Source organism: Shewanella sp. BJSY2023SW007, assembly GCF_047314525.1.
Lineage (GTDB): Bacteria > Pseudomonadota > Gammaproteobacteria > Enterobacterales > Shewanellaceae > Shewanella > Shewanella chilikensis.
Genome location: NZ_JBKORL010000068.1, coordinates 1 through 57671, shown reverse-complemented (window position 1 = coordinate 57671; position 57671 = coordinate 1). Strand labels below are relative to the sequence as shown.

General features: G+C 52.2%; 49 protein-coding genes and 2 tRNA genes (1 of these 51 running past the window's edge). 20 read left to right on the top strand and 31 right to left on the bottom strand.

Going from position 1 to position 57671, the window contains the following annotated elements:
* Positions 1–405, bottom strand: the 5' end (the start) of a protein-coding gene (locus tag ACMHXE_RS10595) for an isoaspartyl peptidase/L-asparaginase (protein WP_335921632.1). Its footprint begins 630 nt before the window's first position; only the first 405 of its 1035 coding nucleotides appear in the window; it begins with the start codon at positions 403–405; the stop codon falls past the left edge of the window.
* A 183-nt stretch (positions 406–588) separates the two neighbouring features.
* Here ACMHXE_RS10595 and ACMHXE_RS10590 point away from each other — a divergent pair, with 183 nt between their 5' ends.
* Positions 589–2388 (top strand): autotransporter assembly complex protein TamA, encoded by a 1800-nt coding sequence (locus tag ACMHXE_RS10590; RefSeq protein ID WP_101055196.1) that lies wholly within the window; start codon positions 589–591, stop codon positions 2386–2388.
* Positions 2385–6383 carry a translocation/assembly module TamB domain-containing protein gene (locus ACMHXE_RS10585; protein WP_413732203.1) on the top strand — a complete coding sequence of 1333 codons (3999 nt, stop codon included), beginning with the start codon at positions 2385–2387 and terminating at the stop codon, positions 6381–6383. The genes ACMHXE_RS10590 and ACMHXE_RS10585 overlap by 4 nt, the downstream gene beginning before the upstream one ends.
* A 163-nt stretch (positions 6384–6546) precedes the next feature.
* Here the strand turns inward: ACMHXE_RS10585 and rplY are convergent, their stop codons facing one another.
* Entirely contained in the window at positions 6547–6834 is a 288-nt protein-coding gene (gene rplY / locus ACMHXE_RS10580; RefSeq protein ID WP_039033277.1) for a 50S ribosomal protein L25, read from the bottom strand.
* Between the two features lie 298 nt (positions 6835–7132).
* Between rplY and ACMHXE_RS10575 the strand changes: the two genes are divergently transcribed.
* A complete protein-coding gene (locus tag ACMHXE_RS10575) occupies positions 7133–7636 on the top strand; it encodes a hypothetical protein (RefSeq protein WP_165564994.1) in 504 nt (167 codons plus the stop codon).
* Here ACMHXE_RS10575 and ACMHXE_RS10570 read toward each other — a convergent pair.
* Positions 7524–8072, bottom strand: coding sequence for a DUF882 domain-containing protein (locus ACMHXE_RS10570; protein ID WP_101055135.1), 549 nt, complete (start codon positions 8070–8072; stop codon positions 7524–7526). The genes ACMHXE_RS10575 and ACMHXE_RS10570 overlap by 113 nt on opposite strands.
* A gap of 212 nt (positions 8073–8284) precedes the next feature.
* A complete protein-coding gene (locus tag ACMHXE_RS10565; RefSeq protein WP_229839770.1) occupies positions 8285–9739 on the bottom strand; it encodes a L,D-transpeptidase family protein in 1455 nt (484 codons plus the stop codon).
* Positions 9740–9954: 215 nt separating this feature from the next.
* Here ACMHXE_RS10565 and ACMHXE_RS10560 point away from each other — a divergent pair, with 215 nt between their 5' ends.
* Complete coding sequence (locus ACMHXE_RS10560; RefSeq protein WP_101055140.1) at positions 9955–10233, top strand: HU family DNA-binding protein; 279 nt, start codon at positions 9955–9957, stop codon at positions 10231–10233.
* Between the two features lie 215 nt (positions 10234–10448).
* Here ACMHXE_RS10560 and ACMHXE_RS10555 read toward each other — a convergent pair.
* The 6 genes from ACMHXE_RS10555 to abiEi form a co-directional block, all read right to left on the bottom strand.
* Positions 10449–10522 (bottom strand) — tRNA-Cys (locus ACMHXE_RS10555).
* Positions 10523–10558: 36 nt separating this feature from the next.
* Positions 10559–10634 (bottom strand) — tRNA-Gly (locus ACMHXE_RS10550).
* A 163-nt stretch (positions 10635–10797) separates the two neighbouring features.
* Complete coding sequence (pgsA, locus tag ACMHXE_RS10545; RefSeq protein ID WP_039033280.1) at positions 10798–11346, bottom strand: CDP-diacylglycerol--glycerol-3-phosphate 3-phosphatidyltransferase; 549 nt, start codon at positions 11344–11346, stop codon at positions 10798–10800.
* A gap of 47 nt (positions 11347–11393) precedes the next feature.
* Entirely contained in the window at positions 11394–13223 is a 1830-nt protein-coding gene (gene uvrC, locus ACMHXE_RS10540) for an excinuclease ABC subunit UvrC (RefSeq protein ID WP_101055142.1), read from the bottom strand.
* Between the two features lie 91 nt (positions 13224–13314).
* A complete protein-coding gene (uvrY, locus tag ACMHXE_RS10535; RefSeq protein WP_025009635.1) occupies positions 13315–13959 on the bottom strand; it encodes a UvrY/SirA/GacA family response regulator transcription factor in 645 nt (214 codons plus the stop codon).
* A gap of 241 nt (positions 13960–14200) precedes the next feature.
* Positions 14201–14725, bottom strand: coding sequence for a type IV toxin-antitoxin system AbiEi family antitoxin (gene abiEi / locus ACMHXE_RS10530; RefSeq protein ID WP_101055144.1), 525 nt, complete (start codon positions 14723–14725; stop codon positions 14201–14203).
* A gap of 595 nt (positions 14726–15320) precedes the next feature.
* On the opposite strand from abiEi, the gene ACMHXE_RS10525 reads away from it, so the two are divergent.
* Positions 15321–15707: a VOC family protein gene (locus tag ACMHXE_RS10525; protein WP_101055146.1), complete on the top strand. Its 387-nt coding sequence runs from the start codon at positions 15321–15323 to the stop codon at positions 15705–15707.
* 280 nt (positions 15708–15987) lie between these two features.
* Entirely contained in the window at positions 15988–19287 is a 3300-nt protein-coding gene (locus ACMHXE_RS10520) for a DUF748 domain-containing protein (protein ID WP_413732199.1), read from the top strand.
* An 80-nt stretch (positions 19288–19367) separates the two neighbouring features.
* Here the strand turns inward: ACMHXE_RS10520 and ACMHXE_RS10515 are convergent, their stop codons facing one another.
* The 11 genes from ACMHXE_RS10515 to yceD form a co-directional block, all read right to left on the bottom strand.
* Positions 19368–20246 (bottom strand): NAD(P)-dependent oxidoreductase, encoded by an 879-nt coding sequence (locus ACMHXE_RS10515; RefSeq protein ID WP_101055150.1) that lies wholly within the window; start codon positions 20244–20246, stop codon positions 19368–19370.
* A gap of 211 nt (positions 20247–20457) precedes the next feature.
* On the bottom strand, positions 20458–20937 hold the full coding sequence (locus tag ACMHXE_RS10510) for an acyl-CoA thioesterase (protein ID WP_165564990.1): 480 nt from the start codon (positions 20935–20937) through the stop codon (positions 20458–20460).
* A gap of 70 nt (positions 20938–21007) precedes the next feature.
* Positions 21008–21376 (bottom strand): hypothetical protein, encoded by a 369-nt coding sequence (locus ACMHXE_RS10505; RefSeq protein ID WP_413732197.1) that lies wholly within the window; start codon positions 21374–21376, stop codon positions 21008–21010.
* A 160-nt stretch (positions 21377–21536) separates the two neighbouring features.
* Complete coding sequence (fabF, locus tag ACMHXE_RS10500) at positions 21537–22775, bottom strand: beta-ketoacyl-ACP synthase II (RefSeq protein ID WP_413732195.1); 1239 nt, start codon at positions 22773–22775, stop codon at positions 21537–21539.
* A gap of 192 nt (positions 22776–22967) precedes the next feature.
* Positions 22968–23201: an acyl carrier protein gene (acpP, locus tag ACMHXE_RS10495; RefSeq protein WP_006081231.1), complete on the bottom strand. Its 234-nt coding sequence runs from the start codon at positions 23199–23201 to the stop codon at positions 22968–22970.
* A gap of 163 nt (positions 23202–23364) precedes the next feature.
* On the bottom strand, positions 23365–24111 hold the full coding sequence (gene fabG, locus ACMHXE_RS10490) for a 3-oxoacyl-ACP reductase FabG (protein ID WP_039033287.1): 747 nt from the start codon (positions 24109–24111) through the stop codon (positions 23365–23367).
* A 10-nt stretch (positions 24112–24121) separates the two neighbouring features.
* The gene (fabD, locus tag ACMHXE_RS10485) at positions 24122–25048 is read right to left on the bottom strand and encodes an ACP S-malonyltransferase (protein WP_286996658.1); all 927 of its coding nucleotides are present in this window, start codon (positions 25046–25048) and stop codon (positions 24122–24124) included.
* 129 nt (positions 25049–25177) lie between these two features.
* Complete coding sequence (locus tag ACMHXE_RS10480; protein ID WP_039033288.1) at positions 25178–26137, bottom strand: beta-ketoacyl-ACP synthase III; 960 nt, start codon at positions 26135–26137, stop codon at positions 25178–25180.
* A gap of 9 nt (positions 26138–26146) precedes the next feature.
* The gene (gene plsX / locus ACMHXE_RS10475; protein ID WP_234556468.1) at positions 26147–27175 is read right to left on the bottom strand and encodes a phosphate acyltransferase PlsX; all 1029 of its coding nucleotides are present in this window, start codon (positions 27173–27175) and stop codon (positions 26147–26149) included.
* A gap of 15 nt (positions 27176–27190) precedes the next feature.
* The gene (gene rpmF / locus ACMHXE_RS10470) at positions 27191–27361 is read right to left on the bottom strand and encodes a 50S ribosomal protein L32 (protein WP_025009546.1); all 171 of its coding nucleotides are present in this window, start codon (positions 27359–27361) and stop codon (positions 27191–27193) included.
* A gap of 16 nt (positions 27362–27377) precedes the next feature.
* Positions 27378–27902, bottom strand: coding sequence for a 23S rRNA accumulation protein YceD (yceD, locus tag ACMHXE_RS10465; RefSeq protein WP_101055158.1), 525 nt, complete (start codon positions 27900–27902; stop codon positions 27378–27380).
* Between the two features lie 274 nt (positions 27903–28176).
* Here yceD and ACMHXE_RS10460 point away from each other — a divergent pair, with 274 nt between their 5' ends.
* Positions 28177–28824: a Maf family protein gene (locus ACMHXE_RS10460; RefSeq protein WP_413732192.1), complete on the top strand. Its 648-nt coding sequence runs from the start codon at positions 28177–28179 to the stop codon at positions 28822–28824.
* 215 nt (positions 28825–29039) lie between these two features.
* The gene (locus tag ACMHXE_RS10455) at positions 29040–30023 is read left to right on the top strand and encodes a PAS domain-containing protein (protein WP_413732191.1); all 984 of its coding nucleotides are present in this window, start codon (positions 29040–29042) and stop codon (positions 30021–30023) included.
* A 95-nt stretch (positions 30024–30118) separates the two neighbouring features.
* Here ACMHXE_RS10455 and ACMHXE_RS10450 read toward each other — a convergent pair whose 3' ends face one another.
* The gene (locus tag ACMHXE_RS10450) at positions 30119–30763 is read right to left on the bottom strand and encodes an HAD-IA family hydrolase (protein ID WP_413732189.1); all 645 of its coding nucleotides are present in this window, start codon (positions 30761–30763) and stop codon (positions 30119–30121) included.
* Positions 30764–30784: 21 nt separating this feature from the next.
* Entirely contained in the window at positions 30785–31750 is a 966-nt protein-coding gene (gene rluC, locus ACMHXE_RS10445; RefSeq protein ID WP_226564049.1) for a 23S rRNA pseudouridine(955/2504/2580) synthase RluC, read from the bottom strand.
* Positions 31751–32337: 587 nt separating this feature from the next.
* Between rluC and rne the strand changes: the two genes are divergently transcribed.
* Together rne and ACMHXE_RS10435 are read left to right on the top strand one after the other, a co-directional pair.
* On the top strand, positions 32338–35829 hold the full coding sequence (rne, locus tag ACMHXE_RS10440) for a ribonuclease E (RefSeq protein ID WP_413732187.1): 3492 nt from the start codon (positions 32338–32340) through the stop codon (positions 35827–35829).
* A gap of 139 nt (positions 35830–35968) precedes the next feature.
* A complete protein-coding gene (locus ACMHXE_RS10435) occupies positions 35969–37528 on the top strand; it encodes a SulP family inorganic anion transporter (protein WP_039033294.1) in 1560 nt (519 codons plus the stop codon).
* A 57-nt stretch (positions 37529–37585) separates the two neighbouring features.
* Here the strand turns inward: ACMHXE_RS10435 and ACMHXE_RS10430 are convergent, their stop codons facing one another.
* Entirely contained in the window at positions 37586–38503 is a 918-nt protein-coding gene (locus ACMHXE_RS10430; RefSeq protein ID WP_335917616.1) for a bifunctional methionine sulfoxide reductase B/A protein, read from the bottom strand.
* Positions 38504–38721: 218 nt separating this feature from the next.
* Between ACMHXE_RS10430 and ACMHXE_RS10425 the strand changes: the two genes are divergently transcribed.
* Together ACMHXE_RS10425 and ylqF are read left to right on the top strand one after the other, a co-directional pair.
* Complete coding sequence (locus tag ACMHXE_RS10425) at positions 38722–39561, top strand: isopenicillin N synthase family dioxygenase (RefSeq protein ID WP_413732235.1); 840 nt, start codon at positions 38722–38724, stop codon at positions 39559–39561.
* A 75-nt stretch (positions 39562–39636) separates the two neighbouring features.
* Positions 39637–40578, top strand: coding sequence for a ribosome biogenesis GTPase YlqF (gene ylqF / locus ACMHXE_RS10420; protein WP_093983046.1), 942 nt, complete (start codon positions 39637–39639; stop codon positions 40576–40578).
* Between the two features lie 128 nt (positions 40579–40706).
* Here the strand turns inward: ylqF and ACMHXE_RS10415 are convergent, their stop codons facing one another.
* Positions 40707–41177 carry a low molecular weight protein-tyrosine-phosphatase gene (locus ACMHXE_RS10415; protein WP_248952080.1) on the bottom strand — a complete coding sequence of 157 codons (471 nt, stop codon included), beginning with the start codon at positions 41175–41177 and terminating at the stop codon, positions 40707–40709.
* 55 nt (positions 41178–41232) lie between these two features.
* Positions 41233–42222 (bottom strand): DNA ligase, encoded by a 990-nt coding sequence (locus ACMHXE_RS10410; protein ID WP_101055172.1) that lies wholly within the window; start codon positions 42220–42222, stop codon positions 41233–41235.
* 394 nt (positions 42223–42616) lie between these two features.
* On the opposite strand from ACMHXE_RS10410, the gene ACMHXE_RS10405 reads away from it, so the two are divergent.
* Entirely contained in the window at positions 42617–42988 is a 372-nt protein-coding gene (locus ACMHXE_RS10405; protein WP_101055174.1) for a diacylglycerol kinase, read from the top strand.
* A gap of 96 nt (positions 42989–43084) precedes the next feature.
* Here the strand turns inward: ACMHXE_RS10405 and hdfR are convergent, their stop codons facing one another.
* The gene (gene hdfR / locus ACMHXE_RS10400; RefSeq protein WP_101055176.1) at positions 43085–43930 is read right to left on the bottom strand and encodes an HTH-type transcriptional regulator HdfR; all 846 of its coding nucleotides are present in this window, start codon (positions 43928–43930) and stop codon (positions 43085–43087) included.
* A gap of 110 nt (positions 43931–44040) precedes the next feature.
* On the opposite strand from hdfR, the gene ACMHXE_RS10395 reads away from it, so the two are divergent.
* From ACMHXE_RS10395 to ACMHXE_RS10385, 3 genes are all read left to right on the top strand, one after another.
* Positions 44041–44475, top strand: a complete 435-nt coding sequence (locus ACMHXE_RS10395) for a DUF413 domain-containing protein (RefSeq protein WP_039033298.1) — start codon at positions 44041–44043, stop codon at positions 44473–44475.
* 20 nt (positions 44476–44495) lie between these two features.
* On the top strand, positions 44496–45443 hold the full coding sequence (locus ACMHXE_RS10390) for an ATP-grasp domain-containing protein (RefSeq protein WP_101055178.1): 948 nt from the start codon (positions 44496–44498) through the stop codon (positions 45441–45443).
* Positions 45444–45770: 327 nt separating this feature from the next.
* Positions 45771–46622, top strand: a complete 852-nt coding sequence (locus tag ACMHXE_RS10385; RefSeq protein WP_224866494.1) for an outer membrane beta-barrel protein — start codon at positions 45771–45773, stop codon at positions 46620–46622.
* A gap of 54 nt (positions 46623–46676) precedes the next feature.
* Here ACMHXE_RS10385 and ACMHXE_RS10380 read toward each other — a convergent pair whose 3' ends face one another.
* On the bottom strand, positions 46677–48266 hold the full coding sequence (locus ACMHXE_RS10380) for a M28 family metallopeptidase (protein ID WP_101055180.1): 1590 nt from the start codon (positions 48264–48266) through the stop codon (positions 46677–46679).
* 163 nt (positions 48267–48429) lie between these two features.
* On the opposite strand from ACMHXE_RS10380, the gene ACMHXE_RS10375 reads away from it, so the two are divergent.
* Positions 48430–49455, top strand: a complete 1026-nt coding sequence (locus tag ACMHXE_RS10375; RefSeq protein WP_413732183.1) for a GGDEF domain-containing protein — start codon at positions 48430–48432, stop codon at positions 49453–49455.
* Here the strand turns inward: ACMHXE_RS10375 and ACMHXE_RS10370 are convergent.
* From ACMHXE_RS10370 to pdsO, 3 genes are read right to left on the bottom strand one after another with little or no spacing between them, the layout of a single operon-like run.
* Positions 49447–50055, bottom strand: coding sequence for a class GN sortase (locus tag ACMHXE_RS10370; protein ID WP_045283772.1), 609 nt, complete (start codon positions 50053–50055; stop codon positions 49447–49449). The genes ACMHXE_RS10375 and ACMHXE_RS10370 overlap by 9 nt on opposite strands.
* Before the next feature lie 32 nt (positions 50056–50087).
* A complete protein-coding gene (locus ACMHXE_RS10365) occupies positions 50088–52400 on the bottom strand; it encodes a marine proteobacterial sortase target protein (RefSeq protein ID WP_413732181.1) in 2313 nt (770 codons plus the stop codon).
* A gap of 14 nt (positions 52401–52414) precedes the next feature.
* Complete coding sequence (gene pdsO, locus ACMHXE_RS10360) at positions 52415–53182, bottom strand: sortase-associated OmpA-like protein PdsO (protein ID WP_413732179.1); 768 nt, start codon at positions 53180–53182, stop codon at positions 52415–52417.
* A gap of 218 nt (positions 53183–53400) precedes the next feature.
* On the opposite strand from pdsO, the gene pdsR reads away from it, so the two are divergent.
* The 3 genes from pdsR (at position 53401) to ACMHXE_RS10345 (ending at position 57553) form a co-directional block, all read left to right on the top strand.
* A complete protein-coding gene (gene pdsR, locus ACMHXE_RS10355) occupies positions 53401–54093 on the top strand; it encodes a proteobacterial dedicated sortase system response regulator (protein ID WP_025009526.1) in 693 nt (230 codons plus the stop codon).
* Complete coding sequence (gene pdsS / locus ACMHXE_RS10350; protein WP_413732177.1) at positions 54090–56261, top strand: proteobacterial dedicated sortase system histidine kinase; 2172 nt, start codon at positions 54090–54092, stop codon at positions 56259–56261. The genes pdsR and pdsS overlap by 4 nt, the downstream gene beginning before the upstream one ends.
* Positions 56262–56374: 113 nt before the next feature.
* Positions 56375–57553 (top strand): cystathionine beta-lyase, encoded by a 1179-nt coding sequence (locus ACMHXE_RS10345; RefSeq protein ID WP_039033343.1) that lies wholly within the window; start codon positions 56375–56377, stop codon positions 57551–57553.
* Positions 57554–57671 lie beyond the last annotated feature (118 nt).

Sequence of the window (57671 nt, the reverse complement as noted above, 5' to 3'; positions counted from 1 at the left end):
GGCGAGATCGATTGGATGACGTATATGTTTAACCCCGGCAACGGCACCGGCATTCATACTCTTGCCATCCATGATGGAGGCGTCCAGTTCATGACTGCCATCAAAGGTATACACGGCACCGATACCGGCATTGAATAATGGACTGTCTTCCAGCACTCTGATGGCGGCCTGTACCGCTTCCATACTGGCGCCGCCCTTATCCAGTACCTTATAACCGGCATTGACGGCTTCGGTCAGCTTTTCACGATAGGCTTTTTGCTGCTCTTCAGTCAAAGCCGCCTTGGATATGGTGCCGGCGCCGCCGTGAATGGCAATCGCAAAGGGCGCCTCTGCAGCCTGGACCGACATCATACCTCCCAGCAGAAGTCCCAGGCTCAGACTTAAATTTTTTATATTTGTTTTCATTGTATTGCTTCCACATTAACGACTGCTGCCTTTGTAACCATTTTAGGTCCGGATGGCAATCTGTTACTTGCCTGAGCCGAGATCAGAGGCGACAATGCAACAATGTTACATTAAACAAAAGTTCTGATTTCCTTGACCAAAAACAGTCGCTTTCCCGCGTATATCCTGAGTTTTGCGTCGATCATGCTGGCCAGCCCCCGAGCAAATAGCGCCGATGATCCTCTGCTTAATCTCCGCATCGAAGGGGTATCGGGTGAGCTTGAAAAAAATATCCGCGCACACTTGGGCAACTTTCCTGAATCCGAGGTGCAACGCCGTGCCTATCTGTTTAATGTCAGCGACAGTGTCGAGGCCGCGCTGGAATCCATGGGCTATTACCATGGCGAACTGGAACAGGAACTCAAGGAAAACGAACAAGGGCCGTGGGAGCTCAAGCTTACAATTACCCCAGGGGAAGTCACCCGTTTGCAATGGATCGATATCCGCCTCGAAGGCGAAGTGCTAAACGATCCCTGGATCAATCGCTGGCTCAGCCAAATCAAGATCAAACCAGGCGATCCTCTCAACCACGGTGATTATGAGCGGATAAAATCGCAGCTAATCTCGCTGGCGCTGGCTCGAGGCTATTTTGACGGCCATTATCAGAAATCGGAGATCCGCGTGAATCGCGATCTCAACCTGGCACAACTCAACCTGTATTTTGACTCGGGCAAGCGCTACAAGTTTGGCGATGTGAGCTTTGAGGGCCACAGCCTACAACCGCAATTGCTCGAAGATTTACTGCCATTCCAACCCGGCGCCCCCTACAGTACCCGCAAAGTCACACAGCTTAATCAAGAGTTGTTGGATACCGGCTATTTTTCCAATATCAAGGTGTTACCTCAAATTGACAAGTTGACGGAAGACAGCATACCTGTGCGGGTCGAACTGAGCCCAAGACCGGATCATTCTATAGAGCTGGGTCTGGGGGCTGATATCGGCTCCAGTACAGACAGTAATCTGGATCCCAGAGTCAGAGTGACTTGGCGTACTCCGCAGCTCAACAGTTACGGCCACTCTCAGGAAACCAGCATAGAATGGTCGAGAGACAGACCTAAATTCCTCTCGACTTATACCATACCCCTGACTCACCCTTTGGATGATCAGCTCAAGATCCGTGTCGGCCTGCTAAGGGACAAATACGGTGTTACTCAAGACTATGTGCCAGAGGATAGGGACTTTAGCAATACAGGTCAGTTGGAATCGACCAAGAAGCTTTTCGGGGTTGGCCGCAGCAAGCGGCTCAATAACGGTTGGCTTCTCAATTACTCGCTGGAGGCAATTCAGGAAAGCTATACCCAGTCAGGCGTTGATTATGACCCACAATTCCTGCTGTTTGGCACCACCCTCTCCAAGACCAGCCGCGGCGATAACAGTCTGGATCCCAAGTCGGGTTTCAGGCAACTCTATAGCGTTGAATATGCCGACCCTTCACTGGGTTCAGATGTTCGCCTGACCCGGATGCAGGCCAAGTTCAAATGGATTGAGACTTTCTTTGACAAGCACAGATTTGTCTCCCGTCTCGATCTCGGGATCAATCTGGCGGCCGAAGGCGATCTGGCGATCATTCCTCCCTCACTGCGTTATTTTGCCGGCGGTGATCAGAGTATTCGCGGTTACAGCTATCAAGAACTCGGCCCCCACCTGGATTACACCAATGACAAGGGCGGCCTGTCTCGGGAAGTTGTCGGTGGCCGCTATCTGGCTGTCGGTAGCCTGGAGTATCAATATTACCTGACCCCAAGCTGGCGTGTGGGTACCTTTGTCGATGCCGGTAACGCCTTTGATGTCAATCAATTTGATCCTGTGGTTTCCGTAGGCGGTGGTATTCACTGGATATCCCCCATAGGTCCCATCAAACTGGATGTGGGCTTTGGCCTGCACGAATCCGATGCCGAAGACAGGCCCTGGCGTATTCACCTGACCATGGGGACAGAATTATGAGCCAAACCCCAATGCAGCAGGAACCCAACTCAAGCAACAAACAAAGGGCAAAGAAACCGTCTCCCCGCTGGCTCAAGTGGCTGAAGTGGTCTACCCGTACCCTCTTGTACATTCCGCTCGGCTTGTTGGTACTGTTGGCACTCTTGCTGGGCACGGCGCCCGGTAGCCATCTGGCGGTATTTATTGCCAGTGCTTTAGTACCGGATCTGGAGCTGGAATATGCTTCCGGCACCCTGAACCGGGAGCTGCAACTCAAACAGCTTCATTGGCAGATGGACGGTATCAGTGTCGATGTAGATGCCGTTACCCTTGCCTGGCAACCTGCGTGCCTTTTGCAAAAACAGGTATGTGTCGACACCCTGGAATTAACAACAACCCAGGTCGACATAGACACTCAGGCCTTCGCCTCAGATTCAACTGCAGAGGAAGATACGCCCAACTCGGAAGAACTGGTATTACCCTTTGGCATCAGCCTGAAACAAGCAAGCCTCACGGATATTCAAGTGCGGGTCGATGAGATGCACTTTGATGCTGCGGCATTGAATACCGCAGCCAATTGGCAGGAAAGTGGGTTACAAGTCATCCAGCTTGAGAGCCGCGGGCTCAGCGTGCTGCTCCCCGAGGCTAATGCGGCAGAAGCGCAAGCGGCAGACAAAGACAAATCAGCCGCCGCGGCTAAGCAACAAAAAGCGGCGCAAAAAACCGAGACTGAACAATGGGTGCTGGCAAACATGCCAAAGGTTGCCATGCCCTTCCCCATCTATTTAAAACATGCCGAATTGCAGAACTCGCGTCTGCAGATTTTGGGCAGGGATGACAGCTTCCAGGAACTGCGTCTCAGTGCCAGCTACATAGGCACCGAGCTGCGGGTCAACGAGTTTTATGCCAAACACACAGATGCCAGTCTGTCACTGGAAGGTGAACTGACTCTGGATAAGCACTGGCCCATGGCACTGACGGCGCAACTGGAGTTACAGCGTTTATCTGAACTGCCGGGGCTCGAGCAGCAACAACTGGATCTCGCCCTCAAAGGCGATTTCAGCGACTTGCAGCTCAAGGCCAAACTCAGTGGCAAGCAGAGCCTGGCACTCAATGCCAGCATCAACCTTGCCAAGCCGGAACTGCCCTATTCGCTGAATGTCTCGGAAGGAGAGCTTTACTGGCCCTTTGACCAGGCTCAGTACAGTGTCAACGGACTAGAACTTGAAAGCAGCGGCGATCTCAAGCAACAAACCGCCAATCTGGTTGCACAATTAAGTACCCCCTTCTACCCCGAACTACTCCTCAATACCCGCCTGGCACATCAGGACCAAAAGCTCAAGATTGAAGAGTTCAGCAGTGACAGCAGCGCCGGTAAAGTAATGCTTCAGGGGACGCTGGATTATGCCCAAGCCATAGCCTGGGATGCAAAGCTTGAACTATCTCATTTCAACAGCGGCGCGATCAATCTGCCGCCTGCGGAGCAAACTGCCAAAGAAAAAGAAGCAAATAGCCAAGTAGCCAAAAATAAAAGCACCAGCGACGTCGAGGCTGGCAGCGCACAAAGCCAAGCTAACGGGAGCAAATCCGATGAAAGCCAGGTTGAAGATAAGCCAGTGATCCCATCCAGCGATATTAGCGGCCAGCTTGCCACTCGTGGCAGCTGGCAGGAAGGCAAATGGCGAGTAAGTCTCAAGCAAGCCCAACTTCAAGGCTTACTGGACCGCCTGCCATTTGCACTGACAGGCGATTTGGAAATAGATGATTCGCTTGAGCTCAGCAGCCAAGGATTATCGCTGCGGGCACTCAATACCCGCCTGGACCTTTCCGGCAGCGCCAAAGAGCAATGGGATCTCAGCGCCACGTTGGACGTGCCCGACTTCAATCTCTGGCATCCCGAGGCGTTTGGTGCTTTAACTGCCGATATCCAAGTAGTGGGCGATGCCAAACACCCGCAGGTACAGCTCAATGCCGAGACCCAGAGTATCAAATTTGGCGATTTTAATCTCAGCGGCAGTCGCCTCAAGGCGCTCTATGCACCACTGGATCTGCATGAGTTTGCCTTATCGCTGAAAACAGGTGAGTTTGACGGTGCAGGTATTCATCTTGATGGCATCACTCTCAGAGCCAAGGGCAATGAACAGCAGCAGAAGTTGGGGCTGGAAACCGAGGGCGATCTGCAACTGGATACTGCCATCCACAGTAAACTGGATCTCGCCAAACAAAAGGCCAAGGTAGAACTTAGCAGATTCAACGTGGGATCCATTCTGGGACTATGGCAGCTTGAACAAACTGCGTCACTGGACTGGGATCTAAAGCAAAACCGAGGCGAGCTCAGCGCCTTTTGTTTAAGTCATCCATCCAGCCAACTCTGCTTAACCGATAATGTCATCCTCACCGACAAAGGTGAAGCCAAGTTGCACTATCAGGGGCAACCCGGGCAACTGCTGGCCAAGCTGTTACCCGAGCGATTCACTTGGCAGGGTGAAGCCTCAATGGATGCCGCCGTCGCCTGGCAACCCGGCGCGCGTCCACAGGGCAATCTCAGCTTCCAGTTGGCCCCCGGAACGGTAAGCCTTAAACGCAAACAGCAAGCCAGCGCCAGCATCGACTATCAGGCACTGACACTCAAGGCCACCTTGGACGATGATGCGTTAAGAAGCCATATTCTGTTCAATTCTGATGCTCTGGCCCGCTGGGAAAGCCAGTTGGATATCAAGGTAACCCCGGATCGCAGCCTCAGTGGTTACGTCAATATTGACAAGGTCAACCTGCAACTGCTTGGTCAGTTTATGCCGCAGCTCGAAACCGTTGAGGGTCTACTTGCAGCCAACTTGAAGTTGGCTGGTAGCCTCAATAACCCGGAGCTCAGTGGTCAACTCAGCCTACGAGATGGTGAACTGGCCAGTACAGCCAACCCGACTAAACTGGAGCAAATCTCCCTGGATCTGGCTTTTGCCGGCCAAATGGCCGAGCTCCGGGGCCAATGGATGATGGGCAGCGGCCAAGCCAATCTCAGCGGTCAACTGCGCTGGCCACAGGGTCAATTCAGTGGCGATATCCAGCTCAAGGGACAAGAACTCGGTGTTATTCAACCGCCGCTGGCAATTGTCAATATCAGTCCGGATATTCAACTGCATTTCAGCCCGGACGCACTCGATATTTCGGGCGAGATCAAGGTGCCTTCCGGCAACATCAAGGTGGTGCAACTGCCGGCCGGCGGAGTGAGTGTATCATCCGATGTGGTGTTCAGTGACTCCATTTCCGAGCAGGAAGTCAAAGCATCGCCCATGGCCCTGAGTGCCAATCTGAACATAGATGTCGGTGATAAACTGGCTATCGATGGTATGGGCCTCAAAGGGATGTTGGTGGGTACCTTGCGGATGCAACAAGCGCCCCAGAAACCGCCGCAACTCTTTGGTGATATCAAGGTGGTTAACGGCAGCTATAAATTCATGGGTCAGACGCTGAAAATTGCCACAGGTGCGGTACAGTTTGTAGGGCCTATGCAGATCCCCAACCTCAATATCGAAGCCGTTCGGGAGATCCGCGATGAAGATATTACCGCTGGGGTACGTATTACAGGCACTCCCAAAAAACCGATAGTGACGTTATTCTCCAACCCGGCCAAGGAGCAGGCGGAGATCATTTCCTATATCGTTCAGGGGAAAGGTTTTGGCGCAGGTAACGAGCAAAATAACTCATTGATGATGGGCGCCGCGTTATCGCTGAGCTCTCAGGTTGATGGTGGCGCCATTTCTACCTTGGGTGACACAGCCGCTGGGCTGGTGGAGATGTTTGGTTTCTCCAATGTGCAGTTGGATACCAATGATGATGGTAAAGTCGCCATCAGTGGCTATATTGGCAAAGACTTGATGATCAAATACGGTGTCGGTGTATTCAATCCGGGTTATGAAATGACGGTACGCTACTATCTGTTATCGCAGCTCTACCTGGAAAGTGTATCCGGTACTCTGGGCCAATCATTGGATATCTACTACAGCTTTGATCTTTAAGCTGTAAACTCTCATGGTAGCGGATGCCCCCTTGCGGGTATCCGCTGCTTATCCCTGCTGGCCGGGATATAAAATGCGACTTAAACTGTCCCTGCAGCTCAAAATCCCAAATACAGACATAAAAAAAGCGCCCTGAGGGCGCTTTTCAACATCCAATTATAAATTAAGCGTAAACGAAGTCTACGTGCTCAATCATTGGCTTAAATACGTGACGCTGCATAGCCTGGGCACGTACTTTAACTTCTTTACCGTCCAGAACTATGGTCAGATCGCTGGTATAAAAGTCTTCGTTGGTTTGGATGTTGATGATATCTTTGTGTTCAAACACGATGGCAACGGCTTCTTTGCCGGCGCCATAGATAACACCTGGAACTTTCCCGTCACGACGCAGGCGGCGGCTCGAACCTTTCCCAATCTCAGTGCGGGTTTGTGCTGGAATAGTGTAAGACATAATAATACTCTTTAGATAGTCAATAACTGGCAACTATTTTCGACCAATAGCTGCCTTCATATAAAGCGGGCGAATACTAGCACAAAGGCAGCAAACCAAACAAGTTGATTTGGCCTTTAAAGGTAAAAGAAAAGCCTACTTTTCCCCCTATCATGCTGTTGCTCATCTGTAACATCTGTAATCATTAAGAAAAGCCATTGCTTAGCAGAGGTTTTACCCTGATCGAGATCACAATTTTTCCATCGAGCTGCTGCTACCCTGCTTTCAGTAATCTGGTTTTATTACATGAAGCAGGCCGATGAACGCCAATCTGCAGCAACTGATACGGGATGATAGCCTGTGCTATAAACTAGCAGCGGAACTCCATTACCTGATCGAACATGCTCCCTTTCAACAGGAGAAGCTCGACCTGATTTTATTGGAGTTTCTTGCCTGTAATCAGCAGAAAAGCGGCCATCTGTTACACCTGATGCGTGCCTGCAGCTGCCCGGATCTTATCGAGCAATTGAGCTCAGATGCCCTCTTTTATGACAGACTCAACACCTTGGTCGCCGACTGGCAGCAAACCCGTGAGCTGTTACGTCTCAGATTCCAGTTCAGCGAGTTGATGGTACTGCTGGAAGACAGAAAACCCCGCGAACAGAGCTTTATCCGCAGGGCAGAAACCAACTTTTCTGTGGTAGAAAAACCTACCAACTGCGCACCGGTCCGCAGTCAATGTGGACAAATCCCGACTTCGGATAATAACCGACTCCCCCTAGTTTTAATGACAGGGCAGCCTCACGCAAAGTCTGAAGGTTAACACCGGGGATCGCGATATCCATCGCCATACCCCGCATATGGTAACTCTTCTTGGCGACACCGTTACTCTTACCGGCCAACATGGCATTGGTTTTAGGCGAACGATAACCTGAAATCACGTGGATCTCTTCAGAAATCGACAACGTCTGCTGCAGATTGAACAGGAGATCAAACAAACGTTTATCCATGGGAGCTGCGAGGTTCTGCCGATGATCCCTAAGCAGATGGCTAAACTGAGACAGAGTGCTACTCTGATAATGACCGTCTTTCCAATAAGTCCCATCGCCACGCTCCCCTGTATGGCGATTATAAAAACTCAGGTATCGACTACCTTTGGTAGACCGACTCGCCATCGCTTTTGAAGGAAGCATAGAAACCATTGCCGCGCCACCAAGACCCATCAACAACTGCCTACGGGCAGGACATACTACTGACACTTATTCACCTTGCACAAAAAACAACCACAAGGCGGCAAATTATACGGGATTAACGCCAAGGTCAAGCGCCGATTTGGACCCAGCGCAGGTAAACTTTTCCCGGAGAATAGGTGAAAAATGGGATAATCCCTTGTGCCATATTAAGTTAGTGCAACAGGCTTAACGCTCCGTCAAAACGGCAAAAAATCCGTTGAAGATAATGTCGGTAAACCTCAAGGGCCTAACAAATGCGCTTCCCCGCCCGACCGCGGCTCAGGCTTGTTAGCCCATTCAGTATCCAATCTCATCTGTGCCTGAGTAGCCACCTTAACCCCGGGACTCAACTGATAGATGTCGCTGCGAAATTGCGTTCTTTCCCACTCATCTATCCAGGCTGTCCAATAAACCAGATGAACTGGCAGGCGCTGTTCGAAGGCAAACCATTGAGTGGTTTGATAATCACTCTGCATCCGCTGCCAGCTTCTCTTATCCCGCACCAGATTATTGGCCATCCAAGACGCCAACTCTTCCACCTTGTCGACTCGAATACAACCGGATGACAAGGCGCGATTAGCCTTGGCAAACAGATGCTTGTCCGGTGTGTCATGCAGATAAACATTAAAGCCATTGCTGAAGTGAAATTTGTAACGCCCCAGGGCATTATCGGCACCCGGTTGCTGCACCAACCGATAAGGGAAACGGCCACTCGCCTCTTTTTGCCAGGCTTCGGCACTCTCTTCAACTTTATTGCCCTGATAATCATAGACATTGAAATGCCGCTGCTGCAGATATTCACCGTCTTTACGGATCTGCGGCAGTAAGTCGCGCCTCAATATGCCCCTTGGCACAGTCCAGGTTGGATTCAAAACTATGTTGGTTATCTCACTGCTGAGCAGTGGGGTTTGCCGATAGGGTTTACCGACTATGACCCGGGAGCGCAACTGCACCTGGTTGTCATCCACCAGAGTCAACTCAAACGCCGGGATATTAACCAACAAGTAACGCTTCCCCAGTTGCTGTTTGTAAACGGTGCGAGCGACAAAGTTGCCGGCCAGCATGCGGGCACGTTGCAATGGTTCAGTATTGAGCCAACGCAGTGTATCTGGACCAATGATGGCATCGGTTTTAAGCCCGTGGCGGGACTGAAACGCTTCTACCGCCGAAACCAACTGCGGTGAATAAAGCTTGTCATTTCCCGGAGTCTCTCCAAGATCACCAAGCCAATATAAACGCCTGGCAATCGTCGGGATCAGCAGATGGCTGTCACCTGGGCTCAGCCAACCACCTGGGTCCAACCTGGGCCATTGATGCCGCTCAGCGAGCCAGATCAAATAGCGTATCCGGCTGCTGGTGGCCAGATAGTCATCCCCCTGAGGTTCCAGCGCCAGCGCTCGGCTGAGCGAATCCGCATCAGGAGGTAGCGTGTTGAAGGTCAAAGGAACGCCGTGGCGCTTCCAGAAATAGGCAATATCCTGCTCTATCCCCTCACGCAATTCCAGCTGTAAATTGAGATCTCCACGGCTCATAGAACGTAAATCTTCGGCAAACTCCTGCCCTTCAGGCAGCAGCGCCAGCAACTGCAACTGATTATTCAGGATCCTGAGCGCGGCATCATCGGCTTTCACTGTAAAGACCGCGCTGCAGAGGAGCAGAATGATCAGTAAAGGCATTAACACGCACTTTGTCATATCGGCCTCCCGGGACATAAATTCAATTATGGCAAATATGCGCTGTGATTCGATGATATTTTGCAGACAACTGGCTGAATAGCCGTAGATTAATATAGGACTTTAACTGACAACTTATCATTAGCGATTGATAATCAACCAGTTATCAGCGTAAGACTGTGATTATAGAGATTATTTTGATATAAAATCCTGCCAAAGTAGCAACAGGCAATATAATGAACAGAAAAATGCTCATTCGGCAGATGGCCGAAAGACAACAGATCTCAATGTCTCAGGCCAAAGTACAACTGCAATATATTCTCGCCAGCCTTACCCAGGCTCTCAGAGAAGGCGAAAAGGTTTATCTGCCACAATTCGGCACTTTCGAGCTCAGATACCACCTTCCCCGCAACGGTCGTAACCCACAAACAGGCGAACCCTTGGAGATTGCCGGCGGCAATCAGCCAAGCTTTAAGGCTTCCCCATCACTGAAACAAGCGCTGCTGCAAGATTAATCCGTTCTCGGGGCAGGCTCTCTGCCCCTTCACAAAGGCGATGTTTATTTTCAACGATACTGACGCTTGTATCTGACTTTGGGGCTGGGATTGGATCTGATATAAATCAGCCGCTATTACGGACATAAACTGGTACAGACGTATGCTTGGCATGAGAACAGAGGCTAAGTTTGCTTGGAGTGACTTTAAGGGAATTCAATGAGGAGAATTAAATTTGGAGGCGCGACCCGGAGTCGAACCGAGATCGACGGATTTGCAATCCGCAGCATAGCCATTCTGCCATCGCGCCTTTTTGAGGTCACAGCATCTGAGTGCCGTGTAAGATTGGAGCGACATATCGGGTTCGAACCGATGACCTGTACCTTGGCAAGGTACCGCTCTACCAACTGAGCTAATGTCGCGTCACTTTTCTTGCTTCGTATTCAGAGCCTGCCCTGACTACGGATTGGCATTCTACGCTTTTAACCCTGACTGTCAACGAAGAATTAGTGCTTAACTGTTTGCTTGGACACTAAATAATCTTATCGAAACATTATTGTGCAACCAGGTACAAATTAGCGCCTTTTAACCGGCTATCAGATCCTTCCAGGCCGCTTTGATATAGCTGATCATCGACCAGAAGGTTAAGAAAGCTGCCACATAGAGTAAGGCGTAAGCGGCATATATCATCCAATCACCTTGCTTCCAGATAAGGCCGATAATTGCCACCATCTGGGCAGCAGTCTTGTATTTACCGATCCAGGATACCGCCACAGCACCGCGTTTACCTATCTCTGCCATCCACTCACGCAGTGCTGATATTACCAACTCACGTCCTATCATGAACATCGCCGGCAAGGTCAGCCAGATAGTGTTGTAATCTTCGACCAACAGCACTAAAGCCGTGGTCACCATCAACTTATCGGCTACTGGGTCAAGGAAGGCACCGAAACGAGTGGACTGCTCCAATTTACGGGCCGCATACCCATCCAAGGCGTCGGTAATAGCTGCAAGCCAGAAAACAAATGCAGCAACAAACGGCGCCCAAGTGTACGGAAAGTAAAATACCAGAACAAAAACAGGCAGTAAGAACAACCTAAACCAGGTAAGGGCGATGGGTATATTAAACGGCATGATAAAACCAAATAATCAAAAGCAGCGCCAATCTTGCCTGATTTTTACTACCCCCGCAATGCATCGTGTATCGTTTGAGCCATTTCTGGACTGATCCCTGGCACTTTTGCCAATTCTGCCACACTTGCCCCCTTCACTTGTTGTAATCCGCCCAGATATTGCAGCAAAGCCTTGCGTCTTTTGGGACCAATCCCCGGGATAGACTCCAAGCTTGAGGTGTTGCGGGTCTTTTGACGTTTATTTCTATGACCGGTAATCGCAAACCTGTGGGATTCATCACGAATATGTTGAATAAGATGCAGCGCCGGCGAATCATCCGGCAGTGAAAAGCTCTCTTCGGTATCACCGAAGATAAGGGTTTCCAAGCCGGGTTTGCGGCTTTCGCCTTTGGCGACCCCAATAAGCGTAGGTACGGCCTCTATGCCGACAAACTTCTCGTTAACCACTTCCTGAGCCATTCTGAGTTGCCCAAGGCCGCCATCGATAAAAACGATATCCGGGATCTTGCCTTGGGCACTGACCTTATCAAACCTGCGAGTTAAGGCCTGCTTCATCGCCGCATAATCATCTCCGGGGGTAATACCCTTGATGTTGTAACGCCGATACTCGCTCTTGTCCGGCCCTTCGCGATTGAACACCACGCAGGAAGCCACAGTGCTCTCCCCCATGGTATGACTGATATCGAAGCACTCCATACGTTTAATCGGGGTGCTTTGTTCAAGCGCCTCTTCAAGCAGCAGAAATCTTTGCTCCACCGTATTGCGGTGGGCCAGCTTGGTATTGACCGCATTGGTAGCATTGGTCTTGGCCAGGCGCAAATAACCGGCTCTGTCACCCCTGACTCGGGTGCGGATGGCCACTTTCTTGTTCAGCGCTTCCATCAGCACCTGTTCCAACTCTTCCAACTCCTCGTAGCCGTCACTCAGGAGAATTTCCCGCGGGATAGTACGCTGAATATCAACATTGAGATAAAACTGCAGCATAAAGGCTCTGAGTACTTCAGCCATTTCGGTCTGCGCCGGCACGCTGGGGTAATAACTGCGACTGCCAAAAATCTTACCCTCGCGAATGAACAACAGATGGAAACAGGCCACCCCTGAGGCGTAGTGCACCCCAATCACGTCAAGATCACCATGGCTGGATGACACTTCCTGCTGCTCAGCCACCCGCCTGAGCGCCATGATCTGATCCCGATAGCGTGCCGCCTGTTCATAAGCCATGGACTCGGCCGCCTGTTCCATTTTCTTGACCAAGGCGCTGAGCACCTGCTGATCCTTGCCCTTGAGAAACAGAGTTGCCAGCTTGACCTGCTCCTGATATTCCTCATCAGAGACCTTGCCGACACAAGGAGCGCTACAACGCTTGAGCTGGTATTGCAAACAGGGACGCGAGCGCGCCTTGTAGTAGAGATCGTCACATTGACGAATAGGAAACAGCTTCTGCATCAAATGCAGGCTTTCACGCACCGCACCACCATTGGGATAAGGCCCAAAATACTGCCCCTTCTCCCGCTGCGGTCCCCTGTGGTAGGCGAGCCTGGGGTGCCTGTGCTGGCTCAGCAAAATAAAGGGGTAAGACTTATCATCCCTGAGCAGCACATTGTATTTCGGCAAGTACTGCTTGATGTAATCGTTTTCCAGGATCAGCGCTTCGGTTTCACTGTGAGTCAGTGTCACATCGATATTAGCGATATGAGACACCAGCGCCTGAGTCTTCACATTAGGAAGATTCTTGCGAAAATAAGACGATAGCCGTTTCTTGAGATCTTTGGCCTTGCCCACATAAATCACACTACCGGCACTGTCGTACATACGATAGACGCCCGGTGCCGAGGTCAGATTTTTAAGAAAAAGCTTGGGATTGAATTCCTGCGGCATGAACCCACTCTATGAATAACGGCTGAGGAGATAAAGATTTCAGGGACAGAAAACAACAAAAGAAAGAGGGAGCCATGGCTCCCTGTGTAAATCAGAACTGCCCGGTATCGAGCATTTTATAACGAATCGCCAACCGGGTCAGCTCCACATCACCGCTGATCCCCAGTTTAGCAAACAAGCGATAGCGGTAGCTGTTAACTGTCTTGGGACTGAGGTTCAACTGCTCGGAGATATCATTGACCTTCTCACCATTGGTGATCATCATCATGATCTGCAGTTCCCGCTCAGACAGAGATTTGAAAGGGTTTTCATCCGTCTGATCAAACTGGCTCAAGGCCATCTGCTGGGCAATTTCCGGTGACAGATATCGCTGACCGTGAGCTACCTGTCGAATAGCTTGGATCACCTCCGGCGGCTTGGCTCCCTTGGTCAAATAACCGGAAGCTCCGGCCTGCATCACCTTGGTCGGGAAGGGATCCTCTGAGTGGATTGTCAATACTATGATTCTGGCATGAGGCTGATAACGCAGAATTTTCCGGGTTGCTTCAAGCCCCCCTATTCCGGGCATATTCATATCCATCAAAATCACATCGGCTTCATTCTGCCGGCTCCACTGCACAGCAGCTTCACCATCACCAGCTTCTCCTACAACTTTAATGCCTTTTTCATCTTCAAGGATCCGGCGGATCCCGGTTCTGACCAACTCATGGTCATCCACCAAATATACGGATATCAACTTCAACCCACCTTAATTATTGTCGGCCTTTTTGTGTAGCCCTGTTTCTTCGAAGCCTTTGGGATAATTTAGCCCATCTGCCAACAATAGAAAAGCGCAAGTTAACTTTATGATTATAAAAGAAACTCATTCGTATATCGGTACCATTTGTCATCAGTGTGCAACAATCTTGTTTTTTGTTGCCGAGGAATTTGCTTGCAAATGCAATGAAATACCATCCAAAACAGCGTCATAGCCAGCTTCAATCCTCTTCTATCAACATATGTAAGTTTCGACCAACCCGCTTCAGGTCTCTCAAGGCAGCCGCTTCTGTAGCAATACGCAGCGGTCTTTGCGGAATTTTGATGGTATTGTGCAAAATATCCATGTCATCGCGCTTGGTATGGGTAAATTCGATAGTGCCATAGGGAGTCTTGAATACCCCCTTTCGACCTGTGGTCATCACAGTAAGGTAGCTGATAGGGATCTGCGAAATCGCACCATATTCAGACAGGGCCGATTCCAGCGAAACATAGTTATACTCACCACGCCGCAGCGCACAGGCGATATGCTCCACCGCAAAACAATCTCGTCGGCTCAGCGCAAACAGGTATACACCGCGGCAGGGTCTTTCCAGGATCCCCTGCTTTATCAACCTAGGCAGGCTTTGTTTAAATGCTTCCTGGGTATCATCGAAAAACACCCGCCTGAGATTCCCTTTGGTGTAAACATAGATACCTTGACGGTCAAAACGATGTAGCCGTTGCAAAGCAGTACTGATATCCATAACGCCATCAAGTCAACTTAAAAGTTAATGATAGAATACCTAACTGTCCACTTAAGATCTATTGGTAGCTGACCTTGCCTGACTAAACAGCCCTCTTTATAACGCTGAACGCTGCAATCCTTTGCCCGGAGCAGTCTAAATCAGCCTTTGAATAATGGTGCAGGAATCCCCCAGCGTATACGCGCAGCAAAAACGATAGATATCCCAGCCGACACCCGAAAACAAACAGCTATTTGCTGATCAAGGCTCAGTTGATGATCCTCAAAGCAAGAAAAGGCCAAGGGCTGCACTTGATCAATTCCAAAGATACTGGCTCAGACATTGGTCCACAGATGTTTTGATGCCAAGTCTCAAATATCGTCCCAGGCAGGAAAACCAACACGTTCAAATCTGCTTTCAGGACTCATATCACGACCACTATTACACGCCTTAAAGACACTGATGCCTTGTACATTTACGACTTCAATTCGAAGAAAACCGCAAAACACGGTTGATTCGGCTAAACTCAAAACTGAACTCACCACGGGTTTGATAAACCAGACCAAATCGCTAAAAAAGCGCGATTTCAACCTCCCTGCTTCAGGAGAACCTATCTATGAACTCCCCTTTTACCACCCATGGAGCCTTGAGCTGGCATGAACTAACCGCCAGTGACTCCGAACGGGCAATGCGGTTTTACGGTGAGATTTTTGGATGGAGTTTCAAAAAAATGCAGTTACCACAAGGCCCCTACCACATTATAGAAAATGACGGCATCAGCATAGGCGGTATTACTGACAGTCCGGCGCCAGCCATGCCTAGCAACTGGACCGGCTATATTACCGTGAAGGATATCGACGCCGTCGCTATCAAGGCCAAAGAGTTAGGAGGCGATATTCTTTTTGGTCCGGAAGATATTCCCCAAGTAGGCCGATTTTGCTGGATAAAGGATCCCTGCGGAGCCATTATCGCTGCCATCACTTACAGCAGCCCCAAAGCATAAGTAACGAACAGCAGCTATGGTTTGGGTTTGCTATGTTGACCCGGAACATACCGGACTTTTCCGGCCTGGGGTATCGCCCTCTTACAGATGAAATGTTCAGCAAAAAATTGTTAATTATTGCAACTTGAATTAGCAATATTTTCTTTTTTGTATGACACATGTATCAGGGCCGGATAACAAAGATTATAGGTTCAGAAGTGACTTACAAAGCATGCCGAATACGCGTTAGAATAACGCCAAATTTTTGCTGCAAACCTGCTTCAAGGGATCTCACACCGCTATGCCCAATGTGCTGACTCAGCTCTTTTCCCGCTTTCGCCAGGCGCCGCTCGCCATCAAGACAAGCATCTATCTTCTCCTCGGGTATAGCCTCTACGCCCTGCTGCTTGGTGGGCTTGCTCCATGGGTGATAAAGTCGCAAACCCCCAAGCAACTGCAACAACTGCTCGGCCGTCAGGCCAGCCTGAAGGATATCAGCATCAACCCCTTCCTTCTCAGAGTCCGCCTGGATAATTTCGTCCTGCAGGAGAGCAACCCACAGCAAGTCTTTATGTCTTTCACACAGCTTGAGTTGGAACTGGCATTTTGGCGCTCACTGACCCAAGGGGCCATCGCCATAGATCATATCTATCTCGTTGAACCACAAGTGAATGTGCAAAGGCTTGCGTCAGAGGATGACCAAGCTCAATTCAACTTCAGCGATATGCTTGCCCACCTTGAAGTCAATCAAGCACCACAAGCCGAGGCAACAGAAGACGCCACCGAACCGCCCAGAGTTATTGCCCGGGACATCCGGGTAACAGAGGGTAAGTTCGCTTATATGGATAAGGTCGCCAATACAGAGCTTAGTTACGACGAGCTTAATTTCAGCCTGCAAGCTTTGGATACCAAGGCTTATAGCCTCAGTTTGCCGGAAGACGAGAACAAACCTATACTGGCGAAAGATGCCAACCGCTATGCCCTATCCTTGACCGGCAGCGACAACGGACAATTGCAGACTCAGGGACAATTTCAACTGCAGCCACTTGAAATCACCGGCGAGCTGCAACTGGCCAAAATTTCCCTGCTACCCTTCTGGCCGTTTGCCGATGGGCTTATCGCTGCCAAACTCAGTGACGGCGAACTCAGCTTCCAAAGTCAGTACCAGTTGAAACAGCAACAAGAGCAACTGCATTACAGTACCCACAAGGGGCGGTTTATTCTGGAAAATCTGCTGTTCTCCGACCAACAGCAAGCCAGAGTCAAGTTACCGCTGTTGGCGCTGGATAACATTCGGGTGGACGGCGACAACCAAAGTGTCGATATCGACGAACTGGCGCTGCAAGGCCTATGGGCCGATGCCCGCCTGGATAAGCAAGGGCTGGATCTACAGCAGCTCTTTATGCCAGCCACAAATGCCAAGCCAGATAACACCGCGGCCAAGGCTCAAGTGGAACCAGCGGTAGCCCAACCAAAGGCGGCAACTGAAACCGAGGCGCAAAATAAGGCCACAGCGAAAGAAAAAGTCACAGCGAAAGAAAAAGTCACAGCGAAAGAAAAAGCCACAGTAGAAGATAATGCTACAGCGCGAGAGAAAGCCACAGCGCATAAAGCCTCAGAGACAAACAAAGCCCTGGAGCAAGACAAGCAATGGCTGCTGACTATTGGCAAAATCAGTCTCAAAGATACAGATCTCAATCTGTTTGAGCAGCAGCAAAGCAATGGTGTCCACTGGCGTGTCTATCCATTGGATATCACCACAGGTCCAGTGCGTTCCAATTTCGAAGGAAACATAAACTACCAGTTGCAGCTGGCGCTGAGTTCTGATGCCCAAAACCCACCGGAAACCAGCCAAGGCCAGTTCAGCTCCACAGGCGCGATAGATGCCAAGGCATTCACTGTCAATGGCGAGCTGGCGCTGACTGAGTTGGAGCTGCAGCAGTTCCAACCCTATCTGGCGCCCTATCTCAATATGCAGCTTGAAAGCGGCAAGTTGAGCACTCAGGGCAAGTTCATTGCCAACGCTGAGGGTAAGGCCCATTTTCAGGGACAAGCCGCAATTGGCAAACTGCTTATCAAGGATGGATTGGCATTTGAGCCTCTGCTGAAATGGCAGAATATGGCCATAGATGAGATGAGCTTTGATTCCGAAGCAAACAGCCTCAAAATCAGTAATATATTGCTGGATAAGCCATATGCCAAGGTGATGATCACCGAAGATAAGCGCACTAATATCGGCGAGCTGATCCGCGCCGAACCTCTTGGTGAAAACTCAGTGGCTCAGTCGCAGACAAAGCAAAGCCAAACAATCGAAGCGCCGCAGCAAACGGCCGCCAAGACAAAAACCAACGCCAAAGCCTCGGCTGATAAGGCATTTAAACTGGATATCGGCAGCATTGCCATCAACAACGGCTCGGCCTATTTCGCCGATAACTCCCTCACTCCTAACTTTGCTTCAGGTATCGAGGCGCTGGAAGGCAAGATAAGCCAGCTGTCCTCTACCCCGGGAACCAAGGCCAGTGTCGATATCAAGGGCAAGATAGACAAGTATGCTCCAGTCACCTTAAAGGGGGAAGTGAACCCGCTGCTGGAAAAACCTTATCTGGATCTGGATTTGGTATTCAAGAGTGTCGAATTGACCTCGGTGAATCCCTATTCGGGCACCTATGCCGGTTACTATATAGACAAGGGGCAGCTGTCTTTGGCACTCAACTATCAACTGGAAGACAACCAGCTGAAGGGAGACAATCATCTGGTGATAGATCAACTTAAGCTGGGTAAACCCAGTGATTCCGATCTGGCCACCAGTTTGCCGATTACCTTGGCTATCGCCCTTTTGCAGGACAGACATGGGGTGATAGATCTTGGCTTACAGGTTTCAGGCGATCTCGACAGTCCAAGTTTCAGCTTCGGCAGTATAGTGATGACCGCCATCACCAATGTCATCACCAAGGCGGTCACCGCCCCCTTCTCTTTATTGGCCGGTCTGGTTGGCAGTGATGAAGAGCTGAACCTGGTCGCTTTCCAACCCGGTATAGCCACACTGGACGCTGACGCCGAAGATAAGCTGAGCAAGCTGGCCAAGGCGCTGGATGACAGGCCCAAGCTGCAATTGAGCATTGAAGGCAGCGTGGCGCAGCGGGAAGACAGTGAGGCGCTGGCAGAGCAAAAACTGCAGCTGCAACTACTCAAGGCCAGCAAGCTTACAGCCCTGCCGGATGAACTGAGCGCCAGTCGATTCCCTACCCAGGGTAAGCTGGCAGATGCTCTGGTGGAATTGTTCGAGCAACAGCTCAAACTGGATGCCGATGCGGAAAAAGACAAAGTGAAGCAAAGACTTGCCGAAAAGGCCAACGGTGAAAGAGTCGATGAAGATACCCTGCTCACCGTCTGGCATATGGGCCTTTACAACCAACTGCTCAGCGCTCAGGAGATCAGCAATAACGAGCTGGCTAATCTGGCTCAGGCCAGGGCCCAGGCCATTAAAGCCTTCCTGGTGGACAGCGCAGCCGTCGCCCCGGAAAGAGTCTTCCTGCTGGACAGTAAAACAGAGATGAAACAGGATGCTTCTCAGGCAATTTTGTCGCTGAATGCCGAGTAATCAATATCGATATCCCCGGAACCAGGCGCGCATGCGCGCCTTTTTATCCAGATCTGAGATCAGACTTTCTTATCAGGGGATTACTTGTTGCGACACTTTTCCTGACGCGCCATCAAACTGGAAGTATCCCAGCGATTGCCGCCCATTGCCTGCACTTCTGCGTAAAACTGATCAACCATGGCAGTCAGCGGCAGATGCGAACCATTACGTCTGGCTTCATTGAGGGCTATACCTAAATCTTTGCGCATCCAGTCCACCGCAAATCCAAAATCATACTCCCCCTTCAGCATGGTCTTGTGACGATTTTCCATCTGCCAGCTCTGGGCCGCGCCTTTGCTGATCACCTCAACCACCTTTTCGCCATCGAGCCCGGCGCTCTTGGCAAAATGCATGGCTTCGGCCAAACCTTGTACCACCCCAGCGATACAGATTTGATTGACCATCTTGGTCAACTGCCCGGCGCCAACATCTCCCAATAGTTCGGCGCAGCGGGCATAAGCAGCCATCACAGGTTTTACCCGCGCAAATACCGCTTCAGAGCCGCCGGCCATAATGGTCAACACCCCATTCTCGGCACCGGCCTGACCGCCGGAAACAGGTGCGTCCATAAAAGCAATTTCCTTCTCGGCCAGCAAAGCGGCCAACTCCCGCGCCACATCGCATGAGGCTGTAGTGTGATCGACAAAGATACTGCCCGGAGCCATACCATGCACAGCGCCCTCTTCTCCCAGCACAACCTGGCGTAAGTCATCATCATTGCCGACGCAGGCAAAAACAATGTCCTGCCCCTCGGCAGCTTGGGCCGGAGTTGCGCAGCAGCGCCCACCAAACTCTACCGCCCAGGCCTCAGCCTTGGAGAAAGTACGGTTGTAAACAGTGACCTGGTGTCCCTGTTTTTGCAGATGCCCAGCCATGGGATACCCCATAACACCTAGACCGAGAAATGCGACATTCGCCATGATATTTCCTTGATTGTTTTAAGTGCGGGAACAGGCTGGCCCGATTGCCGGCCATGCTTCAAAACCTTTGGCATAAAGCCAAGAGTGACAATTCGAGCCGATGTTTAAGCCGCATTTTGCCATGGGGCAATCTAAAGGAGAAGTTGATACGGGCAAACTCAGCATCCCGCATACAGAAAAGAGCCACGAATGTGGCTCTTGAAATCAAAACTTAAGGATGAACGTGTGCTTCCATTTCCGCACCGATTTTCTTACGCATCTCCATCAACTTGATTGCCGAATCCCTAAGCTCTATGTCTCTTGCCGATATCGGCTGCCATTCAGGCACAGGCGTTGGTTTACCTTCATCGTCTACCGCCACCATGATGACGATACAGTGAGTAGTCAACTGACGCTCTGAATCCTTGGGATCGCCGGCCTTTACATCCAAACCTATATGCATGGAGGTACTACCGGTATAGATCACCTTGGCACTCACCTCCACTATATTGCCCACATGAATAGGTTTGACAAACCTGATCCCACCGGCGTAAACCGTGATGCAGTATTTACCGCTCCAACCGGCCGCACAGGCATAGGCTGCTAAGTCAATCCACTTCATTACTGCGCCGCCGTGTACCTTGCCACCAAAGTTGACGTCTGCGGGCTCGGCCAAAAACCTCAGGGTTATCTGTCTCTCTGTTCCTGCCATAGGATCCTCTCATCAGGCTTGGCGGTCTGCTGACCGCACTTGGCTGAGAGTGTACGCGAAAATTTCGCGATCACCCAAACTTAGATACCAGGAAACTTCCGCCAATCACCAGAAGTAAGGCCAGCCGATAGATCCACAGCTGCACTTTGCTATTGATAAAACGGGACAGATGAAACAGTGAGTAAATTCCCATCGCCAGCAGGAAGATACCCAGCACCTCTACCCCGGCCATCACATCGGCATCACCACCGGCATAAACCGCCGCTGTCAGTAAGGCAAACCAGAGCACTGTATAGGCGGCGATGGCCAAACTGAAAGTGCGAACACCAATCTCCATCGCCGGTTGCCAGCGGCTGTTTTCTCCCCGTACCAACTCAGTCAAATTGGCAGCAATCGCCCCGAGCATAGCCATAATAGGAAACATTGCAGGATTGAGCATAGTGAAAACTCCAGAATCATTTGGCGGGATTCTGGCGCTATATTCAAAGAATGCCAATAGAGATGAACAAAGGTTAATTCTGGGTTTACCTTGAGCATATGACTAACTGATTTTAAAGCTAAAAAAAGCGCCATCAGGCGCTTTTTCAAGACGTTGAATCTTAAACTCGCTTCAGCAACAAGGAACCATTGGTGCCACCAAACCCGAAAGAGTTACATAGCACATGCTCTACCTTGGTCTGACGTGCGGTATGGGCAACAAAGTCCAGATCGCAACCTTCATCCGGATTGTCCAGGTTGATGGTAGGCGGAACTACCTGATCTTTAAGGGCCAATACAGAGAAAATGGTTTCCACTGCCCCGGCAGCACCGAGCAAATGACCCGTCATCGACTTGGTGGAGCTCACCATCAGCTTGTAGGCATGATCGCCAAAGATGGACTTCACTGCCGCCGCTTCGGCCTTATCGCCCGCCGGCGTAGAAGTACCGTGAGCGTTAATATAATCTATGCTTTCGGGTGCCAGGCTTGCATCTCTCAGCGCATTTTTCATGGCTGCCGCAGCGCCGGCGCCATCGGCTGGAGGTGAGGTCATATGGAAGGCATCGCCGCTCATACCGAAACCAACCAGCTCGGCATAAATCTTGGCACCGCGAGCCTTGGCGCGCTCATACTCTTCCAGTACCAGTACCCCGGCGCCGTCGCCGATAACAAAACCGTCTCTGTCTTTATCCCATGGGCGGCTGGCCGCTTGAGGGTCATCATTACGGGTAGACAAAGCCTTGGCTGCAGCAAAGCCCCCAACGCCCAGTGGACAGGTGACATCTTCTGCGCCACCGGCCACCATCACATCGGCATCGCCATAAGCTATGGTTCGGGCTGCAAAACCTATGTTGTGAACCCCTGTGGTACAGGCGGTTGTCACCGCAAAGTTAGGGCCTGTCATGCCGTACATAATCGACAGATGACCAGCAATCATATTGATAATGGTGCTGGGCACAAAGAAGGGGGAAATTTTACGTGGGCCACCGGCCATTAAGGCGCTGTGGTTTTGCTCAATCAACCACATGCCGCCCATACCGGCGCCGATAGCGGTTCCGACTCGACTGGGATCTTCTTTATCCATCTCCAATCCAGAGTCGCGCATGGCCTGAATGCCGGCAGCCATACCATACTGAATAAAGAGATCCATCTTGCGGGCGTCTTTACGGGACAGATACTGCTCTACGTCAAAATCTTTGACTGAGCCTGAAAAACGGGTGCTGAATTCTCTGGCATCAAACTTGGTGATAGGTGCGATACCGCTCTGACCTGCCAGCAAGGCTTGCCAGGTGCTGTCCACTGTGTTGCCGACCGGGGTCACCAGACCCAGGCCAGTGATAACAACTCGACGTTTAGTCACTGTGTCCACCTTAGATTAACGGGTGAATTACCATGATAGGCCAAACTGTTGCAGCCTACCATTGCCTCCGGCCAGCAGCCGAATGGTCACAAGACACGATAATGCATCGGCTGATACTGGTACAACCAGAAACTGACGGGGCGAAAACAAAAACAGGCGGCAATTATGCCGCCTGTTTTCTGGAATTCTGGATTACTGATTCTTGGAAACGTAATCGATCGCTGCCTGAACGGTAGTGATTTTCTCAGCTTCCTCATCAGGGATCTCGGTATCAAACTCTTCTTCCAGAGCCATAACCAACTCAACAGTGTCCAGAGAATCTGCACCCAGATCGTCTACGAAAGAAGCTGCTGGCTTAACGTCTTCTTCTTTAACGCCCAGTTGCTCTACGATGATTTTCTTTACACGTTCTTCGATGTTGCTCATTAGTTTTCTTTCCTATTCAAATTACGCACTTGCGTAAGATTGCGAGTAGTTTATTAGATTTGACCAACATTGCAAGCCTAGAATTTGTGGTCTAACCACGATTTTAAGCCCTCAATTGCTGCAGATCACCACCCAATTGCGACAGTATCCCTGCCATTCGCCCTTAAACCATATACATCCCGCCATTTACATGCAAGGTTTCCCCAGTGATGTAAGCAGCAGCATCCGAGGCCAAAAAGAGCACGGCGTTGGCAATTTCCTGTGCCTGACCCAAGCGCTCCATTGGAACCTGGGACATGATGGCCTGTTGCTGATCTTCTGTCAGCTCATCCGTCATATCTGTCTGGATAAAACCAGGAGCAATAGCATTAACTGTAATTTGACGAGATGCAACCTCTCTGGCGAGAGATTTTGTAAATCCGATCAAACCCGCTTTGGCCGCAGAGTAATTTACTTGGCCTGCATTGCCCATGGTACCTACCACAGAACCAATATTGATGATACGGCCATGACGTTTCTTCATCATTGAGCGCATCACTGGCTTGGATAACCTGAAAAGAGACGTCAGGTTGGTGTCCAGGATATCCTGCCACTCATCCTCTTTCATCCGCATCAATAAATTGTCACGGGTGATGCCAGCGTTGTTCACCAGAATATCAACATCGCCGGCTTTTTCTTTGATCGAGGCAAATAAATTTTCAACAGATTGTGGATCTGTGACATTCAGCACCAAACCCTGGCCCTTATCGCCCAAATAAGCCGAGATGGCTTCGGCGCCACGCTCACTGGTTGCAGTACCGAATACTGTGGCACCGGCTTCGGCCAGAGTCGTTGCAATCGACTTGCCAATACCACGGCTGGCGCCGGTAACCAGGGCAATCTTGCCGGTTAAGTCTAATGTTACGCTCATGAAAAGCTCCTTATTCGATCAATGCAGCCAAAGAAGCGGCATCGTTGACTGCCTTGGCAGTAAGGGATTTGTTAATGCGTTTGCAAAGCCCGGTCAAGACTTTACCCGGACCCACCTCATAGAGCTCGGTGACGCCCATGGCAGCCATGGCTTCCACGGTTTCGGTCCAGCGCACAGGGCTGTATAGCTGACGAACCAAGGCATCACGGATATCAGCAGCATCTTGAGGCTGGGCGACATCCGCATTGTTGATTACGGGGATTTGCGGCTGGCTAAATTCGATATCACCCAGAGCAGTGGCCAATTTATCGGCAGCGGGCTTCATTAAAGCGCAATGGGAAGGCACGCTCACAGGCAAGGCAACCGCCATTTTGGCGCCTGCAGCCTTGCAGGCTGCGGCGGCGCGCTCAACTGCGTTTTTTTCACCGGCAATCACCACCTGGCCTGGGCTATTGTAGTTAACCGGGCTAACCACAGCGCCTTCAGCACTGTCTTCACAGGCCTTGGCAATAGCGTCGTTATCCAGGCCTATGATGGCAAACATGGCGCCGGTTCCGGCAGGAACGGCTTGTTGCATCAACTTGCCACGCAGTTCAACCAACTTAACGGCATCGGTAAACTTGAGCACCCCGGCACATACCAGCGCCGAGTATTCACCTAGGCTATGACCCGCCATCACGCTGGGCGCGGCTTTGCCGGCCGCTTGCCAGGCGCGATACAGAGCGACACTGGCACTCAGCAAGGCAGGCTGGGTCTTGTCAGTCTCGTTAAGAGTTTCGGCCGGACCTTGCTGGACAAGCTGCCACAAGTCGTAACCCAGCACTTCACTGGCTTCACGAAAAGTCTCGGTCACGACCGGATAGCCTTCGGCAAGATCAGCAAGCATGCCTACAGCCTGAGAACCTTGTCCCGGGAACACGAAAGCGAAATTTTCCATATTCATTTACCTATGATTGCAGGCAGCAAAGCGGGTGCCGCTGCCCGAGTCTACTGATCTGCCCGGCAGATCAACTAGTATGCATTGAGACGTCCTACTCACTTGTGCGAAGCAAGTAGGCACTGAGTATCAGAAGCGAACCAAAGCGCTACCCCAGGCAAAACCGGCACCAAAGGCCTCAAGCAGCAGGAGTTGCCCGCGCTTGATGCGGCCATCGCGCACCGCTTCATCCAGTGCAATCGGCACTGAGGCAGCTGAAGTATTGCCATGTTTGGCCAGCGTCAGCACCACTTTATCAAGACTCATGTCCAATTTCTTGGCTGTGGCATTAATAATGCGGAAATTGGCCTGATGTGGCACCAACCAATCTATTTCTGACTTGTCGACGTTATTCAATCTCAGGGTTTCTGTCACCACATGGGACAACTGAGTGACGGCGACCTTGAAGACATCGTTGCCCTTCATGGTCATAAAGCCCACGGCTTCAGAGGTTTCTCCGGCTCTGGGCGGAAAGGCGCATTTGAGCAGTTCACCATGACGACCGTCGGCATAGATGTGGGTAGAGATGATCCCCGGTTCTTCACTGGCGCCCACCACGGCGGCACCGGCACCATCACCAAAGAGAATAATGGTGGTTCTGTCTTCCGGCTCACAGAGCCTGGAAAGCACATCGGCGCCTATTACCAGCACTTTCTTGGCCGCACCGGTTTTCACGAACTGATCGGCAACCGACAGCGCATAGACAAAGCCGGAACAAGCGGCCGCGACATCAAATGCGGGGATGGTATGAACCCCTAGCATGGCCTGCACTTCACAGGCGGCAGCCGGAAAGGCATTTGCCGCACTTGTGGTGCCACAGATAATCATATCGAGTTCGCCGGCTTCGATGCCTGCCATTTCAATGGCCTTCAACGCCGCCTGATAACCCATAGTGGCAACCGTTTCACTGGCATCAGCGATCCGACGCTCAGAAATACCCGTGCGCTCAACAATCCACTGGTCACTGGTTTCCACCATTTTTTCCAGATCCTGATTGCTACGCACCTGCGCCGGCAGATAACTGCCAGTTCCAAGAATTTTTGTATGCATAAGGAGAAATCAGCTGTTTATATCTAAAAGTATCGACTCGAGACGCTGCTTGATCATCTCTGGGAGTCGACGTCTTGCTTCAGTGACTGCCAAGCTAATCGCTTGTAAATAGGCAGTTTCATCCGCATTCCCATGGCTCTTGACGACTATTCCGCGCAATCCTATCAGACTTGCTCCGTTATAGTGGTCGGGGTTCATCTGTTTCAGCACGCTTTGAATACTGGGAGCCAAAAATTTGGCCAACATGCGTACAAAAAAGCCTCGGGTCAGCCCTTCCTTAAGCTGATGGATCAACAGTCTGGCAATGCCTTCTGAAGTTTTCAGGGTAATATTACCGACAAAACCGTCGCAGACAATCACATCGACTTTGCCGCGGTAAATCTCATCCCCTTCGATAAAACCTTGATAATTGATTTGAGGAGTATGTTGCAACAACTGGGCAGCCTGCTGCACCTGGTCGTTGCCTTTGATCTCTTCGCTGCCGACATTGAGCAGCGCGACCTTGGGTCTGGGTTGTTTGGTCACGGCTTCGCAGAGTACTGAACCCATGACGGAAAACTGGAACAAAGTATCTGAATCACAAGACACATTGGCCCCGAGATCCAGCAGATAGACTGGCTTATGGTTGATGGTGGGAAGACAACTGACCAACGCGGGTCTGTCTATGCCCGGCAGCGTCTTTAGCACCACCTTGGCCATGGCCATCAAGGCACCGGTATTACCCGCGCTGACACACGCCTGAGCCTCACCTTTATGCACAGCATCCAGCGCCCGACGCATGGAGCTGTCACGCCGACAACGCAAAGCATGCACTGGCCTGTCAGACATACTGACCACTTCAGTGGTATGTCTAAGTTCAATTCTATCGGTAATGTCTTGCCCGCATTGGGCCAGGTATGGTTGTATCTGGTCTTGATCACCAACCAGAATAAACCTGAGATCCGGATATAATTTAAGTGCCTGCAGGGCTGCAGGCACAGTCACGTGGGGGCCATGGTCGCCACCCATCGCATCTAACGCAAGCGTCAGACTCGTCATAAGACAATCAACAACTTACTTGTTGATTACCTTTTTGCCACGGTAGAAACCGTCAGCAGTCACATTGTGACGACGATGCAGTTCACCGCTGGTAGCGTCTACAGACAGCTGAGCAGTGCTCAGTGCATCGTGTGAACGGCGCATACCGCGCTTTGAACGAGATTTTTTATTCTGTTGTACAGCCATTGATCTGTCTCCTGGATTACTTGCTCTTCAGTTTTTCTAACACTGCAAACGGATTTGGACGCTCCTCTTGAGCGGCTTCAATCTCGCCTATGGCCACATCCTTGGAACCTGTATGACATTCATCTTCGTCATGGGTCGGTATCAAGGGCATAGCCAGTATCAATTCATCTTCAATCAATTGATGCAGACGAACTTCGCCAATTTCATTGCACTCAATAGGGTCATACGCATCCGGGAGCTCATCGATTTCAGCTTCATTCCGGCAAGGACTGAAACTAAACTCGACCGTAACCTCTGTGGTAAATAGTGTCATGCAGCGTTGACATAGCAGAGTGAGCTCCGTCACAGCCTTCCCTTTCAGGTAGACTATCCCCTGTAAATCCACACCACACTCAATTGACACTGTCACATCGGAACAGTCGCCGGCACATAATTCATTCAATCGCTTCAGTTGCGTACCAGGAACAACACCTTGATAGCTAAGGCGACTGGTCGCAGCACGAATGGGATCAATTGAAACCGGTATCTTTACTGTTTGCATAAGGCGCGCATATTATAGTTTGAAACCGCCGGAGTCAAAGGAAAAATGATGATGTGGCTCGCAAAGGAAATAAAACCTGTGCAGTCCTCGCCATCATAGGCCTGTTCCAACGGGTTCGAAATTGACGGACGCCGAATTCTACCCAAGCACAGGACTCTTCACAAGCCGTTGCCGCGCAAAATAAAGCCAGTCATCTCATCTCAAAGCCACTCTTGCCAGGCATTGGCAAATTTGGCGACAATATCCGCCCTCACATCGCTTTGGAACCCAAGATATGACCCACCAAGATGACAGCACCAAGGCCGCGGTTTCCCCCACAGAACCTCAGTTGATTTTAGCCTCAACCTCCAGCTATCGAAAGGCACTATTGGCAAAATTGGATTTGGCGTTTGAGTGTGTGGCTCCTGAAGTGGATGAAACGCCCCTGCCTGGAGAAGCCGCCTTTGATTTGGTCAAGCGTCTGGCAGCAGCCAAAGCGCAGGCCGGGGCAAAACAGTTAAGCAACGCACTGGTGATAGGGTCAGATCAAGTCGCTGTGATTGATGGTCAAATCGTCGGCAAGCCACTGACTGAAGAGAAAGCCTGCAAACAATTACAGGCCGCCTCGGGGAAAAGCATCACCTTTTATACCGGGCTGGCGCTCTATAACAGCCACAGCGGCCAAACTCAAGTGGAAGTCGAACCTTTCACTGTGCATTTCAGAAACCTGAGCCAAGATGAAATCGCCGACTATGTTCGCCGCGAGCAACCGCTCTGGTGTGCCGGCAGCTTTAAGTGTGAAGGCTTGGGCATTGCCCTGTTTCGGGCCCTTGAAGGACGAGATCCCAACACACTAGTAGGTTTACCCTTAATCCTGCTCATCGAAATGCTCTCCCGTCAGGGTATCAAAGTATTGGGAGATGCTGCATCGTCCGGAAGCTAAAGCATTCAAACACTGAATTGCACTCTTGCTTCTCTTTGCTTGTAGCTCGCTCGCCAAGATACATGCGCCATATTGAAACAATATGATATAGATGTTGGATGCGTCTGAATCTTATCTCAACAAGGTAAATTTACGTGCGACCACGGGGCTTTCACTCTACTATAATAACAATTAATCAACATATTTCTTTTGATGACCCCCTGTAGAGTGAAAAGATGACAGATACCGAAGAAGCCTTGGCTCTACTGGCTGCTCCCTGTACAGATAAGCGTTTTTTTCAACGGGCACTGCGCGCACTCGCTTTGGTGACCCAATGTCGCTGGGCAGGTTTTGGCCGACTTAAAAACGCCTCACAAGGCGAGGTCATCGCCTTTTGTGACAACAAACAGTCCCTCCCTGGGTTTGATTATGAACTGGCGGGTTCTCCCTGTGAGTCTCTCTATCAACAACAGGAAATCTGCACTCATCTACTCCACGCCCGTGATCTGCAAAAACGTTTTCCCCACTTTAGCCTGTTCCGCGAGATAGGCGCCCAGAGTTATCAGGCCGAGCTGATCCTCGGCAGCGATGGCAAACCGGTCGGCCATATTTTTGTGCTAGATACCCTGCCCCAGGCCGAAAGTGCAAAGTCAAAAGAGTTTTTTCGGATCTTGGCCCAACGTATCGGGCTCGAATATCACAGAATGTTAGTCAATCGCGAGCTCGCCATGCACAAGCAGATGATAGCCACCACAGATCATCTGCTGGCATTTATCGGTACCGACTATTGCTACCGTATGGTCTCCAAAGGGTATGAGCAGCTTTTCAACCGCGCCAAAGAGGAGATAATAGGTAAGCATATAGCTGAGCTGCACGGTGGAAAGACATTTGAGAAGAAGATCCGGCCGCTACTTGAACGGGCCTTTAACGGCGAAACACCTGAAGCCAATCATTGGTTGCATCCACCGCATCTGGCAGCGCCGCTGCTGATGAGTGTAAGACACTCCCCCTGCATCAATGATGCCGGCGAAATTTGCGGTGTCGTAGTCTCGTCCCACGACATCACCCGCCTGTCGGCGCTGGCATTATCCAGTCTGGGCACTGAAGCATTGAACCTTAACACCGGGAGCCTTGGTACAAAGAACCTAAGCCCTGAGAACCTAAACGCAGAGAGCCTGAGCCCAAAATTATGCCCGGAGTTAAAAACCGCCAACTCCTGAAATTGCACGCCACTTTTTTAGCAGAATACAGTAAGCAAAAGGCCTGCAAATGCAGGCCTTTAAAGGATGTGCTTAGGTAAAGATTCCAATGAAGATCACAGATGTTGCAACAACCCCAATGGACTATCGATAATGGCCTTTGGCGCCGCTTCATGTAAGCGTTCGCGGCTATGGGCGCCATAACTGACCCCAATGGCATCCATACCGGCACCGGTAGCCATATTGAGATCGTGTACCGAATCACCCACCATCAAGGCTCTCTCAGGCGCTATCTTTAATTCAACCAATAACTGTTGCAGCATATCCGGGTGGGGTTTACTTCTCGCATCATCTGCACTGCGGCTGGCGTGAAAGAAGTCTCCAAGCCCGGTTTCCCGCAGTACGCGTTCAAGACCGGCTCTAGCCTTACCTGTCGCCACCGCCAACAGATACTTCTCACTGCGAAGCTGTAACAGCAGTGCCGGTGTTTCACTGAAAAGCGGTGTCGGCGTGGTATCAAGCAGCAGAAACTGCTGTTTATATTCCTCTCTGAGCGCCTGATATTCGTCAACACTTCCTGCTGGGTAGAGGCATTGCAGAGCCTCTGTCATCGATAGGCCAATGATGTCACGTACGGCCTGCTCAGAGGGTATAGGCAATGCCATGGCCTTTGCCGTATTTTCCATACAGCGGACAATCTTGCCTATCGAATCCATCAGGGTGCCGTCCCAATCGAATATCAGTAACTCGTATGCCTTCATGGCCTGTTTCCTTATTTCTTCCTATATCCGAGTGAGTTTATCCAACAACATGAGCAGTACAGGATCCAGGGGGGCCTGCACTGTCATTTCAGTCTCTGTCTCAGGGTGAGTGAACTTAAGTTGCGCCGCATGCAGAAACAGGCGGTTCAACCCGAGTGCCCGCATGCTGTCATCAAACTTTTGCTCACTGTACTTTTCGTCACAGGCGATTGGATGGCCGGCATACTGGCAGTGCACCCGGATCTGATGAGTACGGCCGGTTACCGGACTCGCCTGCACCAGCGTGGCACCGTCATAACGCTGCAAAATTTTGAAACGAGTTTCCGAGGCCTTGCCTTCGGTATTCACCCGTACAATACGTTCACCCGATTTGAGCGTCAGCTTCAGCAGTGGCGCCTTAACCACCTTGTCGTGCTTTTGCCACTCACCGCGAACCAGCGCCTGATAATCTTTTTGCATCTGCTTATGCCTGAGCTGGTCATGCAGGTGCTTTAGCGCGCTGCGCTTCTTGGCGACCAAAAGCACTCCGGAGGTGTCTTTATCCAGACGGTGCACCAACTCGAGAAACTTTTGCTGCGGTCGCAGGGACCTCAGCGCTTCAATCACGCCGTAATCCACACCACTGCCACCGTGTACGGCGATGCCGGCAGGTTTGTTCAGTACCAGAATATGCTTGTCTTCAAAAAGAATTCTGTCTTCTAGGCGCGATACCCGCTCAAGATTCGCGGATGGCGCAGTGCGATAGTTTTCTTCACTGACCCGAACCGGCGGAATACGTACCAGGTCCCCTTCGGCCAACTTGTATTCAGGCTTTATCCGTTTCTTGTTGACCCTGACTTCGCCCTTACGCACTATGCGATAGATCATGCTCTTGGGTACACCCTTGAGCTTGCTGAGCAGAAAATTATCAATGCGCTGGCCAACATTGTCTTCGTCAATGGTCACCAGGCGAACTTGCTGATTGGGTGATGGCGTCTCGGTTTTCATAACACTTATGTTGCGGTTCGGGGCGCGCTATTGTACAACATGTTGAGGCTTTTGATTGCCGATTTTTTTGAATTCAGCTATATTTCAGCGGCGAACCCTGCGTATTGATGAGCCTTTGCTCAATCTATGAACGGTTCGAACAGTGGAAAGCGCTTGAGCGATGTCTGACCTCCGAGGTCGCAAATAATTGATTTGCAAACTGTATATAAAAGAACACTACTGAAAAAATTGTTTTTACGGTTAAACCTGGACGGAAACACGAAATTCAGACCACTTTCAAGCCGCCACTATGCTGTTTTCGAAAGTTAATGTTAACTCGTCATCAAACGACAAGGCTCGACTTCGGCATTACCGGATTATTATTGAAGAATTTATGGGGTTGGTTGATGTTTTACAACGAATTCCTTGTTTTTGTAATCATTGAAAAATAAGCCATAAATAGGATGCGACACGCAGCGAATGCGTCTAACAGCAATGCGCACCTCCCAGCCTGGAGGAACGCCGAGAGGCGTGCCCGAATGAGACCAGGCCCGTAATGCAGCGACCTGTACGTTTGATGACCTCTTATTAAGAAGAATGACGTCATCATGAAACGGATGTTAATCAATGCGACTCAATCCGAGGAGTTGCGCGTTGCCCTGGTTGATGGGCAACAGCTTTATGATCTGGATATCGAAAGCCCAGGCCATGAGCAGAAAAAAGCCAATATTTATAAAGGTAAAATCACCCGCGTAGAACCCTCTCTGGAAGCGGCATTTGTTGACTATGGCGCCGAGCGTCATGGCTTTCTGCCACTGAAAGAGATCGCTCGCGAATACTTCCCCAAAGGATACTCCTTCCAAGGTCGTCCCAGCATCAAAGAAGTGGTCAGTGAAGGCCAGGAAGTCATAGTTCAGATAGATAAAGAAGAACGTGGCAACAAGGGCGCCGCCCTGACCACCTTTATTAGTCTGGCTGGCTCTTACCTGGTACTCATGCCCAACAACCCTCGCGCCGGTGGTATCTCCCGTCGGATTGAAGGTGATGAGCGCACTGAGCTGAAAGCGGCCATGGAGCACCTGGAAGTGCCCAACGGCATGGGGCTGATTGTTCGCACCGCGGGTGTTGGCAAGGCTGCCGCCGATCTGCAGTGGGACTTGAAGGTATTGCTGCACCATTGGACAGCGATTCAGGAAGCGGCCGAGAGTCGCCCTGCTCCTTTCCTGATTCATCAGGAAAGCAATGTTATCGTCCGCGCCATCCGCGATTACCTGCGCCGTGATGTAGGCGAAATTCTAATCGATCACCCACAAATTTATGCTGATGCCAAACAGCATATCGCCTTGGTACGCCCTGATTTTGTCGACAGAGTCAAACCTTACTCTTCTGAAGTGCCACTTTTTACCCACTATCAGATTGAGTCACAGATAGAATCCGCATTCCAGCGCGAAGTTAGACTGCCTTCCGGCGGCTCCATCGTTATCGATCCCACAGAAGCGCTGACCTCTATCGATATCAACTCCGCCAGAGCCACCAAGGGCGGCGATATCGAAGAAACCGCACTGAACACCAACCTCGAAGCCGCCGACGAGATTGCCCGTCAGTTGCGTCTGCGCGACTTGGGCGGCCTGGTGGTTATCGACTTCATCGATATGACTCCGGTCAGACACCAACGCGAAGTGGAAAACCGTCTGCGTGATGCAGTTCACCATGACCGTGCCCGTGTGCAATTGGGCCGTATTTCCCGCTTCGGTCTGATGGAAATGTCCCGTCAGCGTCTGCGTCCGTCTCTGGAAGAGTCCGCCGCTCACATCTGCCCACGCTGTAACGGCCAGGGCACCATTCGTGGTACCGAGTCACTGGCACTGTCGATTCTGCGCCTGATGGAAGAAGAAGCCATCAAGGAAAACACCTCTCAGATTGAGGCCATAGTGCCCGTGGATGTTGCGGCTTACCTGCTGAACGAAAAGCGCAAGGCCATACGCATCACTGAGCAGCGCCATGATGTTGAAGTCTATGTGATCCCTGATCCACACATGATGACCCCGAACTACCGTGTGGTGCGTCATCGCAAGGACGACCAGATCTCTGAAGTCAGCTACCAGCGTGTGGAAGATCCGGAAAACAAACTGTATGAACCACGTAAACTGGAACGTGCAGCCGCACCTAAGCCAGCACTGAGTGGTTTCGCTACACCTCTCAAGCAGGAAACTGCCGAAGCACCGCAGACAGCCAAACCGGCGGCCAAAGCCGCAACGACTGAAGCGGCCAAGCCCGGAATAATTTCCCGTTTATTCGCCGCCCTGGGTGCCATCTTCTCCTCTTCCGAGCCACAAGCCGACAAGAAGCAGGAAAAGAGCACTAAAGACAATCAAGAAGGCAGCGGCCAGAACAACCGCCGTAACCGTCGCAATGACCGCAACGACAGACGTCGCAAGAGTGGTGATGACAAAGACGGTAACCGCGATTCACGCAGCCGCAACCGTAAATCGTCCGCCAATGAGCGCCCTGCCCGTGATAAAGACGAGCAAAGCAACAAGCGTCAGGCAAACGACACCGGCAAGCCAACCCGTGGTGACCGTAACGACAAGGCTCCCAAGTCTGAAGCTGTGGATGAACGCAAGAGCCGCAGCAAGGCCCGTGACGAAAGCGAGCAGGAACCAAAACAGGAAGCCGCCCGTGAGCGTCGCCAACGTCGCAACCTGCGCCGTAAGGTGCGCATTGAGGCCAGCGATGCACAGGAAGCCGTTGACAATACAGCAGAGACAGCCAGCGCCGAAGTGAAAGCCAGCGCCCAGGCCAAATCTGAAGTAAAGGTTGAGGCAAAAACCGAGGCCAAGCCAGCTCGCGCCAAAGAGAGCGATGCCAAGGATAACGCCGAGCAAGCTGACAAGCCGCGTCGCAGCCGTCGTAAGCCTGCCGCAGCTCAGGCTGAGTCCAAGGAAATGGAAGTTCAGACCGAAGTTGAAGCCAAGTCAGAAGCCAAGAGCGAAACGGCTACCGAGCAGAAGGGTGAAGAGTCAACTCTGGTTGCCACTAAAGCCCAAGGTGCAGAGATGTCACCAGACATTCAGGCAAGCGCCGAAGCCAGCCCTGTTGCCAATGCCGAGCAAATCGCTGAAACCAGTGTTCAAGCTAGTGGTGTTCAAAGTGATGCCGAAGCCATTGAGGGTGCTGAAGAAGACGATAAGCCCAAGCGCGAAGGCCAACGCCGTAGCCGCCGCAGCCCTCGTCATCTGCGCGCAGCCGGTCAGCGTCGCCGCCGTACTGAACAGGAAGGCGAAGAGTCTGAAAGTACTGAAAAGGCAAGCACTGAAAAAGCAGCTACTGAAGTAGCAAATAACGCTAAAGAAGCGGTTGTCGCCGAGGCATCAGCGTCAGCCGCTGCCGTTGAAGTCGATGCCGAGCAAGCAAAGCCTGCCGACAAAGCTCAAGAGCCAGCACAAGCTGAACCTCAAGTTGTTGCCAAGCCGACTCCTCAGGTTGAAGCCAAGCCGGCTCCTCAGGTTGAAGCCAAAGCGGAAACCAAAGCCGAAGCTCAGGTTGAGACAAAGCCTCAAGCCGAGGTCGCTGCCAAGGTAGAAGCCGTTGCCGATGCAAAAGCCGCCGAAGTAGAGGTAAAGGCTGAGCCCAAAACAGCAGAAGCCGAACCAGCGCCTGAAGCCAAAGCTGAAAAAGCTGAAGTTGCAAAAGCTGAGCCCGTCGAAGCTGCGCCATCAAAGGCGGTAGAGAAAGCGAGCGAAGCACCCAAGGCTAAAACTGTTGAAGTCGCAGCAGCCAAGCCCAAGGCAGAAACTGCATCGGCAAGCGTCGCCGCCTCAGCCCCTATGGCCAAGCCGGCTGCTATCAGCCGCCCTGCGCGCCAGTCAAGCAATGAAGCCAAGGAAAGCTCGGCAGCAACACCTGCAACAACCCAGGCAAGCGCCGCAGCAAGAGTCAGTCGCTTCAGCACTATGGTTGGCTCAGATACAACCAAGCCACAGGTGGATCAACGTGCTCAAGTTGAAGTGCCCAAAGGCCGTGAGTATCAGGCCAATGGCGAAACCGCGCCACGCAAGAGCCATGGTAACAGCGCCGAGTCAGATATGGCCCGTCCCTGAACCTAAGTGTTGCTGAGAAAAAACCATGCCCTCGGGCATGGTTTTTTTATTTTGATCTGCTTCACACTTCTGTCACAACAGAAATTTTGCTAGTATGCGCAACTTTGTTTTTAACCCTCAAGATGGGATCCCAAGCTGAATGTTTGAACTGATACGCCATAAAACCAGCAGTCACAAGGCGGATATACTCTCCGGCCTAACGGTTGCTATGGCGCTGGTGCCCGAAGCGGTAGCCTTTGCCTTCGTTGCTAAAGTAGAACCTATGGTGGGCCTTTATGCCGCCTTTATCATGGGACTGATCACGGCCCTCATCGGCGGCCGTCCCGGCATGATCTCAGGCGCCACCGGCGCGATGGCCGTGGTCATGACCAGCCTGGTGGTGTCTCACGGCGTCAGCTATCTGTTTGCTGCCGTGGTGCTGGCCGGGGTAATTCAAATTACCGCCGGAGCACTGCGTCTTGGCAAGTTCATCCGCATAGTGCCTTATCCTGTGATGATAGGCTTCGTCAACGGCCTGGCCATAGTGATATTCCTGGCGCAACTGGGGCAATTTCAAGTCAAAGTCGGCGAAGAGGAGATGGCCTGGTTGCCCGGTGCAGATATCTGGCTGATGCTGGCGCTGATAGCCATGACGATGGCCATCATACATTTTCTGCCTAAACTGACCACAGCCGTGCCTTCATCCCTGGTGGCCATACTGGCAGTAACCGCTCTGGTGGTAGGCCTGGATTTGGATACCCGCAACGTGCTCGATTATTTGCGCAATATGAGCGGTAATCCTGAGGCAACTATCGCCGGCACACTGCCAAGCTTTGCCATTCCGGCCGTGCCCTTCAACCTGGAAACCCTTTATATCATAGCGCCCTATGCCGTTATCCTGGCTGCTGTTGGCCTGATTGAGTCTCTGCTGACTCTGACTGTGGTCGATGAGATGACCCAGACCCGCGGCCGTGGCAACAAGGAATGTGTCGGCCAAGGCGTGGGTAACGTCACCAGTGGCTTTTTCGGTGCCATGGGTGGCTGCGCCATGATTGGTCAGTCGATGATTAACATCAACTCAGGGGGCCGCGGTCGTCTTTCCGGGATCACCGCCGCTCTCACCTTGCTGTGCTTTATTCTGTTTGCCGCCGCCTTTATCGAGATGATCCCGCTGGCCGCCTTGGTCGGGGTCATGTTTATGGTGGTGCTGGGAACCTTTGAGTGGGCCAGCTTTAAAGTGATGCGTAAGGTGCCCAAGCACGATGCCTTTGTTATTGTGCTGGTGACTGTGGTGACGGTATTTACCGATCTGGCGATTGCGGTATTTGTCGGGGTGATAGTATCTGCGCTGGTATTTGCCTGGGAGCATGCCAAACAAATCAGTGCTCAAAAGAGCATAGATGCCAACGGTTGGGCGGTTTACCGTCTCAATGGCCCACTGTTTTTCGGCTCGGCGGCTTCGTTCCTTGAGTTGTTCGATGCCAACAATGACCCCAAGGATGTCGTGGTCGACTTCCAGTCATCCCGGGTCTGTGACCACTCGGCTCTGGATGCCATAGACACCTTGGCCGAGCGCTATGTGAATCAAGGCAAACGCCTGCATCTTCGTCATCTTTCCAACGACTGCAAACAGTTGCTGCACAAGGCCGGCGATCTGGTGGAAGTCAATCTGATTGAAGATCCCAGATACAAGATTGCCGACGACAAGTTGGACTCGTAAATTAACACTGTCCAGACCATATAAAAACGGCAAGCTGAGGCTTGCCGTTTTTATATTCTACTTCAGCTTGGCACTGAAACGTTCCCGCACCTTATCCAGCTTGGGTTTAATCACCAAGGCACAATAGGGCTGCTCACCATGGAGCGCAAAATAGTCGTTATGATAGTCCTCCGCCGGATAGAAACCATCAAAGGCGGTCAACTCTGTCACTATCGGTGCGCCGAATAAGCCTTCCTCATCCAGCGCCTTAATCATGGAGGATGCCGTCTCAATCTGCTTATCCGAGTGCGCGAAAATCACCGAACGATACTGAGGCCCCACATCGTTGCCTTGGCGATTCAAGGTGGTGGGATCATGACTGGCAAAGAACACCTCCAACAGCTCGGCATAGCTGATGACAGTGGGGTCAAAAACTATCTGCACCACTTCGGCATGGCCGGTTGCGCCGCTGCATACCGCCTTGTAGTTGGCATCTTTTGCCGCGCCGCCGGCATAGCCGGAAGTCACTTGCGTAACCCCGGACAAGCTTAAAAATACCGCTTCTGAACACCAAAAACAGCCGCCGCCCAGGGTGGCCGTCTCCAAACACTTTTCAGTTGCCGGCTGCAAAGCCTCGGCATCATCTATGGCCTCAAATACCATGGAGACAGAATTGACGCAATGTCGCAAGTTCTTGGGCGTTAACCCCTCTCCTTCAAACACATGTCCCAGATGACCACCACATTGACTGCAGACTATTTCGGTTCTGCGACCATCGGCGTCGGGTATCCGGGTGACAGCACCAAAGATTTCATCATCAAAGGCGGGCCAGCCACAATGGGCATTGAATTTATGCTCGGACAAATACAAGGGGGCACCGCATTTACGGCACAGATATCGCCCCTTGGCATTGTGTTGATACAGCTCTCCACTGAAAGGGCGCTCTGTGCCTTTTTCCTCTATGACATAACGCTCAAACTCGTTCAGGGGTTTCATTTAACGCTCCTCGATTACTCTGCGTAACCCATAAGACCCAAATTGCAGCGGTTACCCTTCACTCTAGTTACACAGAGCCATAAAAGTGACTTGGATCACTTTACGTTACCCCTATAAAGACATCAAGGTAGACTTGCGCCCGGGTCACCCGACTGCCAACAAAATGTCCATAGAGACACGAGTATCGGGTCAATAAAAAATAACCAAGAAAGATGATGATGAAACTGGAAACCATAGACTATCGCGCCGCAGATGCTGCCGAGCGCTTTGTAGAATCCCTGCGCAGCACCGGCTTTGGCGTGTTGCGCAACCACCCTATTTCACAACACTTGGTGCAGGATATCTACCGCGACTGGCAGGAGTTCTTCAACAGTGAAGAAAAGCAGGCCTTCATGTTCAAGCCGGAAACCCAGGATGGTTTCTTTCCGGCGAGCATTTCAGAAACCGCCAAAGGCCATACGGTCAAAGACATCAAAGAGTACTTTCACGTCTACCCCTGGGGCCGCATTCCTGAGCAATTGCAGGACAATATCCTCACCTACTACCAAGAAGCCAATGCGCTGGCCGCCGAGCTCCTGGACTGGGTCGTGGCGCACTCGCCTGCCGAGGTGGCAGCCAACTACCGCACTGAGCTGTCGCAAATGATAGCCAATAGCCACAAGACGCTGCTGCGGGTACTGCATTATCCGCCAATGACTGGCGATGAGACCCCGGGCGCCATTCGCGCCGCCGCCCATGAAGATATCAACCTGCTTACCGTATTGCCCGCCGCCAACGAGCCCGGGCTGCAGGTGCAGAGCCTCGACGGGGAATGGCTGGATGTTCCCAGCGATTTTGGCAACCTTATCATTAACATAGGCGATATGCTTCAGGAGGCTTCCGCCGGTTACTTCCCATCGACCACTCATAGGGTGATCAACCCGGAAGGCGCCGATATGAGCAAGTCGCGGATCTCACTGCCGCTGTTCCTGCACCCTCGCCCCGACGTTGTACTGTCAGAGCGCTATACCGCCGACAGCTACCTGATGGAGCGCCTGCGCGAACTTGGGGTTATCTAGCGCCTGCGGGCGCTTTTTTCAGTTCGGAATGCTACAATAGCGCTCTTTTTCAGTTTTCAGCAGGATAAGCAATAGATGGCGATTCAATGGTATCCGGGACACATGCACAAGGCCCGCAAAGAGATAGAAGAGGTGATGCCTCAGATAGATCTGGTGATCGAAGTGCTGGACGCCCGAATACCCTACAGCAGTGAAAACCCCATGGTGGCCAAGCTGCGCCAGGACAAGCCTTGTATCAAGTTGCTGAATAAGTCTGATCTGGCCGATCCCGAGATAACCAATCGCTGGATTGAGTACCTGGAGCAGGAACAAGGAGTACGGGCACAAGCCATCACTACCCTGCAACCTGCCATGGTCAGAAAGATCCCCGAGCTGTGCCGCAAACTGGTCCCCGTAAGCGAAGGTGCGCTCAAGGATATTCGCACCATGATCATGGGCATCCCCAATGTGGGCAAGTCCACCATCATCAACACCCTGGCCGGTCGGGTGATTGCCAAGACAGGTAATGAACCTGCGGTAACCAAGGCGCAGCAAAGGATCAACCTTAAAAACGGCATAGTGCTATCCGACACGCCGGGGATCCTTTGGCCCAAGGTGGACAATGAAGCCTCGGGTTATCGCCTGGCGGTCACAGGTGCCATCAAGGACACCGCCATGGAGTATGAGGATGTGGCCCTGTTTGCCGCAGCTTATTTCCTGCATGCCTACCCGGAGGCGATGATGGAGCGTTATAAGCTCACCTCCCTGCCCGCCACAGATATTGAACTGCTCGAAGAGATAGGCCGCAGGCGCGGCGCCCTCAGAAGCGGCGGTCATATCGATTTGCACAAGGCCTCGGAACTGCTGCTGCATGAGTTCCGCTCTGGGAAAATCGGTCAGCTGTCACTGGAAACGCCGGAAATGGCCCAGGCCGAAGAGGCGGAAGTGGCCAAGCTGCTGGCAGAGAAAGAAGCCCTGAAGCAGGCAAAGAAAGAAGCCGACAGGCTGAAGCGCTCCGGCAAACGCCATCAGGGTTAAGCTTCCCTCAAGAAGCAAGCTTAACGGAAACGGGCCACAAATCGTGGCCTGTTTTTGTTTGTCACTTATCCGACCAATTATCCAACTAAATTCCGCATAAGCTTAATGTTAGTCCTTTGCAGAACCGCTCACCGCGTGGGCGGGATACTCCTGGGCCTGGCGGCCTGGATCCTGGCAAACAGCCCGGCAATACTCAACTCCAACAGATCCAAAACCTGCTCAAATCCGCTGTCGCCACCATAGTAAGGATCCGGGACTTCCCTGATCGGAGTATCGGCAAAGTCCAGCATCAAGGCCAGCTTGTGTTTGTAAATCTGCGGACAAGCCTCATCTAGGGCCTGAAGATTCTCACGATCGGCCGCCAGAATAAGATCGAAATGAGCAAAGTCCCGCGCGCACACCTGCCTGGCTTTGATCCCTGAAAAGTCCAGTCCACGCCGCTCTCCGGCGGCGCGGGCGCGCCTGTCCGGCGACTCCCCTGAGTGATATCCTATGGTGCCGGCAGAATCCAACTCCAGTGTCAGTCCCATGGCCTGAGCCTTGGCCCGGGCCACAGCTTCAGCACTTGGTGAGCGGCAGATATTGCCCATACAAACCATCAAGATACGGTTAATTTCGCCCTCGCTGACACTTGGCACACTTTGAAATTCCACCTTAAGGTTCCTTGTTGACTGACACGGCAGGATTGCGTTCTGCAGCCGGGTCGGCTGCAGAGACTTTTGCCTCAATAGCCTCTGCCGGGAAACTGAGTTGATAGTCGGATCTTACCCTAAGGAAGCGGGCAAACCTAGGCTTGCCGCCCGAGGTCCACCCGGAGAAAGCAAAGGTTACCCAGGTTCCGGGAAGCGGTGGTGAAGCCCTCTCGGCATCGGTGAAACCTGTCCCCAGGCGAAAGCTTACCCCAGCCTCGGTTTCCACCAGCAAGGCGCCCATCATGCCTTGATACTTGCCTTTTCCCGGAAGTATCGCCAGCACTCGCGCCTCGGCATCTTCCACAGGTTTGAGTTTTAACAAGGCATCACTGCGCCCCGCCAGATACATGGCATCGATGCGGTGCGCCATCAGGCCTTCGCCCCCTTTGGCCACCACCTGTTGTAACCACAGATGTAACTCTTGCGTGCTGCTCAGACGCCGCTGCTCGATGACATAGAGATAAGGGGTCAGTTGGTGATACTGCTTGAACGCCTGATAACGTTCGGCAAAAGCCATTTTAAGCCCGGGGGCATCGAACAGATAAAAACCCAGCTGGCGCCAGGAGTCTGCTTCGCCTAAACCTCTGGCCAGCAGCGATGCAGTATCAAAGCTGTGATAGCCACCCCAAAGCTCTCCTTCGAGTGCCACGTCAGGAAAGTCCTTCACAAACCAAATTGGTGCAGGAATGACTCTGCCCGAGCGGCTCAACAAACGCCTGCCGTCCCATCTGGCGCGGACACCATCAAGTTTTTCACTGACAAGGAAATCCTTGATATCTACCTTATGTTGTTGCCAACGTCCGGCCAGCTCAGGGGCCGGTAATTCTCTATCGCCGGCAGCCGGAAACGAGAGCAAAAAAGACAAAGCCAGCAGAAAAGTTTGCAGCAGTAACAATATGGCAGGAAAACATTTAAGGTATGCTGTTGTCGTTAAAGATTGCGGATATTGCATAAGCCCTCCCTGGCTGTCGGCCAATTGCCTGCTACATCCTATAGCAGAGACCAAAACTATAAAGAGTATAGAAAGTCGTGGCGATTATGGTGACAACAAGTGTAACGATTATCGAAACGGCCCTCCCCCCTTTGCCAAACCTTCCACCATGGCATAATAACGGCCAAACACCCTTGGTGGGTGAAGTAACAGCTATATCAGCGGCAAGATGAGCTGCTATAATACCGCCGCACCTTCCCTAAGCGTCACCAATACTCAATGAGTGGCTCGTGACCAACGCAAGGTCAATAAAGGCAGCGACCTGTTTCAACCCCATTAACCCAGGAACCTTTCACGGTTCAGCGGGTCTTTATACAGCAACCCGCCATAGCCACAGATCAAGAATTGAGAAAATATGAAACCCGCCAACAATCACGGACTGAAACGCATTTTTCGCGCCACCGGCTTTTCCATGAAAGGACTGAACTCAGCCTGGAAACATGAAGCCGCCTTTCGTCAGGAAGCCGTACTGGCATTGTTAATGATCCCGCTGGCGTTATATCTGGATGTGGCCAAGACAGAAAAATTATTGCTGATAACGACAGTATTTATCGTCATTATTACCGAACTATTGAATTCAGCCATTGAAGCCGTGGTCGACAGAGTGGGCGATGAAATTCATCCCTTGAGCGGCCAGGCCAAAGATATTGCCTCGGCGGCAGTCTTTATCAGCCTGTGTTTATGCGGCCTGACCTGGGCCGTGGTTATCTGGCCTTTGGTGTTCTAAAGCGCTTTGGTATGTTGAATGCATGCTTTGGAATATTGAATGCATAAGTAAGGAAACCGGGGCTTCAAGCCAAAGCGCTCAATGCCCCGGAGAGGCTTAGAACTGACTTCTGAGATAGTTGACCGCTTGCAGTATCTGCTCCAGGCGGTCGTTGCCCGGCAAGTAGGCTACATAGACATTGCGCCTGAGCGGTGTTTTATCATCAATCACAAACAGCTCACCTTTCGCCAGATAAGGTTCAATCATGTTTTGCGGCAAAAATGCACTGCCGCCATTATTGAGCAGAAAGTCCAGCGCAATGCGGGCAGAGCCGGTGTGCAGTACAGGAATGGGCAACTCGGCATAGTCTCTGGCATGTTGAATATTAAACGCCGTGCCCCAATCGACCTTGATATAATGCCTGTCCGTCAGTTCATCGACTGAGGTAGCCGCCTCTGTGCTCACCAGATGCAGAGACACCTCTCCTATCTGCAATAGCTCAAACTCTTCCAGCTTAGGGGGATCGAAGGCAATGGCCAGATCCAGCGTTCGGTCCATCAACTGTTTGGTCATCGCCGCCGGCGCCAGAATTTCGGTGCGTAGCGCCACTCCGGCAAGCCCCTGATGTAAGCCCTGCATATATCCCTGCAGATAAGCGTCCCAGATATTGGGCGCCGCACCGATAACCAATTGTACCGACTGGTGCTCACTCAAGGAGATATCCTGTTTGGCCCGCTCCCAGGCGGTCAGTACCGCTTCGGCATGCGCCAGCATCCGTACCCCGGCCGGGGTCGGTTGTATGTTGTTTCGCTGCCGCTCAAACAACTCGACGCCGAGAATACTCTCCAGCTGCTTCACCCTGAAAGATACTGCGCTGCGGGTCAGATAGAGGTTCTCGGCGGCCTTCCCAAAATGGCGGGTATGGGAAACTTCCAGAAATGTTTTGAGTAAATCCGTGTCCATAAAAAATTCTTTATCGTCATAGACAAATTTTTTTGATTTATAAATCAATCATACTAGCCAATACTCTGCTTGCAAATCTCCTCAAGAACCATTTTGTAAGGAATATCGCCATGTTGACCACGACTCCTTCACCATCGGCACTGCAAAGTGCATCTATGCAACAAGCCGCCAATGAGAGTTTTGTCAGCGAACGCCGTTTCTATGACGACAAAAACTTCCCCAAGGGCTTTCGCCGCAGCGGGGATTTTACATACAACGAAGCAGAATTACTCGAAAAACATGGCGTTGCCATGCAGGCTCTGGCAGAGGGACGCCAAGCTCCCCGGAATCCGGAGGAGAGTCATTTTGTTGAAGTTGTCCGCGGAAATTCCGCTCCTGGTAGCTTGTTGGAAAAGATCTGGGTAAAGTATGTCAAGTTGGCTTCTGGGAAGCCTTTCTACGCAGTTGTCGGTACCAATTTGGTGAAAAAGGCCGATGCTGAGTATCTTGACGATATGATAGATGACGATGTTCAGGATGAGCCTGAACTAGAGGATGACCAATGAAAATTAGGGTTTGCGACTAAATGCGTGGTTGGATTTTATATAAAGAGACCGCGACTCAGCTAAAACCTGAATTGTATGAGATTAACCGATTGTTGGAGGCCGCCAAGGCCGACAATATCGAACTTGAGGTCTATGCTCCCGATGAGTTTGACCTCACTGTGACCCGAGAGGACAACAAGAGTATTTTACTGAACGGGCAACCAGTAGAGTTGCCCGATTTTATTATTCCCCGTATGGGCTCGGGTACCACCTATTTTGCCTTGGCGATTATCCGCCACCTGGAGCGTCTTGGCGTTTATTGCCTTAACTCTTCCAAGGCGATAGAAACCGTTAAGGACAAGCTATTTTCCCAGCAACTGTTGGCTGAAAAGAATCTGCCAACGCCCAAGACCATGCTGGTGAAATTCCCGGTTGATGTTGACTTGGTTGAACGTCATTTGGGTTTCCCTGTGGTGATCAAGACACTGTCCGGCTCGCAAGGCAGCGGCGTGTTTCTGTCACACAAGGCGCGGGAGTTCGATGATCTGATGCAGCTTATCGAAGCCACCAATAAAAATGCCAACATCATTTTGCAGGAGTTTATCTCCAACAGCCATGGCCGGGACTTACGAGTCTTTACCATAGGTGGCCGGGTAGCGGGTTGCTACGAAAGACGCGGTCAAGAGGACAGTTTCAAAGCCAATGTCAGCGCCGGTGGCTCAGCCAGCCCCTTTACGGTCACACCTGAAATCGAGTGGCTGGCAACCCAGACCGCCAATATTTTGGATCTGGATGTCGCCGGAATCGATCTGCTGTTCGATAATGGTCACTACAAGATTTGCGAGGCCAACTCCTCGCCGGGCTTTGAAGGACTGGAGTCCTGCCTCAATCTAGATATTGCAGCACAAATACTGCACTTTATCCGTATCCGTTTGGGCATGTTCAACAAGGACTCCAAGAAAAGCGATAGCAGCAAGTCCGAGGGCTGATCCGAACACGATCTTTAATATAAGACTGAAGCGCTCCATTACGGAGTGCTTTTTTGTTATGGATCATAAAAAACCATAACTTTCCAAACATTTTATTCACACAACACACTATTCTGGTTTAGACTCTCTGCAACCGCGCGGATTTTCAGCATCCGAAAATACAAGAAGTGTCGCCCCAAGAGCGAACCCAAAAGCACTCAAACCGCGCATGTGCCGAATTACCCCGGAAAAGGAATCTCTGAGAAGGCACTTGGATTATCTGAGTAATAAAAAGAGATCACCCCATTGTTGACAACACATTTAATTAACATTCCGGGTTCGAAACTGGTGTTGACACTACTCCTGTTGTGCTGCGCGGCCAACTCTGTTCAGGCCGACGAGTGGAGTCTGAATATAGGTGGTTTCTATTCCCAGTCCGACACCAATATGCAAGTCACAGATCCCTTGTTAGGCAACGATTTCGAATTGGATTTCGAATCGGATCTGCAGTTGGCGGAAAATGAGTTTCTGCCATTGGTTGAAGTAGGATATCGCTTCAACGACAGACACCATATCTATATCGATTGGAAACAACTGCATCGCAGCGCCGAAACTCAAGCAGTCAGCAGGCCATTTCAAATCCAGATTGATGATACTGTTTATGACGTCAAGGCCGGAGGCCAGTTAGGCACAAGCCTTAATATTGATATCGTTCGTATTGGCTATGGCTATGATCTGTTTCAAGGCAACGGTTATAACATAGGGGTCAGTGTCGGCTTGCACACTATGTTGATTGACAGCAGCTTTGAGGGTTCCATTGGCGCCTGTGCCACTTCAGAACTCAGCGGCAATATCTGCAGCGCTCAACCTATTCCCAGAGTGGTAGATGAGAGTGTGACTGCACCTTTGCCGAATGTTGGCCTCTTTGGTGACTATGAGCTGGCACCCGGTTGGCAACTTAATCTACATGCCCAATATTTTTCCGTGCGTCTGGATGACCTCGAAGGCTCATTGGTCGATATCAGAGCAGGCATGAAAACGGCGCTGAGTGACAACTGGGACATCAGTGTGGCGTACAACTATTACAAGGTAGATGTGGATGTGCGTCAGAGTACGTCCAATGCCGAAGTAAAAGTAGCCGACTACAATATTTACTATAGTTTTATCGGCCCCATGTTATCTGTCAGCTATCGCTTCTGAGGCCAATATAAAAACCGGGGACAGATCCCCGGTTTGCGCTTAAAAGTGTCCTTCTCAGCGCAGATCCTGCGCCCGACGTTTCTTAAAGTCCGAGTCTTCGAGCCATTTGGGCCAATCATTGTTATTGGCCAACCGCGCCAGAATATCGCTTATCAAGGCCAAGTCCTGCTGAACCCCATCCAGACTCCAGCTTGGGTCATAATCATCGGCTGCCTTATGATATTTATGGGCGATATAATCCGGGTCTGTATCCCCCAAACTCATAAACAGCAAGCCGGGTACCCCTTCCTTGGCCAGAGCGAAATGATCCGAGCGGAACATCAAGCCATTTTGCGGCCGGGGATCGGCCTTGACGCTGCGTCCCTGTCCTTTGGCGGCATCATTCAAATACTGCTCCAGCTCTGACACACCCTCACCATAACGCAGGATGTAATCCACGCCTTTGCCCATATTCATGCCGTCTATATTAAGAAATGCCACCAGCTGCTTGGTGGGAACCGGGGGATTTTCGGCAAAGTACTGGGCACCAATGAGTCCGGTTTCCTCGGCAGTAAAGGCGCTGAACAGAATCGAGCGTTTCGGGGCATCAATGCCCTTTTGCTGTTTGAAATGCTTTGCCAATGCCAGAACACCGGCCACACCGGAGGCGTTGTCCACAGCGCCGTTGAGCACCACTTCCTTGCCATCTTCAATGGTCTTTCCCAGGTGATCCCAGTGAGCGTGCATCACCAAGTATTCATTTTTGTGTTCACTTCCAGGCAACAAGGCCGCCACATTGTGGGATTGCGCCAGTTCTATCTTGTTGTTCAAAGTTAGATTGGCCTTGAGTTTTAACGGCACCGCCTTGAAGCCTTTATTGACCGCCTGTTGCTTCAAGGTATCAAAATCCAGACCCGCCTGGCTGAACAGCTTCTTGGCGCTATCGTGCTGGATCCACCCCATCACGCCCACCGATGATGCGTTGTTGTCTTTATCCACCAGGGTGTACTTGGTATTGGTGTTACTGTTACGCACCACCCCCCAACCGTAAGCGGCGGGCGCAGTTTCATGCACAATAAACACGGCTTCAGCGCCCTGGCGGGCCGCTTCTTCATATTTATAGGTCCAGCGACCGTAATAAGTCATGGCATTGCCCTTGAATACCTGGGGATCCTGAGTGGCAAAGCCGGGATCATTGACCAGCACAATCAGCGTCTTACCACGAACATCCAGGCCTTCAAAGTCATTCCAGCCGTATTCCGGGGCATTGATACCGTAGCCGACAAATACCACCTCGCTGTCTTGCAGCTCCACCTTGGGTGTCACTCTTTGAGTGCGGGCGGTAAACTCCTCGCCGTTACTGAAACTCATTGAGCCCAACTTAAGCTGCATATTCTGATCTGCGCTGATCCTGGCCATGGGAACGGCTTGCAGATAACTGTTGCCAAACCCGGGCTCAAGCCCCATCTCCTTGAAAGCTTTGGTAAGGTAATCCAAGGTCAGCTGTTCACCGGCCGACAGAGGCGCACGGCCTCCAAAAGCATCGCTGGCAAGGGTTTTCACATCCTGGCGATAGCTGGATTCATCCAGTTCAAAGGGGGCGGCCAACGCCAGAGCAGGCGTTAACAATGTGGCCAACAGGCCACACACAGAGGTAAATTTCACGACTTCATTCCTTACTATTATCTATTTTGTTCAGCCATTGTAACAGCGGGGCAGCATTCGGCAATCGGCGCAACAAGGTGACATTCCGTGAGCCTATGGATCCACAAGCGGCTTAATTTATGTCAAGCTGAATAGGTTTTTTACATCGACAATGAGCTCCCCTATGGCCATGACTCTGCTTCAGCAAGCCGCTCAATACCTGAAAAAAGCCTTACCCCTGATGTTGAAATATCGGATACCGACAACGCCGGTCAACTATGCGCTCTGGTATGCCTATGTCAGCGAGCGCAACCCGGTACTCAATGCCGGCCTGGATCAAGCAATCAGCCAGTTCAACACCTGCCCCCCCTCCACGGCAGAACTTCTGTACCGCCACCATCTGGCTCCGGAAGAGGAACTGGATGTCAGAGATATGCGCCAGAGTATGGAGGCGATAGCGACCGAGCTGTCTCAGTCACTCAAGGATACCAGCTGTGATGCCGACAGTTTTCGCGCCAAAATAGAGCGTAACTTTGGCCGTATCAGCCGCTTGGATCAGGACGCCATGGATCTTGAGCAGGTGATGGGCATGGTCCGAGCCCTGGTGAAAGACTCGGATGATATTCGCAACAGCACGGATTATTTGAGCTCGCAACTGAGCAAAGCCCAACAAGAGATAGACAGTCTGCGACTACAGCTGCAAAACACCGAAAAAGACATATTGTTTGATGCCCTCACCGGCTGCCTTAATCGCCGTGCCTTCGATGCCGACTTCGAGAGCTTGTTGAGTCAGTCACCCAAGGGCTGCTGCCTTATTCTGGTGGATGTGGATCACTTCAAGCGTTTCAACGATGAATATGGGCATCTTTTGGGGGACCAGGTGCTCAAGGCGGTGGCCAAGCGTCTGCAGGATAGTTGCCGTGACGGCACCAAGTTGTATCGTTTCGGTGGTGAAGAGTTCGCTATTCTGGTGCCGACCAGTCAGCTGAGAGTGGCCCGCCAACTGGCCGAAGCCATGAGACGGGCACTGGAGAAGGTTAGCGTCAGAGACAGGCGCAAGGGCCAGCTCATCAGCAATATCAGCGCCTCCTTCGGGGTTGCAGAATGGCAGCAACTGGATACCCGCCAATCCCTTACCGAACGCGCCGACACCTTGCTCTATGAAGCCAAGCGTTTGGGCCGCAATCGGGTGATGCCGATATCAGGCTGAAACCGCCAGCGTTTGCAAGGCTTCTGCCTGCACCACAAATCTAAGCTCGGCGCCGCCGCTCAGGCTGTCGAAGGGATAACAGGTGATCAGCGTCAATAGCCGCTCATCACTGCCCATCAACCAACGTGTCTCAGATTCATGCACGACTGCGGTAGCCCGTATTCGATAAAAATGGATCTGGCCATCCATTCCCTGCAAGCGGATCTCCTGCCCCCCCCTGGCCCCGGCCAGGATCGCGAAATGGGTATCCCTGTGACCGGCAATCACGGTATTGCCTGTCTCTCCGGCGCCGGCTCCCGAAAGCATCTGCGCCGGTCCAAAGGCCAGGTTACGGCCACTGGCCCCGGCCAGCACATAGAGTGGCTCATGCTTGCCTATCCACAATTTGGCCGTGGGGTGGGTATCGGCCCAGGACCAGGGTTTGTGTGCCTGGCCGTCAGTCAGACTCTTGGCCCAGGCCTTTTCAATCAAAAACTGGGCGAACATGGCTTTGGCTTGCATATATCCTCCTTTAAACAGCATGGCCGAACCTGCCACAACCAGAACAACTATCACTATTGAGCAGATATCGCTAAAACGCCCCCTATTGACCGAGGGCATAGCGCCTGCTGTCAGGGCCTGCTCAGCCTGGCTCATCGCCCTGCCCCCTCACAAGCACGGCGGCCAAAAGCCCTGGGGAAAGCCGCCAGCATCAACGCCGCCAGCAAACTTGCCAACCCCAGCAGCAACATCAGCCGGCTGTCGGTGGCGGTCTGCGGCAACTTACCCTGCCAGCCCTTGGGCGCATGACTGGCCACTTGCCCTTCCCGGGTCGCCGCGGCGTCCGGATTGACCGGGGTGACATCCACTGCCACCAGGCTGGTGTACGGACTGACCAAGTGGTACTTCAGCGACAGCGCTGTGACCTGGCGTTCAATGCGTTCACTGTTGGCAGCATCTTTGGCCAGCTCCAGCGCGGCTATCTGTTTTCTGGCCCAGATAAGATCCAGCCCTTTGGGATCAGCCTTGGCATTGAGCGCCAGCTCCTGCTGCCAGAATTGGCCATCGATAAGACCGGATACGATAACTGCCTTGTGGGCATTGCTACGCTGTTTGATGCTCACCAATACCGGCTCACCCTGATAGAGATCCGGAATTTGTGCCGGCCAGTAATCCGGCACTGTGCCGTCAGGGTAGCGCAGCGACACATCTGTGATCCTGGGAGCGGAGATTTTTTCCAGCAAGGCAACCACCTTTTGCTCCACCTCCTGCATCTTGCCAATATAGGTAAAGCTGCCACGCCCCAGCTCTGCGGCGCGCTGCATAAAGTGGGAGTTGGGGGCACTGCCTATGCCTACGGTAAACAGGCGGTTGTCGCCGAGCCTGTCTTTAATCAGTTCAAACAGCGCCTGTTCATTGCCTACGGCGCCATCCGTCATGAAAATCACTTGCCTGAGCGCCTTAATCTCACCTTGCGTGCCGACTTTATTTTGAGCGGCAAAATCATTGTTCAATGCCAACTCAAGCGCCTTGGCCATCTCGGTACCACCGTTGGCTTCCAGGGCACGAATAAACTGCTGTGCCCGACCTATATTGTGGGCCGTCGCCGGCAAAGAGTTGGCCGCCATGGTCTGCACTGCAGAATTGAATTCAACAACATTGAAACTGTCCTCCGATTTGAGACTGCTCAATGCATACAGCAATGCCTGTTTGGCCTGAACTATTGCATCTCCCCCCATGGAGCCCGAAGTATCTATCACCAGAATAAGCTCCCTGGGCAAGGGCTTGGCCACCTCTTTGCTCTGTGGAGGCATCAACATCAATAGACTGTATTCATCCCTGGCTGCTTGGCCTTCGGCCTGCGCTAAAGAAGGTGCTGGGGTATGGGTCTGGCCTTGCTGGCTGAACAGCGCCGCTGCGGGCTTGGCGCCCGGATCCGCTTGCCATTGCAACACAAAGTCGCTGTCGGCCTTGGTATTGTCTTGTTGCAGCTGTACCCGAATACGGCCATCACTCAGGGTTTGTTGAGAAATAGCATGATAAGGGGATTCCAGCGACAGCAAGGGAAAACCAGCATCCAGGATAATATCCAAACTGAGACGATTCTCCTGGCCACCGCTTTGCGCTTGGGTGCTTATAGGCTCAGAGCTTTCGCTATCAGCGCCGGTGAACATCTTTTCAAGGCCCGCGGCTTCAATCACAGGGCTCAACAACCGCGCCGCCTCTTCCACGCCCTTGAAGCTTTGCAGCATGCTTTGAGGCAGATAACGGGGCGTGTGGGTCATGGGAAAGCGCAGGCTGAACTGACCATCACGGTAATCCAATGCTTGCTGGTAGCTGAAGCTGACTTTAAGGGTTTCCCCCGGGGCCAAATTAGCCACCTGAGTGGTGAACAGGTTGGGCCGCTCCTGACTCAGTAAACTGGCGCGCTTGCCCTGAGCCTTGGCCTGCTCAAAAGTGCGCTTGGCCTCTTCCTTTGGTTGAATAACCCCCTCGATGATCCGCTCACCTATTCTCAGCTGCATGCTGTCCACCGCCGCCTCATTGGGCAGCGGGAACAGGTAACGGCCGTGGATCCACTCCTGGCTATCATTGGTGAATGACTGGGTGACGCTGACTCTGTTACTCCAGCCACTGATGTTCATGCTGACTTCGGTTGCCAGTGCCGGGGCCTGGGTGTCGCCGAAGGCGAGCACCCCGGCACCTGGCCATTGCGGATTATCAATCAGTTGAAGGGTATCTTCCTGAGCCTGCGCACTTGCAGGCTCTTCGGCAAGTTGGGGGCCATTCTCGGCCCAGGCTTCAACCGAGCTCACCAGGTTGAACACCAGCAGTGCCAGCAGGGCAAAGCCTGAAAATTGCAGGGCGTTAACGGCCCTGCATAAATAAGTATCAGAATCGCTGTGACTGGCGGCGGGCATTCTCTGAAACTGCTCGTTTTCCTGCCGAGGGATATCCATATTCATTTTGCCGCTCCCTCTCAATTACCGCTTTGTTGATTGGCTGCCAGAGCAGCTCCCTGAGTCTGCAATTTCAGCGTGACCCGACGGTCAAAGAAGTCGCTCTCGCGGCTCTGTTTGGCACTGAGGGGTGAACTGGCGCCAAAAGCCTGGGTTTGCAAACGCTCTTCGGCAACGCCTTGGCTAACCAAATAACTTTTCACCGCCTCGACCCGCTGCTCGGACAGCGTCTGGTTGTAATCAGAATTACCGCGGCGATCGGCGTAACCGGTCAGATCCAACATCAGCTCAGGCGACAGGCTCATGGCATAGGCCAAATCGTCCAGCTGGAGGGCAAAGTGGGGTTCGATTTCGGCGGTGCCGGTACGAAACTGCACATTCATACCCACTATCAACTCTTCGAGCTGAGCAGCCCGGTCGCGGGAAAGCGCATTGAGGCGACTCTGGGCATCGGCGTATTGCAACGATAACTCCTTCAGCGCTCGCTGCTTCTCACTGAGACTCGCCAGTTGTTCGGTTTGCTCGGCAAGCTGTTGCTGCTGACTCTTGAGCTGCTCGTCATCGCCCACAGATTTACCCACTATGCCGCCGGTGAAGGCACCGATAACCGCCCCCACAGGCCCCCCAACCACGGCACCCAGCAGTGCGCCTGTACCAAAGCCAACCAACTCTTCGTTGTGGTCTCTCTCCTGAGTCGGTAAGTTTGGCTGGCTGTCGGCGTGCGCCAGAGAAGAAGTCAGCAACAGTGATGCCATGATCAGGGAGGCTATGGGGGTCTTTTTCATCATCTCGATTCCTTTTGTCTTGTAGAGCTTGCTGCCCAGTTGGCAGCGTTCCTCGTCGTTGAGATGATTAAACCCCATTGAAATGGCAAGTCTGGGGAGCAAAAATGGCACTTTGGCTATCAATTGTGGCAACAAAATGGCAATTGGAAGCGATCGCTTTTTTCACGGCTAAAATCCTGTATAGTCACGGCTATTCACGGCTCGGCAGGAACAAGAGGCAGATGAAACGCATTGCCATAGTGGAAGATGAAGCTGCAATAAGAGAAAACTACAAAGACGTGCTGCAATCACAGGGTTACTCTGTGCAGACTTACGCCAACCGCCCCGAGGCGATGCAGGCCTTCAACACCCGCTTACCGGATCTGGCCATTATTGACATAGGTCTGGAGCATGAAATCGATGGTGGCTTTACCTTGTGCCAGTCGCTGCGGGCGATGTCGGGCACCCTGCCGATTATTTTTCTCACCGCCAGAGACAGCGACTTCGATACGGTTTGTGGCCTGCGTCTGGGTGCCGATGACTACCTGAGCAAAGATGTCAGTTTTCCCCATTTACTGGCGCGGTTGGCGGCGCTGTTTCGCCGCTGCGAACTCGCCGGCAGCAGCGCTCCGGCCGACACCCTGATGGAGCGCGGCGCCCTCACCATAGATGCCAACCGAATTCAGGTTTATTGGCAACAGCAGCCGATTGAACTGACTGTAACCGAATTCTGGATGGTGTACGCCCTGGCCAAACATCCCGGTCATGTGCGCAGCCGCACCGAATTGATGCAGGAAGCCAAGATTTATGTCGATGACAGCACCATTACCTCCCATGTAAAGCGGATCCGGCGTAAGTTTATCGCCGCCGATCCTGCCTTTGACTGCATAGATACCGTCTACGGCATGGGTTATCGCTGGGATCCCGAATCTTGAAGTTTCCCTCCTATCACCCGCCAATAGGCCTCAGAACCAAGACCCTGGTACTGTCGCTGTTTTTGCTGTGCCTGCCCTGGCTTGGCTATCAGTATGTGTGGGAGATGGAGAAATATCTGCGTCACGGCCAGGAGAAAACCCTGGAAGGAACCACTCAGGCCCTGGCTACGGCGCTGCATGAACGACCCAGACTGTTCGACAGCCAGGCCAGTTTCCTCAATCAAGTGGAAAAGGGCCGCGATCTCTACGCCTACCCGCTCAACGGCCCCATTCAGCTGGATGGCCGCCTCAATGATTGGGAGGCTTACCGCCATCGCGCCATGACCTATGGCGAAGAGCATACCCTGATGCGCTTGAGTGACAGCCAGTCAACGCTGAGCTTTACCCATATGGTCGGTAAATATGGCGGCTACCTTTACGGCTTTTTCGAGGTAACGGATCCAAAGGTGATTTACCGCGGCCGCAACAGCCTGAGTGTGGATCGCAACGACTATCTAGCCATCGCCACCCTGGCCCCGGATGGCCGTTTTCGCCGTTATACCATAGCCAACAAGCGCGATGGCTGGCTCAGCGCCTTCGAGTTGCCTGAAAATCCGGCGCTCAGCGCCCCGGTGACACCAGAGGTCCGCATTCAGGGCCAGTGGTTGAAAACCGATAAGGGTTACAATATTGAGCTCAGAATGCCGCTGGAGATGGTGGGCAGTAAACTCAGTTTTGCTATTCATGATGTCAACGACAAGAAGGGCCGCAGGCTGGAAGCCATAGTCGGTACCTCGGCCACAGACCGCGCCGACAAGCTGGGGACGGTTCTGGTACCATCACCGGAAATTGAAAGTATTATCAAAGGTATGGGGCATAACAGCTCGCGGATCTGGGTGGTGGATGTCCATGGCCGGGTGCTGGCCAAGTCGGGCGATATTCGCGCCGATTCCAGTGTCTGGACCCGCTCGGTCGAAGAGGAGCGGCAACCGGAAAGCTTCTTTGGCAAACTGGAACACGACTATCTACACCCCATCTACTACACAGTGCTGACCAAGCCACCTATGGATTTTATCGACTCACTGCAGGACTCGACCGAACTTGGCGGCAGCCATATTCGCCGGGCGCTGAATGGCCAGATGGCCTCCACCTGGCGCCTGACACCGGATAACAAGGCGGTGGTGTTGGCGGCGGCCAGCCCCATCTGGATTGACGATAAGGTGATGGGCGCCGTGGTTGCCGAGGAAACCACCCATGGTATCCGTACCCTGCGTAACCGGGCACTGGAGAAGTTGTTCAATGTGATCCTGACCGTGATGGCCATGGGTACCCTGGCACTGTTTGTGTTTGCCTCCGGGATCTCCAGCCGCATTCGCAAACTCAGGGATCAGGCCGAGCGCGCCATCGACAGCCAGGGGCGGGTTCGCGACACCATTCCACCTTCAAAAGTGCGCGATGAAATTGGCGATCTGTCGCGCAGTTTTGCCAATATCGTCAGCCGGCTGGGTCAATATACCCACTATCTGGAAAACATGTCCTCGCGGCTATCCCACGAATTGAGAACCCCGGTGGCCGTGGTGCGCAGCTCATTGGAGCACTTGAGTCTGCAGCAACTGGACAAGGACACGGCCAAGTATGTCGACCGCGCCCAGGAAGGGGTCAACCGCTTGTGGCTGATCCTCGCCAACATGAGCGAAGCCACCCGGCTCGAGGAGTCCCTGTCCCAGGCCGAGATAGATGAATTCCCGCTGACCAAGGTTGTGGCAGGCTGCGTCGCCGGGTATCAGATGACTTACAAGGAACAAGGTTTCGTGCTGGTGTTGCCGGATGAACCTTTGACCATGCGCGGCGTGCCTGAATATATCGCCCAGCTGATGGATAAGCTGGTCAGCAACGCCATTGAGTTCAGCAAAGCCGATACCGATATCCGCATCAGCCTCAAGGTGCAGGGCAAACAGGCCCTGCTCAGGGTGGAAAACCAAGGGCCACTGTTGCCGGAAAACATGACCGAGCAGATCTTCGAATCCATGGTCTCAGTGCGGCCGCAAACGATGCAGTCCAAACCTCATCTGGGACTGGGACTTTATATCGCCAGGCTTATCACCGCCTTCCATGGCGGCCATATCAGTGCCAGCAACCTGAGCGACGGCTCGGGTGTCGAAATCCGGGTCAGCCTGCCGCTGCTTTAAGCTGCGGCCAACTTGAACAAGTCTCAAGCCCGCCGCACTGGCAATGACAAGATTCAATGTTAATATGCCTCAAACGGGCGCTCGCCCCGCCATCACAGACAAGAGTTGCATCCATGAAGAAAGCCACCAAGCTGGTCTCACTCGGCCGGGACAAAAAGTGGAGCAAGGGAGTGATCAATCCTCCCGTGTTTCGAGCATCAACCGTTGTATTTGACAGCATGGAACAGATGCGCCACGCCACGGCCAATCGTGCCAAAGGGGAGATGTTCTATGGCCGCCGCGGCACCCCGACTCACTTTGCCTTTCAGGCTGCTATTGCCGAACTCGAAGGTGGTGTTGGCACAGCACTCTACCCTTCAGGCTCTGCGGCCATCAGTGGCGCCCTGCTGTCTTTTCTGAAGGCCGGTGATCACTTGCTGATGGTAGACAGTGTCTACGAGCCTACCCGGGATCTGTGCGACAAGCTGCTCAAGGGGCTGGGGATTGAAACCAGTTACTATGACCCCTTGATTGGCGCCGGTATCCGCGAGCTTATCCGCCCCAATACCAAAGTGCTGTTTCTGGAGTCTCCCGGCTCCATCACCATGGAAGTCCAGGATGTGCCGACCCTGTGCCGTATCGCCCATGAACATCAATTGGTCACCATGCTGGACAACACCTGGGCCTCCCCCATCAATTGTCGCCCGTTTGAGATGGGCGTCGATATCTCGATTCAGGCCGCCACCAAGTACATAGTGGGTCACTCGGATGTGATGCTGGGTACAGCGACCGCCAACGAAGCACACTGGGATACCCTGAGGGAGAACAGCTATCTCATGGGCCAGTGCACCTCTGCGGACGATATCTTTCTGGCTGCCAGGGGGCTGAGAACCCTGGGGGTAAGAATGGCGCAACATGAAAAAAATGCTCTCAAAGTGGCCAATTTCCTGGCGCAGCGCCCGGAAGTGGATCACCTGCGCCACCCGGCGTTTGCCAGTTGCCCGGGTCACGAGTTTTTCCAGCGTGACTTCAGCGCCGCCAACGGCTTATTTTCCTTCGTGCTCAAAGAGGGTAACCGCCAGGCGATGACCGCCTTCGTCGAAGGGATGGAGCACTTCAAGATGGGATTTTCATGGGGTGGCTTCGAGAGCCTTATTCTGGCGATATCCGGCATAGAGAAATTGCGCACGGCAACCCAATGGGACAGCAGCAAGCCCCTGGTGAGACTGCATATAGGTTTGGAAGATCCAGACGACTTGATTGCCGACCTCGAACGGGCCTTCGAGCGTTATCACGCCGCGATGCAGGCTTGAACAGCAAAAAGCCCGCTTGAATGCGCAACGTAGTTCACTTAAGCGGAGCTGCCTTGTGATTAACAGGGTATCGGGTCTTTGATATTTTTACCGCCCTAGGCCGATTTGGCTTAGGGCG

Excerpts from the sequence above, each read along its gene's own strand:
- rluC (WP_226564049.1), bottom strand. The coding sequence starts at position 31,750 with ATGAAAACCGAGACGCCATCACCCAATCAGCAAGTTCGCCTGGTGACC.
- hdfR (WP_101055176.1), bottom strand. The coding sequence starts at position 43,930 with ATGGACACGGATTTACTCAAAACATTTCTGGAAGTTTCCCATACCCGC.
- ylqF (WP_093983046.1), top strand. The coding sequence starts at position 39,637 with ATGGCGATTCAATGGTATCCGGGACACATGCACAAGGCCCGCAAAGAG.
- rne (WP_413732187.1), top strand. The coding sequence starts at position 32,338 with ATGAAACGGATGTTAATCAATGCGACTCAATCCGAGGAGTTGCGCGTT.
- ACMHXE_RS10560 (WP_101055140.1), top strand. The coding sequence starts at position 9,955 with ATGAACAGAAAAATGCTCATTCGGCAGATGGCCGAAAGACAACAGATC.
- ACMHXE_RS10590 (WP_101055196.1), top strand. The coding sequence starts at position 589 with ATGCTGGCCAGCCCCCGAGCAAATAGCGCCGATGATCCTCTGCTTAAT.
- yceD (WP_101055158.1), bottom strand. The coding sequence starts at position 27,902 with ATGCAAACAGTAAAGATACCGGTTTCAATTGATCCCATTCGTGCTGCG.
- rplY (WP_039033277.1), bottom strand. The coding sequence starts at position 6,834 with ATGTCTTACACTATTCCAGCACAAACCCGCACTGAGATTGGGAAAGGT.
- ACMHXE_RS10450 (WP_413732189.1), bottom strand. The coding sequence starts at position 30,763 with ATGAAGGCATACGAGTTACTGATATTCGATTGGGACGGCACCCTGATG.
- pdsR (WP_025009526.1), top strand. The coding sequence starts at position 53,401 with ATGAAACGCATTGCCATAGTGGAAGATGAAGCTGCAATAAGAGAAAAC.
- ACMHXE_RS10375 (WP_413732183.1), top strand. The coding sequence starts at position 48,430 with ATGGCCATGACTCTGCTTCAGCAAGCCGCTCAATACCTGAAAAAAGCC.
- ACMHXE_RS10520 (WP_413732199.1), top strand. The coding sequence starts at position 15,988 with ATGCCCAATGTGCTGACTCAGCTCTTTTCCCGCTTTCGCCAGGCGCCG.
- ACMHXE_RS10480 (WP_039033288.1), bottom strand. The coding sequence starts at position 26,137 with ATGCATACAAAAATTCTTGGAACTGGCAGTTATCTGCCGGCGCAGGTG.
- pgsA (WP_039033280.1), bottom strand. The coding sequence starts at position 11,346 with ATGCCGTTTAATATACCCATCGCCCTTACCTGGTTTAGGTTGTTCTTA.
- ACMHXE_RS10425 (WP_413732235.1), top strand. The coding sequence starts at position 38,722 with ATGAAACTGGAAACCATAGACTATCGCGCCGCAGATGCTGCCGAGCGC.
- ACMHXE_RS10430 (WP_335917616.1), bottom strand. The coding sequence starts at position 38,503 with ATGAAACCCCTGAACGAGTTTGAGCGTTATGTCATAGAGGAAAAAGGC.
- uvrC (WP_101055142.1), bottom strand. The coding sequence starts at position 13,223 with ATGCCGCAGGAATTCAATCCCAAGCTTTTTCTTAAAAATCTGACCTCG.
- abiEi (WP_101055144.1), bottom strand. The coding sequence starts at position 14,725 with ATGGATATCAGTACTGCTTTGCAACGGCTACATCGTTTTGACCGTCAA.
- plsX (WP_234556468.1), bottom strand. The coding sequence starts at position 27,175 with ATGACGAGTCTGACGCTTGCGTTAGATGCGATGGGTGGCGACCATGGC.
- ACMHXE_RS10455 (WP_413732191.1), top strand. The coding sequence starts at position 29,040 with ATGACAGATACCGAAGAAGCCTTGGCTCTACTGGCTGCTCCCTGTACA.
- ACMHXE_RS10390 (WP_101055178.1), top strand. The coding sequence starts at position 44,496 with ATGCGTGGTTGGATTTTATATAAAGAGACCGCGACTCAGCTAAAACCT.
- ACMHXE_RS10525 (WP_101055146.1), top strand. The coding sequence starts at position 15,321 with ATGAACTCCCCTTTTACCACCCATGGAGCCTTGAGCTGGCATGAACTA.
- ACMHXE_RS10415 (WP_248952080.1), bottom strand. The coding sequence starts at position 41,177 with ATGGTTTGTATGGGCAATATCTGCCGCTCACCAAGTGCTGAAGCTGTG.
- fabD (WP_286996658.1), bottom strand. The coding sequence starts at position 25,048 with ATGGAAAATTTCGCTTTCGTGTTCCCGGGACAAGGTTCTCAGGCTGTA.
- ACMHXE_RS10345 (WP_039033343.1), top strand. The coding sequence starts at position 56,375 with ATGAAGAAAGCCACCAAGCTGGTCTCACTCGGCCGGGACAAAAAGTGG.
- ACMHXE_RS10575 (WP_165564994.1), top strand. The coding sequence starts at position 7,133 with ATGAACGCCAATCTGCAGCAACTGATACGGGATGATAGCCTGTGCTAT.
- ACMHXE_RS10370 (WP_045283772.1), bottom strand. The coding sequence starts at position 50,055 with ATGCCCTCGGTCAATAGGGGGCGTTTTAGCGATATCTGCTCAATAGTG.
- ACMHXE_RS10410 (WP_101055172.1), bottom strand. The coding sequence starts at position 42,222 with ATGCAATATCCGCAATCTTTAACGACAACAGCATACCTTAAATGTTTT.
- ACMHXE_RS10515 (WP_101055150.1), bottom strand. The coding sequence starts at position 20,246 with ATGGCGAATGTCGCATTTCTCGGTCTAGGTGTTATGGGGTATCCCATG.
- ACMHXE_RS10505 (WP_413732197.1), bottom strand. The coding sequence starts at position 21,376 with ATGCTCAATCCTGCAATGTTTCCTATTATGGCTATGCTCGGGGCGATT.
- ACMHXE_RS10365 (WP_413732181.1), bottom strand. The coding sequence starts at position 52,400 with ATGAATATGGATATCCCTCGGCAGGAAAACGAGCAGTTTCAGAGAATG.
- rpmF (WP_025009546.1), bottom strand. The coding sequence starts at position 27,361 with ATGGCTGTACAACAGAATAAAAAATCTCGTTCAAAGCGCGGTATGCGC.
- ACMHXE_RS10510 (WP_165564990.1), bottom strand. The coding sequence starts at position 20,937 with ATGGCAGGAACAGAGAGACAGATAACCCTGAGGTTTTTGGCCGAGCCC.
- ACMHXE_RS10460 (WP_413732192.1), top strand. The coding sequence starts at position 28,177 with ATGACCCACCAAGATGACAGCACCAAGGCCGCGGTTTCCCCCACAGAA.
- ACMHXE_RS10405 (WP_101055174.1), top strand. The coding sequence starts at position 42,617 with ATGAAACCCGCCAACAATCACGGACTGAAACGCATTTTTCGCGCCACC.
- pdsO (WP_413732179.1), bottom strand. The coding sequence starts at position 53,182 with ATGATGAAAAAGACCCCCATAGCCTCCCTGATCATGGCATCACTGTTG.
- fabG (WP_039033287.1), bottom strand. The coding sequence starts at position 24,111 with ATGAGCGTAACATTAGACTTAACCGGCAAGATTGCCCTGGTTACCGGC.
- acpP (WP_006081231.1), bottom strand. The coding sequence starts at position 23,201 with ATGAGCAACATCGAAGAACGTGTAAAGAAAATCATCGTAGAGCAACTG.
- ACMHXE_RS10395 (WP_039033298.1), top strand. The coding sequence starts at position 44,041 with ATGTTGACCACGACTCCTTCACCATCGGCACTGCAAAGTGCATCTATG.
- ACMHXE_RS10565 (WP_229839770.1), bottom strand. The coding sequence starts at position 9,739 with ATGACAAAGTGCGTGTTAATGCCTTTACTGATCATTCTGCTCCTCTGC.
- ACMHXE_RS10585 (WP_413732203.1), top strand. The coding sequence starts at position 2,385 with ATGAGCCAAACCCCAATGCAGCAGGAACCCAACTCAAGCAACAAACAA.
- ACMHXE_RS10435 (WP_039033294.1), top strand. The coding sequence starts at position 35,969 with ATGTTTGAACTGATACGCCATAAAACCAGCAGTCACAAGGCGGATATA.